At 58.9% G+C, this 57,671-nt stretch carries 38 protein-coding genes and 1 other RNA gene (1 of these 39 running past the window's edge); 21 read left to right on the top strand and 18 right to left on the bottom strand.

Annotated elements, in window-relative coordinates:
* The 4 genes in view from HMPREF2999_RS02320 to HMPREF2999_RS02305 are tightly spaced (at most 5 nt apart) and all read left to right on the top strand, a layout consistent with a single transcriptional unit that may run on beyond the window.
* Window positions 1-581 carry the 3' portion of an ABC transporter ATP-binding protein gene (locus HMPREF2999_RS02320; protein ID WP_070675415.1) on the top strand. It extends 367 nt beyond the left edge of the window, so only the last 581 of its 948 coding nucleotides appear in the window; its start codon lies off the left edge, out of view; its stop codon occupies window positions 579-581.
* The gene (locus HMPREF2999_RS02315; RefSeq protein ID WP_070675417.1) at window positions 578-1,357 is read left to right on the top strand and encodes an ABC transporter permease; all 780 of its coding nucleotides are present in this window, start codon (window positions 578-580) and stop codon (window positions 1,355-1,357) included. Before HMPREF2999_RS02320 ends, HMPREF2999_RS02315 begins: the two co-directional genes overlap by 4 nt.
* Window positions 1,358-1,360: 3 nt before the next feature.
* Window positions 1,361-2,059, top strand: coding sequence for an ABC transporter permease (locus tag HMPREF2999_RS02310; RefSeq protein ID WP_070675419.1), 699 nt, complete (start codon window positions 1,361-1,363; stop codon window positions 2,057-2,059).
* A 5-nt stretch (window positions 2,060-2,064) separates the two neighbouring features.
* Window positions 2,065-3,030 (top strand): ABC transporter substrate-binding protein, encoded by a 966-nt coding sequence (locus HMPREF2999_RS02305; RefSeq protein ID WP_070675490.1) that lies wholly within the window; start codon window positions 2,065-2,067, stop codon window positions 3,028-3,030.
* Window positions 3,031-3,175: 145 nt separating this feature from the next.
* On the opposite strand, the gene HMPREF2999_RS02300 is transcribed toward HMPREF2999_RS02305, so the two are convergent.
* A complete protein-coding gene (locus tag HMPREF2999_RS02300; protein ID WP_070675422.1) occupies window positions 3,176-5,020 on the bottom strand; it encodes an alpha,alpha-phosphotrehalase in 1,845 nt (614 codons plus the stop codon).
* A gap of 415 nt (window positions 5,021-5,435) precedes the next feature.
* On the opposite strand from HMPREF2999_RS02300, the gene ilvD reads away from it, so the two are divergent.
* Complete coding sequence (ilvD, locus tag HMPREF2999_RS02295; protein WP_070675425.1) at window positions 5,436-7,280, top strand: dihydroxy-acid dehydratase; 1,845 nt, start codon at window positions 5,436-5,438, stop codon at window positions 7,278-7,280.
* 253 nt (window positions 7,281-7,533) lie between these two features.
* The gene (locus HMPREF2999_RS02290; RefSeq protein ID WP_070675431.1) at window positions 7,534-8,568 is read left to right on the top strand and encodes a 2-oxoglutarate dehydrogenase; all 1,035 of its coding nucleotides are present in this window, start codon (window positions 7,534-7,536) and stop codon (window positions 8,566-8,568) included.
* 114 nt (window positions 8,569-8,682) lie between these two features.
* Here the strand turns inward: HMPREF2999_RS02290 and HMPREF2999_RS02285 are convergent, their stop codons facing one another.
* A complete protein-coding gene (locus tag HMPREF2999_RS02285; protein ID WP_049338252.1) occupies window positions 8,683-8,961 on the bottom strand; it encodes a putative quinol monooxygenase in 279 nt (92 codons plus the stop codon).
* Between the two features lie 270 nt (window positions 8,962-9,231).
* Between HMPREF2999_RS02285 and HMPREF2999_RS02280 the strand changes: the two genes are divergently transcribed.
* Together HMPREF2999_RS02280 and HMPREF2999_RS02275 are read left to right on the top strand one after the other, a co-directional pair.
* Entirely contained in the window at window positions 9,232-10,428 is a 1,197-nt protein-coding gene (locus HMPREF2999_RS02280; protein ID WP_070675434.1) for an RNase H family protein, read from the top strand.
* Window positions 10,429-10,663: 235 nt separating this feature from the next.
* Window positions 10,664-11,764 (top strand): YdcF family protein, encoded by a 1,101-nt coding sequence (locus HMPREF2999_RS02275; RefSeq protein WP_246823059.1) that lies wholly within the window; start codon window positions 10,664-10,666, stop codon window positions 11,762-11,764.
* A gap of 115 nt (window positions 11,765-11,879) precedes the next feature.
* On the opposite strand, the gene cls is transcribed toward HMPREF2999_RS02275, so the two are convergent.
* On the bottom strand, window positions 11,880-13,358 hold the full coding sequence (cls, locus tag HMPREF2999_RS02270) for a cardiolipin synthase (protein WP_070675437.1): 1,479 nt from the start codon (window positions 13,356-13,358) through the stop codon (window positions 11,880-11,882).
* Window positions 13,359-13,536: 178 nt separating this feature from the next.
* On the opposite strand from cls, the gene HMPREF2999_RS02265 reads away from it, so the two are divergent.
* The 11 genes from HMPREF2999_RS02265 to HMPREF2999_RS02215 all read left to right on the top strand — a co-directional run bounded on the left by HMPREF2999_RS02265 (window position 13,537) and on the right by HMPREF2999_RS02215 (window position 33,140).
* Window positions 13,537-14,208 carry a TetR/AcrR family transcriptional regulator gene (locus HMPREF2999_RS02265; protein ID WP_005509236.1) on the top strand — a complete coding sequence of 224 codons (672 nt, stop codon included), beginning with the start codon at window positions 13,537-13,539 and terminating at the stop codon, window positions 14,206-14,208.
* A 104-nt stretch (window positions 14,209-14,312) separates the two neighbouring features.
* A complete protein-coding gene (locus tag HMPREF2999_RS02260) occupies window positions 14,313-16,049 on the top strand; it encodes an MDR family MFS transporter (RefSeq protein ID WP_070675440.1) in 1,737 nt (578 codons plus the stop codon).
* Between the two features lie 516 nt (window positions 16,050-16,565).
* A complete protein-coding gene (locus HMPREF2999_RS02255) occupies window positions 16,566-17,561 on the top strand; it encodes an ABC transporter permease (protein ID WP_070675446.1) in 996 nt (331 codons plus the stop codon).
* Window positions 17,558-18,559 (top strand): ABC transporter permease, encoded by a 1,002-nt coding sequence (locus HMPREF2999_RS02250; protein WP_005509239.1) that lies wholly within the window; start codon window positions 17,558-17,560, stop codon window positions 18,557-18,559. Before HMPREF2999_RS02255 ends, HMPREF2999_RS02250 begins: the two co-directional genes overlap by 4 nt.
* The gene (locus HMPREF2999_RS02245; protein WP_070629229.1) at window positions 18,559-20,652 is read left to right on the top strand and encodes an ABC transporter ATP-binding protein; all 2,094 of its coding nucleotides are present in this window, start codon (window positions 18,559-18,561) and stop codon (window positions 20,650-20,652) included. The genes HMPREF2999_RS02250 and HMPREF2999_RS02245 overlap by 1 nt, the downstream gene beginning before the upstream one ends.
* A gap of 429 nt (window positions 20,653-21,081) precedes the next feature.
* Window positions 21,082-22,782 (top strand): ABC transporter family substrate-binding protein, encoded by a 1,701-nt coding sequence (locus tag HMPREF2999_RS02240; RefSeq protein WP_070675447.1) that lies wholly within the window; start codon window positions 21,082-21,084, stop codon window positions 22,780-22,782.
* 367 nt (window positions 22,783-23,149) lie between these two features.
* Complete coding sequence (locus HMPREF2999_RS02235; protein ID WP_070675449.1) at window positions 23,150-24,880, top strand: ABC transporter family substrate-binding protein; 1,731 nt, start codon at window positions 23,150-23,152, stop codon at window positions 24,878-24,880.
* A 411-nt stretch (window positions 24,881-25,291) separates the two neighbouring features.
* Window positions 25,292-26,992: an ABC transporter family substrate-binding protein gene (locus HMPREF2999_RS02230; RefSeq protein WP_070675452.1), complete on the top strand. Its 1,701-nt coding sequence runs from the start codon at window positions 25,292-25,294 to the stop codon at window positions 26,990-26,992.
* A gap of 442 nt (window positions 26,993-27,434) precedes the next feature.
* Window positions 27,435-29,144 (top strand): ABC transporter family substrate-binding protein, encoded by a 1,710-nt coding sequence (locus HMPREF2999_RS02225; RefSeq protein ID WP_070675455.1) that lies wholly within the window; start codon window positions 27,435-27,437, stop codon window positions 29,142-29,144.
* 331 nt (window positions 29,145-29,475) lie between these two features.
* On the top strand, window positions 29,476-31,176 hold the full coding sequence (locus tag HMPREF2999_RS02220) for an ABC transporter family substrate-binding protein (RefSeq protein ID WP_070675458.1): 1,701 nt from the start codon (window positions 29,476-29,478) through the stop codon (window positions 31,174-31,176).
* A gap of 257 nt (window positions 31,177-31,433) precedes the next feature.
* Window positions 31,434-33,140, top strand: a complete 1,707-nt coding sequence (locus HMPREF2999_RS02215; protein WP_070675461.1) for an ABC transporter family substrate-binding protein — start codon at window positions 31,434-31,436, stop codon at window positions 33,138-33,140.
* A 141-nt stretch (window positions 33,141-33,281) separates the two neighbouring features.
* Here the strand turns inward: HMPREF2999_RS02215 and HMPREF2999_RS02210 are convergent, their stop codons facing one another.
* The 7 genes from HMPREF2999_RS02210 to HMPREF2999_RS02180 form a co-directional block, all read right to left on the bottom strand.
* Complete coding sequence (locus HMPREF2999_RS02210; RefSeq protein ID WP_070675496.1) at window positions 33,282-34,307, bottom strand: dihydrodipicolinate synthase; 1,026 nt, start codon at window positions 34,305-34,307, stop codon at window positions 33,282-33,284.
* 184 nt (window positions 34,308-34,491) lie between these two features.
* On the bottom strand, window positions 34,492-36,531 hold the full coding sequence (locus HMPREF2999_RS02205; RefSeq protein WP_070675464.1) for a glucose PTS transporter subunit IIA: 2,040 nt from the start codon (window positions 36,529-36,531) through the stop codon (window positions 34,492-34,494).
* A gap of 527 nt (window positions 36,532-37,058) precedes the next feature.
* The gene (locus HMPREF2999_RS02200) at window positions 37,059-39,617 is read right to left on the bottom strand and encodes an HAD-IC family P-type ATPase (RefSeq protein ID WP_070675465.1); all 2,559 of its coding nucleotides are present in this window, start codon (window positions 39,615-39,617) and stop codon (window positions 37,059-37,061) included.
* Window positions 39,618-39,875: 258 nt separating this feature from the next.
* On the bottom strand, window positions 39,876-40,646 hold the full coding sequence (locus HMPREF2999_RS02195) for a heme ABC transporter ATP-binding protein (protein ID WP_005509249.1): 771 nt from the start codon (window positions 40,644-40,646) through the stop codon (window positions 39,876-39,878).
* Window positions 40,643-41,722 (bottom strand): FecCD family ABC transporter permease, encoded by a 1,080-nt coding sequence (locus HMPREF2999_RS02190; protein WP_070675468.1) that lies wholly within the window; start codon window positions 41,720-41,722, stop codon window positions 40,643-40,645. The genes HMPREF2999_RS02195 and HMPREF2999_RS02190 overlap by 4 nt, the downstream gene beginning before the upstream one ends.
* Window positions 41,722-42,885: a heme/hemin ABC transporter substrate-binding protein gene (locus HMPREF2999_RS02185; RefSeq protein WP_070675470.1), complete on the bottom strand. Its 1,164-nt coding sequence runs from the start codon at window positions 42,883-42,885 to the stop codon at window positions 41,722-41,724. Before HMPREF2999_RS02185 ends, HMPREF2999_RS02190 begins: the two co-directional genes overlap by 1 nt.
* Before the next feature lie 181 nt (window positions 42,886-43,066).
* Window positions 43,067-45,427 carry an HtaA domain-containing protein gene (locus tag HMPREF2999_RS02180; RefSeq protein ID WP_070675472.1) on the bottom strand — a complete coding sequence of 787 codons (2,361 nt, stop codon included), beginning with the start codon at window positions 45,425-45,427 and terminating at the stop codon, window positions 43,067-43,069.
* 235 nt (window positions 45,428-45,662) lie between these two features.
* Here HMPREF2999_RS02180 and HMPREF2999_RS02175 point away from each other — a divergent pair, with 235 nt between their 5' ends.
* Window positions 45,663-46,325, top strand: a complete 663-nt coding sequence (locus tag HMPREF2999_RS02175) for a biliverdin-producing heme oxygenase (RefSeq protein WP_070675474.1) — start codon at window positions 45,663-45,665, stop codon at window positions 46,323-46,325.
* A gap of 124 nt (window positions 46,326-46,449) precedes the next feature.
* Here the strand turns inward: HMPREF2999_RS02175 and purL are convergent, their stop codons facing one another.
* From purL to HMPREF2999_RS02135, 8 genes are all read right to left on the bottom strand, one after another.
* On the bottom strand, window positions 46,450-48,768 hold the full coding sequence (gene purL, locus HMPREF2999_RS02170) for a phosphoribosylformylglycinamidine synthase subunit PurL (RefSeq protein ID WP_049338232.1): 2,319 nt from the start codon (window positions 48,766-48,768) through the stop codon (window positions 46,450-46,452).
* 25 nt (window positions 48,769-48,793) lie between these two features.
* On the bottom strand, window positions 48,794-49,606 hold the full coding sequence (gene purQ / locus HMPREF2999_RS02165) for a phosphoribosylformylglycinamidine synthase subunit PurQ (protein WP_005507195.1): 813 nt from the start codon (window positions 49,604-49,606) through the stop codon (window positions 48,794-48,796).
* Window positions 49,607-49,611: 5 nt separating this feature from the next.
* A complete protein-coding gene (gene purS, locus HMPREF2999_RS02160) occupies window positions 49,612-49,863 on the bottom strand; it encodes a phosphoribosylformylglycinamidine synthase subunit PurS (RefSeq protein WP_005507194.1) in 252 nt (83 codons plus the stop codon).
* Between the two features lie 207 nt (window positions 49,864-50,070).
* Window positions 50,071-51,024 carry a 3-methyladenine DNA glycosylase gene (locus tag HMPREF2999_RS02155; RefSeq protein ID WP_070675477.1) on the bottom strand — a complete coding sequence of 318 codons (954 nt, stop codon included), beginning with the start codon at window positions 51,022-51,024 and terminating at the stop codon, window positions 50,071-50,073.
* A gap of 52 nt (window positions 51,025-51,076) precedes the next feature.
* On the bottom strand, window positions 51,077-51,538 hold the full coding sequence (locus HMPREF2999_RS02150) for an excisionase family DNA-binding protein (protein ID WP_070675479.1): 462 nt from the start codon (window positions 51,536-51,538) through the stop codon (window positions 51,077-51,079).
* A gap of 227 nt (window positions 51,539-51,765) precedes the next feature.
* Entirely contained in the window at window positions 51,766-53,061 is a 1,296-nt protein-coding gene (locus HMPREF2999_RS02145) for an aspartate kinase (RefSeq protein WP_070675482.1), read from the bottom strand.
* Between the two features lie 187 nt (window positions 53,062-53,248).
* Complete coding sequence (gene recR / locus HMPREF2999_RS02140) at window positions 53,249-54,433, bottom strand: recombination mediator RecR (protein ID WP_070675485.1); 1,185 nt, start codon at window positions 54,431-54,433, stop codon at window positions 53,249-53,251.
* A 223-nt stretch (window positions 54,434-54,656) separates the two neighbouring features.
* Window positions 54,657-57,326 (bottom strand): DNA polymerase III subunit gamma and tau, encoded by a 2,670-nt coding sequence (locus tag HMPREF2999_RS02135; protein ID WP_070675487.1) that lies wholly within the window; start codon window positions 57,324-57,326, stop codon window positions 54,657-54,659.
* 237 nt (window positions 57,327-57,563) lie between these two features.
* Here HMPREF2999_RS02135 and ffs point away from each other — a divergent pair.
* An RNA gene (ffs, locus tag HMPREF2999_RS02130) (signal recognition particle sRNA small type) lies at window positions 57,564-57,660 on the top strand.
* Window positions 57,661-57,671: the final 11 nt, after the last annotated feature.

Here is a 57,671-nt window from a genome sequence, read left to right as displayed (position 1 = left end):
AGCAGGGCGGGCTCATGCCGCACCGTACCGTCGCGCAGAATATTGCCACCGTGCCGCGTCTGCTCGGTGCCTCCCGCAAGGAGGCGCAAGCTCGCGCCCTCGAACTGCTCGACGTGGTCGGTCTGGATTCTTCGTACGCCAAGCGCTACCCCTCCCAGCTTTCGGGCGGTCAGGTGCAGCGCGTTGGTGTGGCACGTGCTCTCGCCGCCGATGCGCCCGTCCTGCTGATGGACGAGCCGTTCTCCGCAGTGGATCCGGTAGTGCGCACCGACCTGCAGAAAGAGCTGCTGCGCCTACAGGGGGAACTCGCCAAGACGATTGTGTTCGTCACCCACGACATTGATGAGGCGCTTCTGCTCGGCGATACAATCGCCGTCTTCGCGGAGGGCGGCCGCCTCGCACAGTTCGGTACTCCAGAAGAGATTCTCTACAGCCCCGCCGATGATTTTGTGCGCTCCTTCGTGAGCCGCTCCGTTGCCGGTCTGCTGGATGAGCAGACGGTGCGCCAGGCGCGCGCACGCCGACTTGCCGCCTCCCGAAAAGCGCAGAACGGTGCGGTAGAAGGCGAGAAAAGCGAATGAGTCTTCTAGAAAATATTGTGCTCGCGGCACCACCTCTCGCCGCGCAGCCCCTAGTGGTATCACCCCTCGCCGCAAGCGACATGCACTGGGAATGGGTAGCCACCAATAGTCAGCGCATCCTAGAGCTGACCCTCAGCCACCTCTACCAGGGCGTCGTACCCGTCGCGATTGGCGCTCTCGTCGCGCTGCCGGTCGCCTACTACGCGAGCCGTCGCCGTGACCGCGGTTCCGAACGCCGCATCGGTGCACGAACCCTCATGCAGCTCTCCTCGCTGCTCTACACCATCCCCTCCATCGCACTGTTCGTGCTGATGCCGCTCATTCTGGGAACCTCCATTATTTCCCCGCTGAACGTGCTCGTCGCCCTGAGCGTCTACTCCTTCTCGCTCATGGTGCGCTCCGGTGTGGATGCCTTCGACTCCGTACCCGATAGCGTGCACGAATCTGCACGCGCCCTCGGATACACGCCCCGACAGGCGCTGATGGAGCTCTACCTGCCCCTTGCTACACCCGTCATTATGTCGGGAATCCGTGTGGCAACCGTGGCAAATATTGCGATGGTGTCCGTGGGTGCCCTCATCGGTGTGCCCTCGCTCGGTACGCTTTTCACCGATGGACTCGCGCGCAATATCCCTTCGGAGATCCTGGCTGGCGTAATCCTTAGCCTGCTGCTGGCACTGGTCCTCGACCTGCTCCTTATCCTTCTGACGAGGGCACTTACGCCCTGGCAGGCGGCTACGGTTACGAACCGCCACAGCCCCGAAAGGAAGGCATAACCCGTGAACGTCATAGAACGAACCTTCGCCTACCTCATGGACGGCTCCAATTGGCAGGGAAGCGGCGGAATCCTCGTGCGTCTGCTCGAACACCTGAGCGTCACCGCCCTCGCCACCGCCTGCGCGGCACTCATCGTCGTGCCCCTCGGCCTCTGGGCTGGGCACCACCGCCCGGGTTACGGCACCAACCGCGGCCGTAGCAACCTGCTCATGAGCGCCGTAGCCGCCACCCGCGCGCTACCCGCGCTCGGTCTGCTCACCATCCTGGCGCTCTGGCTGGGCGTCTCAACCCTGCCCGCCCTCATCGTGCTCATTATTATTGCGGCGGCACCCCTGCTCGCCGGAGTTCTTGAAGGCCTCGCCGCTGTACCCGAAGACCTCGTGGACGCAGCCCGCGCCCAAGGCCTCACCGAATGGCAGATTCTGACCCGCCTCGAAATCCCGCTCGCCGCCAACATGATGCTCGGCGGGCTCCGCTCCGCACTCGTGCAGGTCATCGCAACCGCGACCATCGTCGCCTACCTGAGCGGCGGAACCCTCGGCAGGTACCTCTTCGACGGGCTCGCCGTGCGCGACTACCCGCGCATGCTCGTCGCAACCCTGCTCGTGGCGCTTCTCGCCTTCGCCGTGGATGCGCTCATGGGCCTTGTGCAGCGTGCGCTCACCCCCGCGGGGCTCACCATCAACCGGAAGAAGGCATGAACCCGATGAATCAGACGCATCAAACCTTCACGCGCCGTACCGTATCTCGTCGCACTGCCCTAGCCGCCGCCGGAGCGCTCGGCATGGCGGGTATTCTTAGCGCCTGCGGGCTTAGCGGCGACAAAGTCTTCAGTGGTGAACACGAAGGAATCATCGTCGGCTCAGCGGCCTTCGCCGAATCCCAAATCCTTGCCGAAATCTACGCCGGAGCCCTCTCCCGGGCGGGATTCAACGCCCGCACCCAGCTGAGCATCGGCGCCCGCGAGGCGTACCTGGGGGCACTCGCCTCCGGTGCGGTGGACGTTATCCCGGACTACTCCGGCAACCTGCTGCTCTACCTGGACCCGAAGGCTACAGCTAACACTGCGCAGGAGATTCTGCGGGCGCTACCCGCCGCCCTCGGCACCCTCACCACGGGTGGCTCAGGAGCGGAAATTCGCGCCCTGAACACCTCCGAGGCGGAGGATAAGGACTCGCTCGTCGTCACCGCGCAGACCGCCCAGAAGTACGGCCTGCGAAGCCTTGAGGACCTCGCCTCCCGCTGCACGAATCTGAAGCTCGGCGCCGCCCCGGAGTTTGCCGAGCGCGCCTACGGTATCCCGGGTCTGAAAGAGAAGTACGGATGCGTCCCCGCCGAGTTTGTGCCCCTCTCGGACGGTGGTGGCGCTCTGACCGTCAAGGCCCTGCTGGATGACACCGTGCAGGTGGTTGACCTCTACTCGACCACCCCCGCAATTGAGCAGAATCAGCTGGTGGTGCTGGAGGATCCGAAGAACATGATTCTGGCTCAGCAGGTGCTGCCCATTATCAATACGTCGCGAGTTCCCGACTCCGCGGCGGAGGTTCTGAATCGTGTCTCGGCGAAGCTCACTACCGCTGATTTGCGCACTTTGAATGACCGTGTTTCGGGCACCTCTAAGCAGGAGCCCGCGCAGGCGGCGGCTACCTGGCTGAACGAGCACGGCTTCTAAGATTCTTCCTGATATTCCATATTAATTCCTCTATAGGAATGTCTATAAACAAAACCGACCTGGGAATATTCTAGAAATAGAATATTGCCAGGTCGGTTTATATTGCCCTTATCCCACACATCAGGGGAGGGGCATGCAGTAGCTTTTAGCCCTCAATCAGCAGCGCCAGAACCTCGTAGGGGCGCAGGCTCAGCGTCACCGTCTCAGCCGAATCAGATACAGCAGAATCCGCCACAGCGGAATCGACAGCAGAATTCTTGTAATTACATACCAGCACGCGACCGGAACGAACAAACTCAGCCGGAACCTCAACCTCGGTCGGCTCACCGTAGAAGTTCGTCAGCACCAGCAGGCGCTGCGCCGGGCTACCGTTCTCAGCACTAGCCTCAGCGGGCAGCTCACGCAGGTACGCAAACACCCGCTCGTGATCCAGCGCGTAGGGCGCGTACGAACCCACAGAGATGACCGGGTACTGCTTACGCAGGGCAATCAGGTTGCGGTAGTAGGGCAGAATCACGCCGTCGCGTTCCTCGTCCTCCACCGAAATACCGGCACCGGTCGCCGCATCACGCACCGGGGCAGGAGCCAGCCACGGCGACGTGGAACCAAAACCGGCAGTCGCCGGATCCGCGGTCCACTGCATCGGCACACGCGAATTATCGCGAGCCTTCGACGCCACAATCTCCAGGGCCTGCTGCTCGCTCAGGCTGCGCTCACGCAGCATCGCGTAGGCGTTGTGCGCCTCCACATCCACGTACTGCTCGATCGAGGAGTAGACCGGGTCAATCATGCCGATTTCCTCGCCCTGGTACACGTACGGGGTGCCGCGCAGCAGGTGAATCACGGTCGCCAGCATGGTTGCTGACTCGGCGCGGTAACGCTCAACGTCACCAAAACGGTTCAGTGCGCGCGGCTGATCGTGGTTATTCCAGAACAGTGCGTTCCAGCCGCCGCCGGCCTGCATACCCAGCGCCCAATCGTTCAGGATCTGCTTCAACTCGGCAAAACGGAACGGCACCTTCGACCACTTCTCGCCGTTCTCGTAGTCCACCTTCAGGTGGTGGAAGCTGAACACCATGTCCAGCTCGTGGTGTGCCGGGTTGGAGTAGCCCACGCAGTTTTCGATGCTGGTCGAGGACATTTCGCCCACGGTCACGGTGTCATCATGCTGACCGAAGGAGGCGCGGTTCAGCTGCTGAATGCGGGTGTGCACAATCGGGGTGTCGGTGTATTGTGCCTTGTCCACGGTGCCTTCGGGGGCGTCGAGTAGCTCTTCACCCTTGCCGATGACGTTAATAACGTCGAAACGGAAGCCGCGCACGCCCTTCTCGTACCAGAAGTTCACGACCTTAAACAGCTCGTCGCGCACAGTCGGGTTGTACCAGTTCACGTCTGCCTGGGTGCGGTCGTACAGGTGCATGTAGAACAGGGGAGTGCCGTGCTCATCCGTGTACTCGCCAAAGCGGGACCAGCAGGAGCCGCCGAACTTCGACTCCCAGTTGGTCGGTTCGCGCAGCTGACCGTCCTCGGTGTATTTGCCGGGGCGAATGTAGAAGTAATCCCAGTACTCGCGCTCACCGGCGAACGCACGCTGGAACCACTCGTGCTCGGTCGAAACATGGTTGAGCACCATGTCAAACATAACGCCCACACCGTGCTTGGTGAGGGCAGCAATCATCTCTTCGACGTCCTCCATGGTGCCCAGGTCGGGGTTAATGGCGTAGTAGTCGGAGATGTCGTAGCCGTTGTCGTTCTGCGGGGAGGCGAAGAACGGGTTGAACCACACCATGTCCACGCCCAGGGAGGCAATGTAGGGCACCTTCTCGATGACGCCGCGCAGGTCGCCGTAGGCGCCACCCGCCGAGGAGTAGAAGGACTTGGGGTACACCTGGTAGATGACGGAGGACGCGAAATCCTTGCCGCCTGCCGGGGTGGTTGCCGGGCTGATTGCCGGCGTGAGGGTGAGCGATGCGGTGGGTGCCTGTGTCATGGAAACCTTCTGAAACGTATGCAGGGTTCAGTGTGTATAAAAGCGTGTATAAATCAGTGCGTTGGAAACGAACCGCGCCGGTGCTACGTGTGCTGCTACGTATGCACAGCGAGGCCCGTACGCGGCAGGCACGGCAGCCCGCCGCCTCCCGGTGCGTTCGCCGACTGAATATCGCCGCCCGCAACCTGGGCTCATTCCAGATTAGGGGGCATAATGGGGTGATGTCCCCCATCTACCCCAAAGGGGGCAATTCTGCCGCAGATCCGGCACAACCCCCGTGGCCTCAACCCTCCCACCGATAGGCGGTTGCAGGCTCGTGCGCGTTTCGATGCATGAAACCAAAGTGACCCTGAGCTGAAGAGCGTTGGACGCCGCGCGTAAAATCAGTACTTGCATCACTACGGAAGGTAAAACAATGCCAGAACTGCGTTCACGTACTTCAACTCACGGCCGTAACATGGCTGGTGCCCGCGCCCTGTGGCGTGCCACAGGCATGGGCGATGACGACTTCGGCAAGCCCATTATTGCTATCGCGAACTCCTTCACCCAGTTCGTGCCCGGCCACGTGCACCTGAAGGACATGGGTGAGCTGGTCGCCGGCGCGATTCGTGAGGCTGGCGGCGTCGCCAAGGAATTTAACACCATCGCTGTTGATGACGGTATCGCGATGGGTCACGACGGTATGCTCTACTCGCTGCCTTCCCGCGATCTGATTGCTGACTCGGTCGAGTACATGGTCAACGCGCACCGTGCCGACGCGCTGGTCTGCATCTCTAACTGTGACAAGATCACCCCCGGTATGCTTCTGGCGGCTATGCGCCTGAACATCCCCACCATCTTTGTCTCTGGCGGCCCCATGGAGTCCGGCGAGGGTATTGAGGGTATTGTTGAGCACCGCCTCGACCTCATTGATGCCATGGTGATGGCTGTTGACGATAGCGTCAGTGACGCTGCGCTCGCTCAGGTTGAGAAGAATGCCTGCCCGACCTGCGGTTCGTGCGCGGGTATGTTCACCGCGAACTCCATGAACTGCCTGAACGAGGCGATTGGTCTGGCGCTGCCCGGTAACGGCACCACCCTGGCTACCCAGGTGGCTCGTAAGGAGCTGTTCCTGGATGCCGGCCGCCGCATCGTTGAGCTGGCTAAGCGCTACTACGAGCAGGATGATGAGTCGGTTCTGCCCCGCTCCATTGCGACCAAGGAGGCGTTCGAGAACGCTATGGCGCTGGATGTGGCAATGGGTGGTTCGACCAACACTGTGCTGCACACCCTGGCGATTGCTCACGAGGCGGGCGCTGACTTCACCCTGAAGGATATTGACCGTATTTCGCGTCAGGTTCCCTGCCTGGCGAAGGTTGCCCCGAACTCCACTAAGTACCACATTGAGCACGTGCACCGTGCCGGCGGTATTCCCGCCCTGCTGGGTGAGCTGAACCGTGCCGGCTTGCTGCACAAGAACGTTCATTCTGTTCACGCTGATTCGTTGGACGAGTGGCTGGACGAGTGGGATATCCGCAGCGGCAAGGCGAGCGAGAAGGCGAAGGAACTGTTCCTCGCGGCTCCCGGCGGCGTGCGCACCACTCAGGCGTTCTCCACCGCGAACAAGTACGAGTCCCACGAGACTGACGCTGAGAACGGCTGCATCCGCGCCGTGGAGCACGCGTACACCAAGGACGGCGGCCTGGCGGTCCTGTACGGCAACATTGCCCAGAATGGCGCGATCATCAAGTCTGCTGGTATTGATGAGGAGCTGTTCCACTTCAAGGGTCGCGCCTTCGTGGTTGAGTCGCAGGACGAGGCTGTGTACGAGATCCTGTCGAAGAACGTGAAGGAAGGCGACGTTGTCGTCATCCAGTACGAGGGTCCGAAGGGTGGCCCCGGCATGCAGGAGATGCTGTACCCGACCTCCTACCTGAAGGGTCTGGGCCTCGGCAAGAAGTGCGCGCTGATCACTGACGGTCGTTTCTCCGGTGGTACCTCCGGTATTTCTATCGGTCACGTCTCCCCGGAGGCGGCTGCTGGCGGCGCAATCGGCCTGGTGCAGACCGGCGACGAGATTGAGATTGACGTGAACAACCGCATCCTGCGTGTAAACGTTTCGGATGAGGAGCTGGCTGCTCGCCGCGAGGCGAAGGGTGCCGCACCGTGGCGTCCGACCAAGCCGCGTGAGCGTCAGGTATCGAACGCCCTGAAGGTGTACGGTATGTTGGCTGCTTCGGCTGATAAGGGCGGCGTACGCATCCTGCCCGAGGACGCATAAGCCCCTCACGTATCCTGTGAGAATTTAATATCTTGCCCTGATGGGCTGGCGCCCCGTTCCGCGGTTTTTCTGCGGGCGGGGCGCTGCTCTTTGTTCGCGTCTTTGTCTACCGTCGTGGGATACCCGGTGCGGCGTATTGCCTTGTCAGTGGTGTTGCAGTAGGGTGTAAGAAGGTATTTTAGGTACCCGATTCACCGACTCAGCACAACCACTCAAACACAACGCAATTCGCAACCCTCACGAGGACGTATTCATGATTACCCTGCCCGCACGCGCACAGCGTGCCTTTACTTGCCGTGCCCTGGCGGCTCTTGCCTGCATCGGTGCGCTCGCTTTGAGTTCTTGCTCTGCCCAGCCGCAGGCTAATGATTCTGAAACCGCCCCGATGAAGGTGGCGACTTCTTCCGCGCCCGTTAACGCAAAAACCCTGTTCACCGCGGCGGATGGCTCCTGGAAGCCGAATACTGTGCAGATCTCTGCCGGCCTGGACGCGCCGGCAATTTTTGATGCTGTAGCAACCCCGACCGATGAGCCGAGCACCGACGCCGAGTATGAGGCGGCATACGCCTCCTCGAGTGGTTCCGCGAACACTATCGATCCTGGTACTCGCTGTGGCGTGACGAGCCTGCTGGGTGGTTCCGCCGGTATTTACGTGTATGACGGTTCGGATTGTGCGAAGGCTCAGGAGGCGGTGCGTCTGTTCAACAGCCGCAAGAACCAGGACGGTTCGGCGAGTGTTGAGTGGTATCAGTGCGCCACGAAGGTGCAGGGCCGCGACTACATTACGGGTGCCTGCTTCACGCAGGGCGGTAGCGTTGAGAAGCCTCGCCTGGCGTTGATTCCGGCGCAGACCCGCATGCTCTCGGGTACGCTGACTTTCGCTGAAGCCTATGGTGGCGGCACTTTCGGTCAGGGCGATTCGGTGAAGACTGTTGAGGCGCTGCGTTTCACCAGCCCGGACTCTAAGGTTGCGTGCTCGGTGACCCCGTCGGGCGTGGATTGCCAGGCGCTGGTGGGCGTGACCCTGGAGGGGTGGGATGCCGCCTCCGGTAAGGCGCAGCAGCGCGTGCACATGGGGCAGGGCCAGGCTCCTGCGGTGAGCCTGGTCGGTCAGACCGCCACCCCGGAGCCGGTGAATACCGAGGGTATTACTGCACTGCCGACCGGTCAGGTGGTGACCGCGTATGGTTACACCTGCAAGTCGGTGAATACCGGTAAGGTGCATTGCGTGAGCGCGACGAACGGTTTCACGCTTGATTCGGTGGAGGTCGGTTTGGAACGCCGCTAGACCGAGCATAAAGGCGCGCCGCGAGTAGCTGCGCTCGTCTCCAAGGGTGATATACGAAGGTGCCCGGCGCCCCTCACAGAGGGGGTGCCGGGCACCTTCGGTATTTAACGTCGCTTAGCGGAAGTTGACGATGCGAACGTCCAGCTCGGAGGAGAGCAGCGGCTCCCATGCGGCAACAGCCTTCTGGAAGTGCTCGGCGCCCATGTGCTTTTCGAGTAGTTCCTGGGATTCCCATCGCTCGATGAATGCGAAGTCGGTGTCGGAGACGGCACCGAAGTCGTAGCTGACGTTGCCTTCGTCCTGGCGGCTTGCGGTCACGAGCGGTTCGATGGTCTTGAGGAATTCTTCGACGTGCTCGGGCTTGACGGATACTCCGGCGTAAACACCAATCATGGGGCTCTCCTTATGGGGTGGGCGGCGTGAGGCCGCGTTGTATATGACTCTTTTACCGTACACCTTCACCCCCGGTTCGGGGAGGCAATGGTCGTGGTTTTCTTGCGCTGTGGCGGCGGGTGAGAGGATTTTCGGCTGGCCCATTCGCTAACTGTAAAAAAGGTGTTTTATATTTGCGTGCCCCTTTCTTTTCGACCTATAAAAGAATGAGGACGATACACCGCATGAATGGAAGGAGAAGCGGTATGGCACGCATGGGGGGTGACACTCATGGGATTTTCACCGGCGCACATCAAACGATGCACCCTGACCTGGGAGGCGCCCGACTATAGCGCCTCGTACCCTGCCGGGTACACGGATCAGGGCGTTGCTGTGATTGCGGTGGCTCAGGAGCATCGTAAGGCGCAGGGTTTTTGTTATTCGGCGTTGTCGACGGTGGTTTTTATTTCTAAGCAGGACGGCACCCGCACCGTGGTGAATGAGGAGCCGATGCTTTTCACTCACGTTCATTCCCTCATGGAATGCTGTGATGAGGTGCATCCGCGTCTGCTGGGTCGTGCCGTGCTTTCTGCGTGGGATGTGGTTCCTGAGCAGTACCGTCAGAACCTGGTGACGATTGCTGCGGACCGTAAGAATCTGAAGCAGCTTTTCCGTGATTGCGACCAGTTGAAGGGGATTATGGAGTACCGCGCCTTTGAGAAGGTGCTGGACCCGTACGATAACCATTCTTTGGGGGAAGTGCATGTGAAGCTTGCTGGCACGCCCGCGTATGAGCGGATGCAGGCTGAGGTGTGTGCGGCGCGTACCGCCGTGGATGAGATGGTGGAGGAGGCACTGACTCCTCGTCCGCTGGATCAGCTGCAGGACTATAGCGTTTTCACGGATTGTTCGTTCCGTTCGACTCACAATAAGAAGTATCAGCGTGGCGGCCGTATGGGCATCGCCGGCGTGAGTGAGGACGGCTTCTATTTTCATGCCCACTATGATGGCGTGAACATTATGACCGGTGAGCTGTCTGCGATGTTGGCGGCTTATACAGTGTTCCATAGCGGTTCGCGCCGCCTGATTATTCATACGGATTCTTTGGGTGCGTTGACGTTTGTGTTGCGTTTGGCGCATAGCCGTTGGGCTTTTGAGGCGTGGGTTTCTGAGGGTATTCAGGATGAGCGCGTGGTGGCTCAGATGCGTGCTTTGACGGAGGCTATCCGCGAGAAGCGTGTGCTGGTGAAGCATGTTCCGGGCCATACGGGCCACGGTTTGCAGGAGAGTAGCGACTCTGTGTCGAAGATGCATCGCCATTTTCCGGGGCAGATTGTGGATAAGCGTCATCAGAGCGAGTTTAATCAGCGTTGCGAGTCGATTATTACTGCTTTGTCGGGTTGTGCGAAGGCTGTTCGCCTGCTTGCGCCGGAGTGGTTGCAGATTAAACCTTCTTCAATCCACACGGGAAACCGTTTATGGCGCTAAACTAGTCCAGGGTAGAAATGAACGCGCGATACATTCGCCGCATACGAAGGTATGCGATGTCGGAGGTGTCGCGTGTTTCTTTTTGCCCTTTTCTGTGTGTGTGCTTGTTCTGTGTGTGCTTGTGTGCGGTGGGTCTGCAGCGATAGATGCACAGTGGCGGGGATAGAATTGTGTGAAGAATTTTTCGATTCTCCCGATTTTTAGCGGGTGCAAACTATTTTTGAGGACCCAATTTATGCAGTTTCTCCCTCCTCCTGATTCTCCTCTATATATTCCGCTGGTGGTGCTGTATGCGCTGACGGCGCTTTCGCTGGTGCTCTTTATCTGCCTCTACCTGTGGGAACGCCGTAGCGTGTTTGTCGGCTGGCTTCTGATTGCGACCGTGGGGTTGCTGGGTACGAGCCTGGGTGTAACGGCGATTGTGGCAGAGAACCAGATTTTGCTGGTGTTGGCGTTCTTCATTGTTATCGTTCCGGCGATCCTTTCGATTTTTACGCCTTTGGGTTTGACCGGTCTTTTCCTTTATAGCGGTGTGCGTCTTATTGTTCGTGAGGGTTTTTCGCTCACTAATTCTTTGGCATTAGCTGCCGGTATTGCCCTTATTGTGGGTCCGTTCTTTGTTCCCGGTCCGGCGGAGAACACTCCGTTGGGCGGCGTGTGGGGCACTATTTATTTCTATTTTTCGCTGGTGCTGACCTATTTCACCATCTACGCGGTGGGCTTTACTGTGTCGGCAGTGTTGAACCTGGTGAATTTCCGTCAGCAGGCTGACTATGTGGTGGTGCTCGGTTCGGGTCTCATTGGTGACCAGGTGACTCCGCTGCTGGCGGGTCGTATCGATCGAGGCATTGAAATTTACCGTAAGAACCCCGGCTCGAAGCTGATTATGTCTGGCGGTCAGGGCGCGGATGAAGAGGTTCCTGAGGGTGTGGCGATGACTCGCTACGCTGTATCCCGTGGTATTCCCGAGGCGGACATTATTGTGGAGGACCGCGCGGTGAACACCCGCGAGAATCTGCTCTTCTCTTACGCCCTGATGCCGGAGGTTGCCGAGGGCAAAACCCCGAAAGTTACTGTGGCAACAACCAGCTACCACCTGTTCCGTGCGTTGCTGCTGGCGCGTTCACTGGGCCTGAAATGCTGGGGCGCGGGGGCTCGTACGAAGGTGTATTTTGCGGTGAATGCTTTTATCCGTGAGTTTATTGGGTATTTGAGCATGACGCGCCGCCGCCACATCATCACCTTGAGCCTGTGCACGGTCCTCTACATTGCGGTGGCGCTCTTCGTGTGGTGGATGCATTCTGCCAGTTTGGTGGGCCCGGGCGAACCGATGTAGCCCCTGGTCTGCTCTAATACGTATCCGTGCTCTAGCTTGTGGCCTGGCGCATCCTGCGATAGCGCCTCATACAATAAAACTGCCCACCCGGGGTTATCCGGGTGGGCAGTTTTATTTAGAGGAGCGATGACCACAGACGGCAGAGGTTCTCCGCCATCTTGATGCGGCGCGGGCGCTCCGCCCACTGGGTGTACAGCAGCTCGGTGCAGACCTGCTCGTATTCGGCGCATACTTCATCCAGCATCGCCACCATTTTGCGGTCAATGACGAACGTTGACACTTCCATGTTCAGCGAGAAGGAACGCGGGTCCATATTGGACGAGCCAATGAACGCGATTTCGTCGTCGACCATCATGAACTTGGAGTGCAGCACGGTCGGGCTGGGGTACTGCAGAATACGCACACCCGCCTGCAACAGCTGCTCGTAGTAGGAGCGCTGCGCCATGTTCGGCAGGAACTGGTCGCCCTTCTCGCACACAATCACGGTGGTTTCAATACCGGAGTATGCGGCGTTCGTGAGTGCCTGCAGTAGGGTCTCTTCGGGTACGAAGTAGGGCGAGCAGATGGTGATACGCCGCTCGGCATTGTAGATCAAGTAGTTAATGAGGCGCAGGTTATTTTCGGTTTCAAAACCGGGCCCGGAGGGAACAACCTGGGCGCGCATCCCATCCTCGTAGTAGGGGATGTTGGTGTTAATTTCTGCCAGGATCAGCTGGTTCGTCTCGGAGTACCAGTCGGAGACGAAAACGGCGTTGAGCTCTTCAACGATGGGGCCGGTGCAGGAGAAAGTCAGGTCCTTCCATTCCAGACCCTTCTTAATGTTTTCGGGTAGATCGTAGGAGCGGTGAATAGCGTTCTGCGAACCGGAGAACGCGACGCGGCCGTCCACGACGAGGACCTTGCGGTGGTTACGCAGGTCGGGGCGCTGCCACTTGAGCTTCCACGGTTTGAGCGGTAGCATGAGGCGCCACTGCATACCCGAGTCGTTGAGCATTTTCACGAGCTTCTTATAGGACGGGTATTTGCGGGAGCCGATGTGGTCGATGAGTACGCGCACCTGTACACCGCGTTTGTGGGCGGCGAAGAGGGCGTCCCAGAGGACTGCGCTCGCCTCGTCGTAGGCGGTGATGTAGAACTCGAAGTGCACGTATTTGGTGGCGCGGTCGACTTCTTCCGCCATGGCGACCATCGCGTCGTGGTTGTCGGTGTGGAGGGTGAATTGGTTGCCGCCGACCAGGGGGAGCGAGCCGAGGGTGTAGTTGAGTTGGCTGGCTACCTTTGCCGGGTCGGAGAGGTCATCGGTGCGGGTGAGGAAGGGTTTGTTTTCGCTGACATCGCGGATCATGTCGTTCATGGCGTGTTGACGTGCGCGACGGTAGGCGGGCAGGCGCGAGGAGCCGAAGACGAGGAATGCGATGAACCCTACGAAGGGGATGAAGAAGATTGCCATGAGCCAGCCCAGTGCAACCACGGGTTTGCGGTTGTAGGGGAGCCAAAAGAGGGCTGCGAGTCGGATGAGGATATCGGCGATGCCGAGCGCGAGGCGCAGCCAGTCGGGCAGGAAGTCGAGGTAGGTGGGGGCAAACAAGTTCACCTGTCTATTATGCCGGTATTTCGTGTGGGACTGGGGGGGGGAGTGTGTTTGCTGCTTCGTATGTGATGTGTCGGTATTGTGTGCTGGCGGTGGGGGTGGAGCTTAGCCGGCTATGCTGTGAGCCTTAACGCTAAAAATGCACTTGAGCATTGTGTGCAGTGGTGAAATAATTGCAGTTATGCAGAAAAAGGAACAGAGCCTTCGCGAACGCCGCCGCGAACAAACCTGGACGGCAATCCACGAAGCAGCCCTCAAACGCGTCCGCGACCACGGGATGCGCGGAACCACCGTTGAAGAAATCGCCCAGGAGGCGGGCGTCTCCCCGCGTACCTTCTTCAACTACTTCCCCTCCAAAGAGGACGCCGTCCTGGGTCTGCGTGAACCGGTGGTCAGCGAGGAAATCCTCGAAACAGACCGCGCCCACGAGGACGACAACACAATCATTCGTGTGACCCACCTTCTCTGGGAGGTCATTTTCCAGAGCTTCCACTACGCCAATGGCAAGGACCCCCGAGCTCCCTTTCAGGAGTTCCCCGAGTCCGCGAAACGAATGAAAATGCACTACATGAAGTGCGAACAGGTGCTCACCGAGTACCTGAACACTATTGACTGGGTGGCTTTTGATGCTGCCGGTCGCCGCGGCCCTTTCCCGCGCCGGACCCCCGCTGATCCGCTGACCGATCACTTCCGGGAGCGATCACGCGCAAAGGTCCAGCTTGCCTCCGCGGTGCTTCGTCAGCTGGAGTTCGCCCGCGACCTGGAAGATAAAGAGGATATTGCCCGCCATATCCGCCAGACGGTGAAGACCTTCCAGTTCCTGCTTTTTGAGCAGAACCGACCGGCAATCTAGCGGCGGTTCACTGCTACAAACTACAAAAGCCCGCCGGAAACCGAATCCAGAGCCCGGCGGACACTCACAACAGACATATATAGAACGTAACTAAGGATTAAACGATGAGTACAGAGGAAAAGAATCTACCTCAGCCGCCAGCCGGTGAGGCTAAGCAGGAAAGTAAAAACCGCATCCGCGCCATGTTCCTGGGCCTGGTCATTGTGATGCTCATGTCCTCGCTGAACCAGACGATTCTGGCGCCGTCGCTGCCCACGATCGTTGGTGAGCTTCATGGCGTGGAGCACATGAGCTGGGTGATTACCATTTTCATCCTGCTTTCGACGATTACGATGCCGGTCTACGGCAAGCTTTCTGACCAGTTCGGACGCAAGCCCTTCCTGATTTTTGCGATTGTTGCTTTCATGGCGGGTTCGATTGTTGGCGCGCTCGCTCAGGACATGAATTGGCTGATTTTTGCTCGTGCCCTGCAGGGTCTGGGCGGCGGCGGTCTGATGATTCTGTCTCAGGCGGTGATTGCTGACGTGATCCCTCCCCGCGACCGCGGCCGCTACATGGGTATTATCGGTGGCGTTTTTGCTTTCTCGTCGGTGGCTGGTCCGCTGATTGGCGGCTGGATTACTGAGGGTCCGGGTTGGCGTTGGGCGTTCTGGCTGAATCTGCCGTTGGCTATTCTGTCGATTCTTGCGGTAATTTTCTTGCTGCCGCACCGCCCGTTCCGTGACCGTGAGAAGCACAGCATCGACTACCTTGGCTCGCTGATTCTGATGGCGGGTACGAGTGCGCTGGTGCTTGCTACGATTTGGGGTGGCAACCAGTACGAGTGGACCTCGCCCGAGATTATTGGTCTGCTGGTCTTCTCTGTGGTTGCTGCGCTGGTGTTTATCCCGGTGGAGAACCGTGCGGCTGAGCCGGTTATGCCCATGTACCTGTTCAAGAACCGTAACTTCCTGCTGACTCTGGGCGCTTCGCTGGCGCTGGGTGTGGCAATGTTCGGTGCAGTGGAGTACATCCCGACTTATCTGCAGATGGCGCTGGGTGTGAGCGCTACGGTGGCTGGTCTGCTGATGATCCCGATGATGGGTGTCATGCTGGTGGTGTCCATTGTGACGGGCCGCGTGGTATCGAAGAGCGGTCGCTACAAGCGTTACGTGACGAGCGGTACCGCGATTGTGGCGCTGGGCCTGTTCCTGCTGTCGACCGTGACTATTGAGACTCCGACCTGGCTGTTCTGTGTGTACCTTGCGGTGATGGGTGCCGGTCTGGGTATGTCGATGCAGTTCTTGACTCTGATTGTTCAGAATGCGTTCCCGGTGAGCGTGGTTGGTACCGCGACGGCGTCGAATAACTTCTTCCGTCAGGTGGGTGCTACTGTGGGTGCCTCGCTGGTGGGTGGTCTGTTTACCTCGCGTCTGACCTCGCTGATTTCTGAGCGTATGCCGCAGCAGGCGCTGCAGTCTTCGGGTAGCCATGCGTCTTCGTCTCTGACTCCTGAGCTTGTGGCGTCTTTGCCGGAGCCGGTGCACGGCATCATTGTGAATGCGTATAACGATGCGCTGATTCCGCTGTTCCTGTACCTGGTGCCGTTGGGTCTGGTGTCTACGCTGCTTCTGCTCTTCATTCGTGAGGACGCGCTGGCGACGACCCTGGAGACTGAGCCTGCTGTTGATATTGCTCGTGCGGCGACCGGTGCAATTCCGGTGATTACTCCGGAGATGGCTGCTAAGGACGCGCAGGCTTTGAAGAGCATGCACGGCTCTGCTCGTGCTCGTATTGCCGAGTCGTTGAGCTCGGAGGCTTCGCCGGATTCGCCGGATTCGGAGCCTAACGCTAAGAGCTAGGGTCTTAGCACTAGATGCGGAGGCGTTGCCTTCCTATATAAGTGGCGCCCCGGTGCGAGTCGTGTGCTCGTGCCGGGGCGCTGTTTTTGGCTGAGTTGCCTTAAATAGCGCGCTTAAGAGGTGTGCCTTAGTGCTTGGTTTAGGGGTTTGAAGTGTTGGTTTAGTTCCTTAAATAGTGGGTTTACGTGGTGTTTTGCCCCGTTAAAACGCTTATCGAAAAGGTTATTACGTCCCTATGTCGAGAGAATTGTTTCCGATGTAAAATTTTCGTAAAAATTGTTAATCCGCCCCTTTTCCCCGGTATTCCGGGGCATTTTTTTACCCAGCTCCCTTTTAGCTTGCATACAGGCTGTTCTAAGGGGTGAAAGTGCCCAATGTGGGTTTGGTGGAAGTGTTACAGGCTATATAAGATAAAGTACATATGCTCCTAGTGACAGTCATCACGAAGCAGTGCGCTAGGACAGCATGACACACATGCCTTAATACCGACATCTACACAAGGAGGGGAACCGTCCCATGTTTAGGTACATCCTCCAGCGATCGCTGACGTACCTCGTCATGGTCTTTATTACGACCACGATGGGTTACTTTGCTGCGGTTACTGCCCTGAAGCCTGCCCTCTTGGAGCAGGAAAAGGTTCCGAAGCCTAGCCCCGAGCAGGTGAACCGTAACTTCGCGTCCCTGGGTCTCGATCCCGAAATGAACCCCTGGGACCGCTACGTTCAGTGGCTGACCAATGTGGTCACCAAGTTCGATTGGGGCCGTAGCCCCAACGGCGCGTACATTAACCAGGAATTTGGCCAGCGCGTGTGGGTTTCTACCCGCCTGCTGCTGGTGGCTACCATTCTCTCGATTGTGATTGGTATTGCCCTGGGTGTGTACTCGGCAGCTCGCCAGTACAAGTTCTCTGACCGTGTTATCACCGGTTACTCCTACCTGGTCTACATCATCCCCGCTCCCGTTGCTTACTTCGTGGTGCAGCAGGGCGCGACCACTATCAACAACATCGCCGTTGCTAATGGTGGAGAGAAGATTTTCTTCGTGACCGGTATTTCGACTCCGGGTCTGACCGGATTCTGGGAAATCACCATCGATATGGCGGCGCACTACATCGTGCCGACTTTCTGTATGACCATCTTCGGTTGGGCTGGTTACCAGATTGCACAGCGTCAGTACCTGCTCGATAACGTGAACGCTGACTTCGTGCGTACCGCTCGTGCTAAGGGTCTGACCCGCAACCAGGCGATTACTCGCCACGCACTGCGCGTCTCCTTCATCCCCGTGGCACAGTCCATCGCGTACCAGATTCCGATGATTTTTGCGGGTGCATTCTTCGCCGAGACCGTCTTTGCATGGCCCGGTATCGGTAAGTGGTCGATTGACTCCATTTCCTCGCAGGACGTGAACGCTGCGACCGTGACCCTCGCGTACGGTTCTGCACTGTTCGCTGTCGGTGCGATCATCGCTGATATCGCTACCACCATCGTCGACCCCCGAGTGAGGATCTCATGAGCCAGGTAACTGCAACTTCCTCCGTACCGGTGGTACAGGAGAACGGTGACTTCAAGGTCATCAACAAGAGCGTTATTATTCTGCGCCGCTTCCTGCGTAACAAGGCTGCAGTCTTCGGCCTGTCCGTGTTCATCGGCATGGGTCTGTTCGGCCTGTTCGGTAAGTACCTGACCAAGTACAAGCCCAACGACATTGACTACATGGCGCTGGGTGAAGGTCCCTCGGCTGACCACTGGTTCGGTACCACCATCGCGGGTAACGACGTGTTCGCCATGATGGTCGAGGCCGTCTGGACCTCTCTCGAAATTGGTGTGATCGTTGGTTTCGTCACCGTGTTCATCTCCGCAGTCTACGGCTGTGTGATGGCGTACTTCGGTGGCTGGATTGACAAGATCATGCTGTTCATCCTCGAGACTCTGATTATGGTGCCCTCGCTGCTGATTCTGGCTATTCTGATCAACGGTCAGGTTGGTAAGCAGATTCAGAAGAGCGTCCCCACCTGGATTCTGCTCTCTGCAGTGCTGATTACCTTCGGCTGGATGGGTAGCGCCCGTGTTATTCGTGCAATGGCACAGTCCCTCATCAACCGCGACTTCGTGAAGGCTGCACGCTACATGGGTGTGCACCCCTTCAAGATTGTGATGCGCCACCTGGTTCCGAACATCGGCTCCCTGCTGGTTCTGAACTTCACCAGCGGCATCATGAGCGCTGTGCTCTCTGAGGTTGCCTACTCCTTCATCGGCATCGGTATTAAGTACCCCAACTACTCGCTGGGTTCGCTGATTTCGGATGCTTCGCAGCAGATTAACACCCTGCCCCACATGTTCTGGTTCCCGGTTCTGTTCTTCTTCCTGCTGGTTGGTCCGCTGGCCCTCATGAACGACGGTCTGCGTGACGCATTCGACCCGACCTCCATGTCTGTCGGTAAGATCAAGAAGTCCAAGAAGAACGAGAAGGCAGAGGCACCTGCTGCCGCTGCAAAGGAGGCGAAGAACTAATGAGTACCTCTCCCGTTCTGAGCGTTAAGGACCTCAACGTCCGCTTCAACACTGAGAATGGCATCGTGCATGCTGTTCGCGGTGTGAACTTTGACCTGTACCCCGGTAAGACCCTGGGTATCGTGGGTGAATCCGGTTCCGGTAAGTCCGTTGCCTCCATGGCGATTATGGGCCTGCACCCGACTACCGCTGACATCACCGGCTCGGTCAAGTACAACGGCACCGAGCTGCTGGGCTTGAGCGATAAGGAAATGTGCGCATACCGCGGCAAGGAGATCTCTATGATCTTCCAGGATCCGCTGTCCTCCCTGACCCCCGTGTACACCATTGGTGATCAGATTGCTGAGGTGCTCAAGGTCCACAACAAGGGCATGAGCAAGCAGGCTATCAAGGACCGTTCCATCGAACTGATGCGTATGGTGGGTATTCCCTCGCCGGCTGACCGCCTGCGTTCCTTCCCGCACGAGTTCTCCGGTGGTATGCGTCAGCGCATCATGATCGCTATGGCGATTGCGAACGACCCCCGCGTGCTCATCGCCGATGAGCCCACCACCGCACTGGATGTGACCATTCAGGCGCAGGTGCTGGAGGTTATGCAGAAGGCTCAGGATGAGACCGGCGCAGCGACCATCATGATTACCCACGACCTGGGTGTTGTGGCTGGTATGGCTGACGACATTCTGGTGATGTACGCCGGTAAGCCGGTGGAGATTGCGAAGGCAGAAGACCTGTACAAGCATCCCTCCCACCCGTACACCATCGGTCTGCTGGGTGCGGTCCCGCGTGTGGACCGTTCCGAGAAGGTCTCCCTGGTTCCGATTGAGGGTACCCCTCCGAACCTGATTAACCCGGTGACCGCGTGCTCCTTCCGCCCGCGTTGCCCCATCGCTAAGAGCGGTGGCCAGTGCTGCCAGGACTCCAACGGCGAGCCCGATCTGCAGCTGCTGGAAGGCGTTGGCGAGGGCCACTACTCCTCCTGCACCATCTCTCAGGAGCTGGTCGGTAAGACCGCTGACGAGCTGTACCCGGTTCCGGAGCCCCCGGTATCGAAGTACGACGGTATTCCGCGTGAGGAGCGTGCCCCCGTCCTGGAGGTCCGCAACGTCAAGAAGCACTTCCCGCTCATGAAGGGTGCGCTGATTAAGCGCCGCGTGGGCACTGTGAAGGCTGTGAACGGCCTGTCCTTCGATATTCGTGAGGGCGAGTGCTTCTCCATCGTGGGTGAGTCCGGTTGTGGTAAGACCACCACCCTGCTGGAAATCATGGAGTTCAACAAGAACACCGACGGTGAGATTCTGATCAACGGAACCTCCACCAAGGACGGCAAGTCCGCGGGTGAGATTCTTGAGCTGCGTAAGAACCAGCAGATGGTGTTCCAGGACCCCACCGGTGCTTTGGATCCGCGCTTCACCGTTTACGAGGTGCTTGCTGAGCCGCTGGAAAACCAGGGCATGAACAAGGCAGACATCAAGAAGCGTGTTATCGAGCTGATGCACATTGTGGGTCTGCAGCCTGACCACGTGAACCGCTTCCCGAACCAGTTCTCTGGTGGTCAGCGTCAGCGTATCGGTATTGCTCGTGCGCTTGCCGTGAACCCCAAGCTCGTGGTTCTGGATGAGCCGGTGTCCGCACTGGACGTGTCCGTCCAGGCTGGCGTGATCAACCTGCTGGAGGAGCTGCGTGCAAACCTGGGCCTGAGCTACCTGATGGTTGCTCACGACCTCGCGGTGATTCGCCACGCATCCGACCGCGTTGCAGTGATGTACCTGGGTCGTATTGTTGAGATTGGTGACGTCGACCAGGTGTTCGACAACCCGATCCACCCGTACACCCGTGCACTGCTCTCGGCGATTCCGGTTCCGGATCCCGAGGTTGAGGCAAAGCGTCACCGCATTATGCTTGAGGGCGACCTGCCCACTCCGGTGAACGCGCCTAAGGGCTGTGGCTTCTCGAGCCGTTGCCCGGTCTTCAAGCTGCTGCCTGAGGACAAGAAGCGTCGTTGCCTGGAGGAGATGCCGGAACTGACCCACGTTGAGGGTGAGGATCACGGTTATGCTTGCTACTACCCTGAGGCTGAGGCCGCTACGGTGTAGCTCTAGAGTCGGCTGAATAAGTCGCATGTGTGCCGAGGGGCGAATATTCGTTGAATATTCGCCCCTCGGGTTTTTAATGCCCGGTACTGGTGAGGCGCGTGCAGCTTGAGATTGTCACCTGGTGAGACGGCGGGAACCTCAGAATGTGGCGCTTGGCACTGAAACCAGCAAGAAAACAGGAAAAACTGCACTGACTAGGCGTAACCTTTCTCACCATTCAAGATATGAATATTTATAGGCGAGCTTCTATACCGCAGGTAAGCCATAATTAAGCCTGTGGGTGCGCCGCTAGGGGCGTACCTCAAGGAACACATTCATAGACCGGCACTAATTCACCGCTCACCGCAGCCTATTGCGGCGCATGAGCAGGGAACCCTTGACGCTTTCCTGCAGGATTATTGAGGGTCAAACGTATAAGAGGACACTCTCATGGAGAAGAATTTCATCCTGAACCGTCGTACCGTTCTCGGTGGCGCTGCAGCACTGGGTACCGTGGGCGTACTGGCTGCGTGCGGCTCGTCCAAGGACTCCAAGGCAACCACCAAGGGTGCAACCGTGGGCACCGATGCCAAGGAGCTTTATGACCTTGGTGAGGCTGCTGTATCTGAGCTGAAGGATGGCGGCACTCTGCGCCTGGCTGTTCCGGGTATTGGTCCGGACTTCAACCTTTTCAGCGCGGACGGCAACTCCCTGTACACCCAGACCGCTATGAGCCCCGTGGCTTACGCAGGCCTGTGGCAGGGTGACCCCCTGGGTAAGCGCACTCTGGCTCCCGAGTTTGCGAAGAGCTTCGATGTCGCCGAAGAAAACGGTCTGCCCGTCGTCTCCATTGAGCTGAACCCCCAGGCTAAGTTCAACGATGGTACCCCCATCGACTACAAGGCTCTGCAGGCTACCTGGAACATCCTCAAGAGCACCGATGGTGACTACAAGGTCGGAAGCAGCGGCATCTACAGCAGCATTGCTTCCGTGGAGCGCGACGGTGATGACTTCAAGGTGAAGGTAACTTTCTCCGCACCTTACTACCCGCTGAATACCCTCTTTGCTGGCATTGTGCACCCGGCTCTGCTGGACAAGGAACTCTTCAACACTGGTTTCGTTGACAAGCCGCACCCCGAGTACTGGGTTGGCCCCTTCACCATTGCTGAAGGTGGTTGGAACTCGACCGAGAAGACCCTGACCCTGACCCGCAACGACAAGTGGTGGGGCGAGAAGCCCGTTCTGGAGCGCATTGTCTTCCGTCAGATGGATCCCGCTGCTGAGCGCGCGGCATTCAAGAACGATGAGCTTGATGCGATTGGTGCTACCACCGCTTCCGCATACAAGGAGCTCAAGGACGTTGCTAACATCGAGATCCGCCGAGGCTCTCGCCTGTTCTCCGGTGGCGTGACCATGAACCCCGCCCGCATGCAGGATGTTGCTCTGCGCCGCGCTGTGGTTACTGGTCTGAACCGTGAGGCTCTCGCCAAGGTTCGTTTCCAGGGCCTGGATTACGAAGAGAAGCTTCCCAACTCGATGATTCACATGCCCTTCAACGAGTACTACCAGGACACCTACCCGACCCCGAACAACGATGCTGCTGCTGCATCCAAGATTCTGGAAGATGCAGGCTACACCAAGAACGGTGAGTTCTACGAGAAGGACGGCAAGCAGGCTGCCTTCAAGTTCTCCATCTTCGGTGAGGATCCCACCTCCAAGGCTGTCGGTCAGACCCTGGTTCAGCAGCTGAAGTCCGTAGGTATTAATGCTGAGCTTGACTCCCGTGCTGTTAGCGAGTTCAACAAGACCATGGCCTCCAAGGACTACGACGCAACCTCCTCCGGTTTCGCTCCGAGCTCCCCGGATGCTACCGAGGCTACCGAGCAGTTCTACATGCGCCGTAAGCCTGAGGAAGCTGGTTCCGACGAGATCAATGAGATGATCGCAAAGATGAAGCTCATTGCTGACGACAAGGAACGCAACCAGGCTTGCAACGAGATCGAGAAGAAGCACCTGGCTGAGTTCGCAGTGCTGATTCCGCTCATCAACGGCCCCGAGTACAAGTTCGTGAAGAAGGGTCTGCGCAACTACGGCGTGTCCCTCTTCCAGGGCACCGGCATTCACTGGGAGAAGGTTGGTTGGGCTAAGTAAGTCCTCAACTCTTCACTTACTAGGTGAATAGCCTAGAGCTATTGAAAGTGTCCACCCGGATTATCCGGGTGGACACTTTTTGCATATCTGGAGGAAGCGCTTTGGGTGTTTTTGTGTACCGATGCGGGGGAGTGGTGGTATAGCTATCCGATAAAATCCGAAAAATTCGCGCAAAAACAGCGTATGCATAGTATGAATATTCAAAAAGCACGATAAATATTAAGAAATATTGTGAAAATGCTTGGTTTTTGTCTCGGGTAGGCGTTACAGTGGAGTTATACAAAGTTATGCAGTGTCATGCATAAATAATCATCACTTCGGAATACGGGATATACCCGCCCGCACAAGACAGAAGGAAACCACTCCCATGACCGCCAACACCGCATACACCGCGAGTAGCTACGAAGCGACCAAGAACAGCTTCAGCCGCCGCGCCCTTATTGGCGGCACCGCGGCTCTGGGAGCTGTCGGTCTGCTTAGCGCCTGCGGCAACGGCAGTGCAAGCTCCGAAAAGACCAAGGCAGCCGGCGCCGGTGCCAACATTGAAGACCTCTACAACATCAACGCTCAGGATGTGAACAGCCTGAAGAAGGGCGGCACCCTGCGCCTGCCCGCCGGATCCATCGGTCCGAACTTCAACTTCTATACCCAGAGCGGTAACACCAGCGATAACGTTAACGTTATGAGTACCATCAGCCAGGCTGGTCTGTGGAACCTTGACTTTGACGGCACCTACAAGCTGAACACCGACTTCGCTGTCTCCTTCGAGCACAGCAAGAAGGACGACAAGATTCAGGTTGCCGTCAAGCTCAACCCCAAGGCTGTCTTCAACGATGGCACCCCCATCACCTACAAGGCGCTTCAGTCCACCTGGAACATCTTCAAGAGCCTGGATAACGGCTACAACATCGTCACCAGTGGCATCTACGAATTCGTCGAATCCGTAGAAAAGGGCGAAGACGACTACAGCGCAACCGTCACCTTCTCCAAGCCCTTCTACCCGCTACAGAGCCTCTTCTCTGAGATTCTGCACCCCGCACTGGAAGACGTCGAGCTCTTCAACAACGGCTTCGTGGATGCGCCCCACCCCGAGTACTGGGCTGGCCCCTTCACCCTGGCGGATAAGGGCTGGGACTCCACCGCGAAGACCTTCAGTGTTGCACCCAACGACAAGTGGTGGGGCACCAAGCCCCTGCTGGACAAGATTGTCTTTACCCAGATGGAATCCAGCGCTGCGCGTGCCGCGTTCAAGAATGACGAAATTGACGCTATCGGTGCAAGCACCTCCTCCACCTATGCCGAGGTGAAGAATATTGCGGGTACCGAACTTCGTAAGGGCACCCGCCTCTACGCCGGCGGCCTGGATATCAATCCCCGCCGCGTCAAGGACGCTGCCCTGCGTAAGGCAATCTTCGTCGGCACCAACCGTGAAGCACTCGCAAAGATTCAGTTCCAGGGTCTGCCCTATGAGGAGACTATTCCCGGTTCGATGATTCACATGCCCTTCTCACCCTACTACCAGGATTCCTACCCGACCCCGAATAACAGTGTTTCGGAGGCGCAGAAGATTCTGGAGGCTGCCGGCTACACCAAGAACGGCGACTACTACGAGAAGGACGGTACGAAGGCTGGCTGCGCAGTGGTGGTCTTCGGTGATGACCCGACCAACAAGGGTAAGGCTCAGACCTTCACTCAGCAGATGAAGGATGTTGGTATCGAGATCCGGATCGATCAACACGCCGATAGTGAGTTCGCCACCATCCTGGGTAACTGGGACTACGATATTTCCTTCAGTGGCTACTCGGTCTCTGCTGACGCGACCGAGAGTACCAAGCAGTTCTACTACTCCGAGAACAACGAAGGTATCGGTAGCAAGGAAATCGACGCCCTCATTGATGCCATGACCCTCATTGAGGATGACAAGGAACGTAACCTTGCCTGTAACGAGATTGAGAAGAAGCACATGGCTGAGTTCGCCTTCCTGGGTACCATCACGAACGGTCCTGACTTTGTGATGGTCAAGAAGAATCTGGCTAACTACGGTCCGCACCTGTACAAGTCGATGGACTGGACCGCTGTGGGCTGGATGAACTCCTAAGGGTTCCTGCCCTATGAGCGGGTCGAATGCGTATATGCGCGCATTTGGCCCGCTTTGCTGTGCCTGCTGACCATTTCTGGAGGTGGGGGAGGGGGCACTGCGTGAAGGGTGGTGGGGTTGTGCTGACATGGATTTAGGTTCGGTGTCTTAAGGCCGGGCGTAATAATTTAGAAATATTTATCGTGTTGCGCACTTGTGGTGACGTGTGTGGTGTACACTACTAAAAATATTAAATGTGGCTTAGAACATAGCTTTAGGTCACATTATTTTACATGGCTTCACCTGCCCGCCCCATCACCGCAGATAGCAGGCGCTCCTACAGGCGGAAACCCCGCCTCCAGAGTACGCGAGCCACCCACTTTACACTGCAAACACTGCATCAGCGCAGTCCACACCCACAAGGAGCCCATCATGAGCCCCCACCCCATCCCCTCCCTCTCCGGATTCAACCCGATCATGAGCCGCCGCGTACTGTTCGGCGGCGCAACCGCCGTCGCTGCTGCCGGCGTACTGAGCGCTTGTGGCTCCTCATCCTCCAAGACCGAGCACAAGGCAAGCGAAACCCCACTCTACGAAATCAACGAGCAGGACCCCTCGAAGCTCAAGCAGGGCGGTACCCTGAACCTGAGCACCTACTCCCTGGGCCCGGACTTCAACCGCTTCTCCCAGAACGGCTCCAGCACCTCCGTCTCCGAAACTATGGGCATTATCGCCGGTGCCGGCATCTGGCGTAGCACCTACAAGGGCGAAGACGAGCTCGACCCCAACTACTGCCTCGGCTTCGAAGCTAAGGAAGTAGACGGCAAGATTACCGCCGAAGTACGTCTGAACCCCAAGGGAGTCTTCAACGATGGCACCCCCATTGATATCGACGCCCTCAAGGCAACCTGGCAGATTCAGCGTGACCCCGATGGCGAATACAAGATTGGTGCAGCGGGTATCTACGAGTTCATCGAAAGCGTCGAAGCTATCGACGGCGACCGCTACCACGCACGCGTTGTCTTCAAGACTGCACACAACCCCGTCAAGGGTCTGCTCTTCGGCGGAATCCTGCACCCGGCAATGCTCGACGTAAACCTCTTCAACGAAGGCTTCGTGGACAACCCCCACCCCGAGCTCGGTTGCGGCCCCTTCACCCTGGCACCCAACGGCTGGAACTCCTCCGAGAAGACCTTCACCGCGGTCCCCAACGACAAGTGGTGGGGTGACAAGCCCAAGCTGGACCGCATCGTCGTACGTGAAATGGCAGACCCCGCAGCTCGTGCCGCATACAAGAACGGCGAACTGGACGCGGTGGAAGCACGTACCCTCAGCGCCTACAACGAGATGAAGGACGTTGCAAACTCTGAAATCCGCCGCGGTCACCGCCTCTTCGCTGGTGGCATGAACCTGAACGCACAGCACATCACCGATACTGCTGTGCGTAAGGCAATCTTCCTGGGTATCGACCGTGGTGCTCTGGCAAAGATTCGCTTCCAGGGGCTGCCCTACGAAGAAGAAGTTCCCGGCTCGATGATGCTGATGGGTTCCTCCCAGTACTACCGTGACAACTACCCGGCACGTAACCCGGAGGAAGCACGCAAGGTCCTGGAGAAGGCAGGCTACACCAAGTCTGGCGACTTCTACGCGAAGGATGGCAAGACCATCACCCTGAAGCTGACCACCTTCGGTGATGACGCCACCACCAAGGGCCAGGCACAGACCTTCATTCAGAGCATGAAGGAAATCGGTATTAACTTCGAGCTCGATTCGCGTGCACAGTCTGAATTCTCGAAGGTTGTCGGTAACCGCGAGTACGACGTGAGCATTTCGGGCTTCGGCCTGAGCTCCGAGCCGACCAGTGCTGCCGAGTACTTCTACCACTCCAAGAACTGGAACGGCGTCGGCACCCCCGAAATTGACGCTATGGTCGACGAGATGGTCACCATCCTCGACGACGCTAAGCGCGCCGAGAAGTGCAACGAGATTGAGAAGAAGCACATGAGCGAGGTTTGCCTCTTCATTCCCTTCCTCAATGGCCCGGACTTCAAGGCATGCCGCCCGAAGCTCGCTAACTACGGTGCGTTCCTCTTTAGGAGCCCCGACTGGTCTTCGGTTGGCTGGATGGCATAAGCCGCAGTTTTAAGCTCCCCGCCCCTATACGTTTTCGCAGTGTCGTATAGGGGTGGGGAGCTTTTTCTTGTGGAGGGTTCAGCGCGCTTTAGCTGCCCCGACGCTGTGCTTGTAACTTGTAACGACTCTCAAAGAACCGGATGTGACGCGCTTGCGCGCCAATGCGACATAATATTTCATCTTTTAGTTTTCGCACGCGGCTTCCGCGTGATGATGCGGGTTTAGGCGCTGAACCCGTGATTTTTAGACGGTGTATAGTTCTTCCACGGATTGGACTGTGGTCTGCGTCGCTTCTTTTGGGGGTATACTGTGTTTCAACCACAAACAATGTGGGGGCTCTCACAAAGGTGATGGGCGGGAGCTTCGGCGCTCCCGCAAAATCGGCGCACAACACGGTGCGCTTATCAAATAGCACCTGAGCCCTCCGGCATGAGGAGAATACATGACTCATCTACGTATTAATCGCCGTACCCTGCTGACCGGCACCGTTGCCCTGGGTACCGTCGGCCTGCTCGCTGCATGCGGCGGCGGCTCTGACAAGAAGATCAGCGGTAAGGCTGCATCAAGCACCGAGGAAATCGTCAAGAACCTCGAAATCAACAAGCAGGACCGCTCCTCCCTCAAGCAGGGTGGCGAGTTCCGCGGTAGCGTCTCTGCAGTCGGCCCGAACTTCAACATTCTGACTCAGAGCGGCTACACCACCGAGAACCTCACCGCATTCGGTGGCGCCTGCAACATCCCCTCCGCTATCGGCTTCACCTCCCTGAGCCCTGCTGGCGAATACAGCCTCAACGACGACTATGTCAGCGACTACAAGGCAGAGACCGTTGGCGGCGTGCAGACCATCACCTTCAAGCTCAACTCTAAGGCTGTCTTCAATGACGGCACCCCCGTTGACATTGAGGCAATCCGCGCCGCGTGGACCGTCTATCGCAACCCCGATGACGGCTACAACGTCATCGCCGCTCCCTTCTGGCAGCAGGTAGCGTCCATCGACCCCGTGGATGGCGACAAGACCCGCGTCAAGATCGTTATGTCCAAGCCCCTGTACCCTGCCGAGACCCTCGGCCTGCTCGGTCTGCACCCCGCACTGACCGACAAGGAGCTCTTCAACAACGGCTTCGTGAACAAGCCCATGGATCAGTACTGGTCCGGCCCCTTCAAGATTGGCGAGTGGAACTCTTCGGCTAAGACCCTCACCCTCGTGCCCAACGACAAGTGGTGGGGCGAGAAGCCTCTGCTGGACCGCATTATCTGGCGTGAAATGGGCGACGAAGCAGAGCGCGCAGCGTTCAAGAATGGCGAGCTGGACAGCATTGGCTTCGCTGGCCTGGCAACCTACAATGCTGTCAAGGGTCAGCCCGGTGTCCAGATTCGCTCCGGCCAGAGCGTCGGCGTGATCAACCTGCAGTTTAACCCGACCCGCGTGACCGACACCGCCCTGCGCCGTGCAGTCTTCGCCGCGGTTGACCGCTCCCAGCTGGCTAAGGTCAAGTTTGGCCAGATCAACTGGGAAGAGCCTCTGACCGGCTCCATGATTGCTATGCCCTTCCAGAAGGGCTACCAGGACGCTATGCCCACCAACCCCGGCGCCGAGGCTGCGGCAAAGATCCTGGAAGCAGCAGGCTACTCCAAGAATGGCGACTACTACGCCAAGGACGGTAAGACTGCAGGCTTCTCCATCACCTACTTCGGTTCGGATGCAACCTCCCTGGCTCAGTTCCAGAACCTTGAGCAGCAGCTCAAAGCGGCAGGTATTAAGCTCGAGCAGGACAACCAGCCGCAGTCCCAGTTCAACTCCGTGATGGGCTCTAAGCAGTACGACTGCGCCTTCTCCGGTTGGGGTATTGGTGCTGACCCCGCAGATAGCGTTCAGTACTTCTATACCAGCGAAATCAACGAGGGTGTGGGCGATCCTGAACTGGATAAGTTCATCGCGTCCATTTACGAGAAGGAATCCCACGAGGAGCAGCTGAAGATGGCTGCTGAGGCTGAGAAGCAGCACATGGAGAAGGTTGCTATTTACTTCCCCTACGCTAACGGCCCCAGCTACGCAGCTGTGAAGGAGAAGCTGGCTAACTACGGTCCTTCCCTCTTCGCAACCAGCTACACCGACCCCAAGCGCTGGGTCAATGTGGGTTGGCAGAACTAAAGCCACAGGTTAATTTTCTGGATTCCTATTCGGTAGTTTCTGAATTTTTGGAGGCGCCGGTATAAGGCTCCGGAGGGTAAAGTCCCGCGGTATTCCGCCTCAGAGGCGGGGTGCTGCGGGACTTTTCTGCGTTTTTGATGGGTGGTTTTGTGGTGGGGTGGTTTCGGGAATTGACTGAAATATTTTCCCTGGAATGGTGAACTGGGTCATATTGCATGGGAAATGTGTGTATACTATTGCCAATGCAAAATGTGCGTGCTGTCACAAAGGTGTGCGGGTTGTGTTCCCCCGCGTACAGCAAAGCAGCATCCCACCTAACTGAGGAAAACTAATGACCACTTTCACCCTCAACCGTCGTACCCTGCTCACCGGCACCGTTGCCCTGGGTACCGTCGGCCTGCTCGCAGCCTGCGGCGGCAACTCCTCCAAGAACGAAACCAGCGCTCTCTCCGCCGGCGACGACCTGTCCAAGGCAGTCTCATACAACGAGAAGGACCGCTCCGCCCTCAAGGACGGCGGCGAACTGCGCCTGAGCGCTGACGGCATTGGCCCCAACTTCAACATCCTCAACACCAACGGCTACACCGCCGGTAACCTGAACATTCAGGCGGCAATCAACTCCGCCTTCACCGGCGGCTTCTACGCTGACTTCCGCGGCGAGTCGCACATGAACGAGGACTACGTCACCGAGTACAAGGCGCAGACCGTTGACGGCGTGCAGACCGTGACCTTCAAGATCAACCCCAAGGCAGCCTTCAATGACGGTACCCCCATCGACGTGAACGCCGTCAAGAGCTACCAGACCATCTACACCGCCGCGGCATCCGGTTCGGATTACCAGATCACCCCCTCGCCCATCTGGGAGCAGGTCGCAAGCGTCGAGGCAGTGGACGGCGATACCCGCCACGTGAAGGTCACCATGTCCAAGCCCTGGTACCCCATCGAAGGCAGCTTCACCTCGTTCCTGCACCCGGCATTCGCCGACCCCAAATTCTTCAACGACGGTCTGAACGACAAGCCCCTCGACCAGTACTGGGCAGGCCCCTTCAAGGTCGGCGAGTGGAACTCCTCCTCCAAGGTGCTCACCGTCGTCCGCAACGACAAGTGGTGGGGCCAGAAGCCCGCTCTTGAGCGCATCACCTGGCGTGAAATGAGCTCCCAGGCAGAGCAGGCAGCTTACAAGAACGGCGAAATCGACTACGTGGACGCCAGTACCCTCAGCTCCTACAACGAGCTCTCCGGCGTGGCAAACACCGACATTCGCAAGGGTAGCGCTCTCAGCGTGGGTAACTACGAAATCAACCCCGAAAAGGTGCCCCTGCCCGTCCGCCGCGCATTCGTTGCAGCCCTCAACCGTGAGCAGCTGCAGAAGCTGCGCTACGAGAAGCTCGGCTGGAAGGAAACCCTGCCCGGCTCCATGTGCATGCTACCCATGCAGGAAGGCTACCAGGATAACTACCCGACCAAGCTCGGCAAGGACGTCGCCACCAAGATCCTGGAGGACGCAGGCTACACCAAGAACGGCGACTACTACGCTAAGGACGGCGCTAAGGTCTCCTACCCGGTCATCACCTTCGGTAGCGACCCGGTCGTCAGCTCCACCGCGCAGTTCCTTGTCCAGCAGATGAAGGAAATCGGCGTTGAACTGACCATCGAGAACCACGGTGCCTCTGAAATGTCGAGCATCATCTCCTCGAAGAACTTCGCGATTAAGACCGGTGGCTACGGCATCACTACCTCCCCGGTGGATGCAGCGAACTACTTCTACATCTCCGAGACCAACAACGGTCACGGTAAGGATCTGGACTCGCTGGCAGCAACCATGATGTCCACCGAGGACCCGAAGGAACAGCTCAAGATCATGAACGAGCTGGAGAAGCGCCACCTGGAAGAGGTTGCCATCTACGTGCCCACCCACAACGGCCCGAACTTCAAGGCGTGCCGTAAGGGTCTGGCGAACTACGGCCCCATGCTCTTCGGTCTGCCCTACTACAACCCGAACGTATGGATCAACGTCGGTTGGGAGAAGTAAAAATCTAAGCGTTGAGCACCGCTCACACACTCCATAAGGGGTAAAAGCGCTGAAGCGGCGTGTTACAAAAGGATTAAAACCTTCTGTAGCACGCCGCTTTCCCGTTCCTAAGAGAGTCACACGGATATACTTAAAACAAATGTGGGCATTCTGCCCGCAACCCCGGCAGAGACTGTCCTCCCGCCGGGTTGGAGTGTTAGTTGCGCACCGTTCGCACGCCGCCTCCACAACACTGCGAATACTCTAGGAGAAATTCCATGAAGAGCATGTCTGTCTCTCGCCGTACCCTCCTGACCGGCACCGTTGCCCTCGGCACCGTTGGTCTACTGGCTGCCTGCGGCAGCTCATCGAAGGAAAAGGTTGGCGGTAGCGCCGCTAACAACGCTGAAGATATTCTGAAGAACCTTCAGGTCAACAAGCAGGACCGTTCCTCCCTCAAGCAGGGCGGCACCCTGACCCTCGCGGCTACCGCCCTGGGCCCGAACTTCAACCTGCAGACCCAGAGCGGCTACACCTCCAGCAACCTGGACGCACTGGCACCCTGCAACATTCCCGCCGTGATGGGCTTCTACACCATGAGCCCCGACGGTGAAGGCACCCTCAACCCCGAGTTCTGCACCGAGCACAAGACCGAGACCGTCGATGGCGTGCAGACCGCGACCTTCAAGATCAACCCCAAGGCTGCCTTCAACGACGGCACCCCCATGGACGTGAACGCTGTTCGCGCCGTGTGGAAGGTCTACCGCGCAACCACCGACAACCCCTACCACATCACCGACAACACCATGTGGCAGCAGGTTGAGAGCATCGAGGCTGTGGACGGCGACAACTTCCACGTCAAGGTCACCATGAAGGCTCCGTACTACCCCTCCGAGGGTCTGTGCGCCTTCGCAATCCACCCCGCCCTGGAAGACGTCAACCTCTTCAACGAAGGCTTCGTTGACAAGCCCCTCGACCAGTACTGGGCTGGCCCCTTCAAGGTTGGCGAGTGGAACTCCTCCCAGAAGGTGCTCACCCTGGTCAAGAACGACAAGTGGTGGGGCGAGAAGCCGGTGCTGGACCGCATCATCTGGCGTCAGATGGACTCCGAAGCAATCCGTGCAAGCTTCAAGAACGGCGAACTGGACGCCTTCACCTTCGTTGGCGCAACCAGCTACAACGCTGTGAAGGGCCAGGCAGGCACCGAGATTCGCCAGAGCCAGAACACCAACGTCAACATCATTCAGCTGAACCCCAAGCGCATCGAGGACCTGGCACTGCGCCGCGCAATCCTCGCTTCTGTGGACCGCGAGCAGATCGCTAAGGCATACTTCTCGCAGCTCGGCTGGACCGAGCCGCTGCCCGGCTCCATCATCGCAATGCCGTTCCAGAAGGGTTACCAGAACAACTACGCTGGTGACACCGGTGCACAGGCAGCTGGCAAGATTCTGGAGGCCGCAGGCTACTCCAAGTCCGGCGACTACTACGCTAAGAACGGCAAGGTTGCTGGCTTCGCCCTGACCTCCTTCGGTTCCGAGGCTGTCTACCAGGCGGTCTACCAGATTCTGGAGCAGCAGCTGAAGTCCGCAGGTATCCGCCTGAGCGCTGACAACCAGCCGCAGTCGAACTCCAACTCCGTGCTCGGCCAGAAGAGCTACGAAGCAATCTTCACCGGTTGGGGCGTTCTGCCCGACCTGGCTTCCTCGGCACCCTACTTCTTCACCACCGAGGTGTTCGGAGTCGGTGACCCCGAGGTTGATAAGCTCATCGAGAAGCTGCAGAACACCGAGAACGCAGACGAGCGCATCAAGATCGCTAACGAGGCGGAGAAGCTCTACTACGAGAAGGTCGCAGTGTACCTGCCCTACGCAAACGGCCCGATGTACGCCGCTGTCAAGGCTAAGGTCGCGAACTACGGTCCGTCCCTGTTCAAGCAGAGCTACACCAGCGCTGACTACTGGGTCAACGTTGGCTGGCAGGAGTAGTACCGCTTACGGTAACGCTCTAGCCGTCCTGTAGGACAACAGAATCCCGGGTACTCTCAAACGAGAGTGCCCGGGATTTTTTGTGCCCTTTAGCCGGATATGTAATTACAAAAACGAGAGGAGTGCCGCCCTAACCGGTTGCTACCACTCGCCCAGGTACAGGGCGCGCTCCTGCAGGTACCTCAACATCTTCGGGTTCTGCCGCAGATAGAAGATGCGGTAAATGCCGCCTCCAGCAACGATGAAAGCCAGCGGGAAACCCAAAATCACGAGCACACGGCTCATATTGGCGGACAGGTCAAAAGGATCACCGCTGGTTGCCACCAGCACGATCCAGAGAGAATAGCCCACGCAGGCGAGCAGAGTGCCCCACATGCCGCGCACGAGCCAACTCACCAGCGTCACCGCAATGACCCACGCCAGCGCCAACGTGAACTGGTGCCGCTCCGCCTGAGCCCAAGGAAGCGCCCCCACGTAAATAATTGCGGGGATACCCAGGTACCCGGGGATATTCAGCGAGGCAAGAATGTTCACACAAAAATAGCCCAAGAAAATAGCGCTCAACGATGAGGACAGGAACAGGTGCAGGGGAATCATGCCGTCGCTGCTATAGACGGCGGTCGGGCCCGCGTACACGGTTTCAAACATGAGGGTCAGTGGAGTCATCATGTACTCAATCCAGACGACCAGCGCAAAAGCACCGAAAATGCCCAGAGCCTGCATCAGCGCAATCAACCGTGAACGCGCATCGTGAGGAATGGTGAAGCTCTGACCTTTCGCCTTGACGCCGCAGACATGAACGACAGCCACCATCGCCGCGATGCACAGCACCCAGCGCACGAGGACCCCCGGCAACTCAGGAAGACCTCCATAAGCCCCCGTAGCGGGGTCACCCCAGGCTCCGGGGAGCAGCGTAATAGCGTGAGTACCCTCGGGGAGACTGGTGGAGGAAGCAAGCCGGTGCGGCTCGTAGATAACCCACCACAGAAGGCACGCTGGAATCAGCGCGGAGAGCTTACGCAACAGAACCGGAAACGGCGCGGACTCGTAGACGAGCGCCTCAAGATTGAGCCGGCGCATCAGCCGCCGAACAGGAGAAAGAGCGCGTAGCTCTTTTTGCTGCTCTTCCCACACTCCGGTATCCCATGTCCTAGTATCAGAAGACATCATCGTACTCCCTATCACGTGAGAACTTCCTTGTTGAGCTTATTCTTACATTAGCAGAAATACCCCCCCCGGCTAGTGCATACGCCCAAGCAAAACCTGCCTAAAGAATCAGTACATAAGAGAACAGGCATAAGGAAAGGGGCCCCACCGTAACGGTGGGGCCCCTTAGAGCCTAGAAAGCAAACTACTTGGTGGTCACCTTCAGGACAGTGCTCAGGTTCTGGTGAGCAACGCCCGGCAGACCCTTTACCTCAGCAAACTTGCGGGTGTTGGTTACGATAACCGGGGTAATCAGCGGGTAACCCGCCTCCTTGATAACCTCAGGATCGAACTCAATCAGAGCGTCGCCAGCAGCAACAACATCGCCCTTAGCAACCTTCACGCTGAAGCCCTTACCGTCCAGGTTCACAGTATCCAGACCAACGTGAATCAGCAGCTCAATGCCGTTCTCCAGCTTCAGACCCACAGCGTGGCCCGAGGGGTAGGTTGCAGCAACCTTACCGGCAGCGGGAGCAACAACAGTGGTACCGGTCGGCTCAATAGCCACACCCTCGCCCAGCTTGCCTGCAGCGAAAATCGGGTCCGGAACATCAGACAGAGCAACAGCAGTACCCTCAATGGGAGCGTGCAGCTCGATGACCTCACCAGCGGAAGCAGCGGGTGCAGCAGCAACAGCAGCGGCAGCAGCCGGAGCAGCCTTAGCGGCAACAGCCTCAGCCTTACGCTCCGCAGCGTGCCTTACAGCGTCAGCCTTCGACTCGTAACCGAACAGCAGAACACCGGTCATAGCGCCGAAGAACGCAATAGCCAGACCAATCACGTACAGGTAGGAAGGCTGCATAGCCGGAATCGACAGCAGCGAAGTGAACGCGAACGCGTAGGACTTAACGCCCAGGAAGGAAATGGTAGCGCCACCAATAACAGCGGGAACCAGAATAATCGGAATCACGCGCTTGTAACGGAGCACAACACCGTACAGGGACGGCTCAGAAATACCACCGAGCAGACCGGACATCGACGCACCAACAGCGGTCTGGCGCAGCTCGCGGTCGTGCTTAGCCTTAATAGCCACACCTGTCACAACACCGAACACAGCGAAGTTGTATGCACCCATCGGGGACTGAATGAAGTCAGTACCCATGGTCTGCAGGTTGTTAATCATGACAGCGTTCAGCGGCCAGTGCAGACCCAGCGGAACCATGAACAGGTACAGGCCAGCAATCAGAGCACCAACCAGAGCCGGAGCCTGGTCGTTAACCATCTTCAGGAAGTCAGAGATACCCATAGCAACACCGATACCGATGGGGCCAACCAGGAACGCGGTCACCGGAACCAGAACGATGACCGAAATCATCGGTACAAACACCATCTGCAGCATCGAAGGAATAACCTTCTTCAGGAAGCGCTCAAACGGAGCCAGCAGAGCAACAGCCAGCAGCGGGGGGAAGACCTGACCGGTGTAGCTGAATGCGTACAGCGGCAGATCCAGACCAAAGAACGGAACGTTCAGAATCTTAGTGGTCTTGTCAGCCAGAGCAGTCAGATCGGTGAAGGTACCGGTCATCAGTGCAGCGGGGATAGCCGCACCAACCCACATGTTCGCGCCCAGACGCTTAGCAGCGGTAGCACCCAGCATGATGGGCATGAAGTTCAGAACCGACAGCGAAGCAGCCTTCAGGATGTACCAGAAAGCGAACTGCTGCATCCACTGGGTGTTCAGAGCCTTAGCAGCCTCCGGGTCAGCCACACGAGCACCGTTAATGATGTCGATGTTCACGCTTTGACCGGTCAAGTCAGTGTACTGGCCGAAGAAGCCCAGCTGCTGCAGGAACACAATCAGGGTCAGAATCATCGAGGTACCCAGAAGTGCCCACAGCAGAGGACGGAAGGAGTCAGACAGAACGTCGAAGACGTTGGTAAGCCAGCCGGACTTCTTGCCCTCAGCCTCAACCTTGGTGTCACCCTCAGCGTGGCCGGACATAGAAGGCAGAGCGTTGATTTCGTTGTACACAGCCTCAACGCGCTCGCCCAGAACAACCTGAGTCTGGCCGGACTGCTCAATCACAGAGAGAACGCCGGGCAGGCTCTCAATCTTCTTGTTCTGCACTGCATCGTTAGACACAGGAGTGACACGAAGGCGGGTTGCACAGTGAGTAATGTGCGCGATGTTCTCGGGGCCACCCAGGCCGTCAAGAATCTTCTCGCCAAGTTCGCGGTTATTCACGATACTTCCTTAGATATGCGGTCAATGTCTATGCGGTTGTTGCCGGAGGCTGTGCCTATCTGACGTTGCGGTGGCCGAAAAAGCCCCGGAAAACACGTCCAGAAAACACAAAAGACCCGAGTCTCTCGACCACCGGAAGCACTACACTCGTGCCCACTATGGAGCTTCGGTACAGCAAATAGAGGGGATTCTCGGCAGATATATGCTGCCGTCCCATACGGTGTTGAGTAACTCAGGTCTTGCCTGCCAAACCAGTAACAACCCTGAAGAAGGTTTCCCTTCTCAAATAGTTCCCTGTAACTCTAAGGGTTTTCCCAGGTTAAGAGCAAGGTGAGAGGCAAAAGCTATCAGAAGCTGTTAAATGTTTCACCCAAGTGATAGCTGAGACACACCCTCGGTGCTGCTAGTAGGAGTACTCCGGCTGATTCCGGAACACTACGGAGGGGATGCTTGCGAAGACACGAAAGGGCCCCGCATCCACAGGATACGGGGCCCACACGCTACCGAAGCAGCTACCTTCCGACTAACTACTTAGCCGGGAAGAAATTCAGCGGAGCAACCTCCAGCTCAGGGTAATTACGCTTCTGCCAACGGCGATTACGATGCGCATTCACCTCAATCAGCGCGGCACCCAGAGCACCGGCACCCAGAGCCGTCCACAGCAGATGCGGAAGCACAGTAACGAACTGGTGGTACTCCACCAGAATCGGCACGAACAACGCCGCGAAGAACACCGCCAGCAACGCACCAAACAGCAGAACACGAGCACGGTTGAACGGACGAGCCACCGCAGCCAAGTTCCACAGACCCATCATCACCAGGGTGATGAACGAAGCCGTCTGAACCTGACGGATATCCTCAACACCCATGCCGCGAGCCGTGAACGTCACCGCCAACAGCATCGCAACCACAATAATCGAGTTCGGAACCGTGTAATTCAGCACGCGACGCAAGAAGCCCGGCACATAACGGCGCGAATTCGGCAACAGAGTCAACGCGAAGGACGACGCACCCACAATCAAGAAGTCCGCAGTCGAGTACTGACGCGGCAAGAACGGGAAAGTCAAACCGAAAATACTGAACAGAACACCCAGAAGAATCGCGAAACCAGTCTTCGTCAAGAACAGGTTCGCCACCATCTCAATGTTCGTAATGACCTGACGGCCCTGCTCCAGCGCAGCCGGCAGAGACGAGAACTTACCGTCCAGAAGAACCAGACGAGAAACAGCCTTCGTCGCAGGAGCCGCGTTACCCATCGCAATACCCAAGCTTGCATGCTTAAGTGCCAGAGCGTCGTTAATGCCGTCACCGGTCATCGCCACCACATGGCCGCGCTCCTTCAGAGCAATCACCATGTTCTTCTTCTGCTCGGGCGACACACGACCGAAAATATTGTGAGTAGCCGCAGCCTCAGCAAGCTCCGGACCGTCCTCAGGCAGAGTCGACGCATCAACCGCGCCCGCAGAAGTATCCATGCCCGCAGTCTTCGCAGCTGCAGCCACAGTGAACGGGTTATCACCCGAGAAGACCTTCAGAGTCACACCCTGACGGTGGAAATACTCCACAATCTCAGGCGCATCCGCACGCACATTCTCACGGAAAATTACGAATAGAACCGGGGCAGCATCCGACGGGATCTTCTGGATCGGCTCATCCTTCTCATTGCGAACCACCGCAGAAGCATGCGCCAAAACCATCGTGCGCAGACCCAGCGCCGCCAGCTCAGCGGCACGCTCACGCTCAGCGCTACCCTTGGCGAGAAGCGCCTCCGGAGCACCCAGAAGCCACGCACCCGAATCCTTAAACTCAATCGCGCTAAAACGCAGAGCCGAGGAGAACGGCACAATACCGCTCACCGACGCCGAGGAACCATCCGGGAAGCCACCGGTCAGAGCCGCAGCGGTCGGGTTCGCGTTCTCATCGTGACCAAACCACGCCAGCGCCTCATTCCAGCCGGCAGGCAGAGAAGCACGCCAAGAAGTGTGCTCGGCAGAGTCAGCATCCGGGCCCTCAGCCTCAGCAACGGTGTCCAGCGGGCGCACCGAATCAAAAATCACACCACCCTCAGTCAGGGTGCCGGTCTTATCGAAGCAGACCACATCCACACGAGCCAGAACCTCAACCGCAGGCTGCTCCTGCACCAGGATGTTGTGCTTACGACCCAGCGCCACAGCCGCCGCCGCAAACGCCAGAGTAGTCATCAGCGCCAGACCCTGCGGAATCATCGAAGCAACCGAGGACACCACAGCAATAGAAACCTGCTCCCACAGGTGGTTCTGCTGCACGGTCTCCAGGCCACCAGCCGCCTGAATCTGACCCCACGACACCACAGGAATAATGACCGCAAGACCCACCGTAATCCAGCGGACCACACGGTTCAGCGCATCACGCAGCTCGGACTGAATACGCGAGAACTGGCGCGCCTCATCAGAAATCTTGCTTGCACGAGAATTCGCACCCACGTGAGAGAGCAGGACGCGGCCGGTACCACCCAGCACACTTGACGCCGACAGCACCATATCGCCGGGGCGCTTAGCAATCGGGTCGTTCTCACCGGTCAGCAGGGACTCGTCCAGCTCCAAAGAATCGGAGGTGAGCACAACAGCATCCGCCGGAACCTGATCGCCGCGCTTGAGGATGACAACGTCACCCTCAACCAGCTGCTCCATCGGAACCTCAACGCTCTTACCGTCACGCACGGCAGTAGCGGGGGAGCGGTCCAGCAGGGAGATGCGGTCCAGCTCAAGCTTCGCCTTGTACTCCTGCACAAAACCAATCACCACGTTAGCAATCACGGCTCCCAGGAATAGCAGATCAGCCCAACGCTGGTACATGATCACCACGGCACCACAGGCACCCAACACAAAGTTGAAGACCGTGAACAGGTGCGCACGCATAATGCTCCACAGCGTGCGAGAAGACTTATTGTTCTGGGTATTGACCCTACCTTCAGCAGTCAGGCGGGCAACATCATCGCTGCTCAAACCGTGCTGGGCAATATCGAAAGATCCGCTATGCGGTGTTTCAGAATATTCGGGAATGTAGCCGGCAACGGCAGGCGTTGCCGTTTTCTGCTGAGGATCCATGCGGGGGTCTCTTTCTCGAATGGATGGAATGCTGAACTGAATAGAGTTCAGTATTGCGGACATTACCTTTCAGTGTATCCGTGCAGAAGGGGATAAAGATAATCTCCGCCCTGTAATGAACTGATATTTACAGCCATTCCAGAACGGAGATTTAATATATGCGAATACTGGCATATTTTGAGGTGGAAAGTGTTTGCGGGATGGTTCGCTAACGCCCCGCAAAATCAGCGTGCTAGCAAACTCAATGCTTAGGCAGCCTCAGCGCTCCGGCAGAATCAACAAACGATTCGTCACCGGATGCCTCAACACCTCAATCGGATGCTGATACACCTCAGACAACAACTCTGCCGAACACACCTGCTCAGGGGCGCCCGAAGCAACCACCTCACCACCACGCAACAACACCATACGGTCAGAATACGCAGCCGCTACATCCAAGTCATGAAGCACCGTCAACACCGCAGCACCCTCAGCAGCCAACTCGCGGCTCACCCGCAACGTCTGCTCCTGGTGCGTAATATCCAACGCCGCAGTCGGCTCATCCAAAAGAATCAGCGGAGTCTGCTGAGCAAACACGCGCGCCAAATGCGCACGGCCACTCTCACCACCGGACAGAGTCGTAATATCGCGATCCGACAAATGAGTCACCGACGTACGCTCCATCATCGAAGCAACCACGGCGTCATCCTCTTCAGCGCGCTCCGTGCCCTTCCACGGGGTACGGCCCATCTGAACCACCTCATGCACCGTGTACGAAAACGCCACATTCAACTTCTGCAACAGCATTGCACGCTGACGCGCCATCTGACGGGCAGGAATCGAACCCAGCGGGGTGCCATCCAACAGAATCTCACCGCTACTGGGCGCAATATCACCAGCAATCACACCCAACAGAGTCGACTTACCGGCACCATTAGGACCAATCAGCGACACAACCTCGCCCGCAGCAACCGACAGAGACACATCATTCAAAATCTGACGCCCACCAGCGTTAAAACACACACCGGACAGGCTCAACAACTCACTCACGAAGCACCTCCGCCCTGACCCAGGGAACGACGCAACAACACGAAGAACGTCGGGCCGCCCACCAAAGCCGTAAAAATACCAATCGGCAAATCAGCAAAAGGCACCAGCGTACGCGCGCCCAAATCAGACAGCGCAATCAACAGCGCGCCACCCAACGCCGAAGCCGGCAACAGCACACGATTCGACGGACCCAAAATCATGCGCAACAGGTGAGGAATAATCAGACCAATAAACGCAATAATGCCCGCATACGCCACCGCAGCACCCGTCAACAAAGCCGTCGCCGCAATAGACACCGCACGCAGACGCTCCACGTTCACACCCGAATGCTGCGCCGCACGCTCACCCAACGCCAGAACATCCAGCGAAGAAGCCATCACGAAACACGCCACCAAGCCAATCAGAATGACCGGCCACACGCTCGCAACAGCCTTCCACGTGGCGCCGTTCAGCGAACCCATCTGCCAGAACACAATCTGATCGCGGCTCGTCGTATCAGCAATAAACATGAGGAACGCAATAATCGCATTCGCCACCGCAGTGACCGCAATACCCGTCAAAATCATCGACAGGACCTTCGCACGGCCCGAAGAACGCGATAGGAAATACACCAGCGCAGTAGCCGCCAGCGCACCCACAAACGCAAACGCAGGAGTCGTGAAAATGCCGAAGAACTGCAGGTTCAACACAATCGACAAACACGCGCCAACCGCCGCGCCAGACGAAACACCAATCACGCCCGGCTCAGCCAGCGGGTTACCAAACACCGACTGCATGACCGCGCCGGAAGTACCCAAAGCGGCACCCACCAGCACCCCCAACAGCACACGCGGGAAACGGATATTCCACAGAGTGCTATCCGCCAGCTGCATCGCCGGGTTCTCCGGCGCAAGACCCAGATGGCGGCTCACAGAAGCAACCACCTGATCAATCGGGATGTTGTACTGACCCAAACCCGCAGACAGCACCATCACAGCGCACAGCGCTACCGCCAAAAACGTAAACGTCAGACCGGCACGACGCCGACGCGACGCGCGATAATCCCTCGCGCCCGCCGCACTCTTCACGGCAGCCACTACTGGGCTCCCGTAGGAGTCGAGTACGTAGCCTTAGCCAGCGACAAAAGCACCGCCGGAGTATTCGGACCGTAGGACAGAATCTGGCCGTCACCCATATCGATAATGCGCTTATTCTTACCGGCAGTCGTCTCACCCACACCCGGGCGAGCCAAGAAACCATCCAAACCACCGGTGGACTTAATGCCGCCGCTCATGGTCAGAATGACGTCCGGGTTCAGCTTCACCAGCGCCTCGCTGGTCGCCGGAATAATATTCGTCGCGTTCTGCTCAGAGGCCACATCCTTGCCGCCAATAGCCTGAATCAAATCGTCAGCGCCCGAACCCTTACCGAGCACAAAGAACACGCCAGCGGTACCGCGCACGTACAGGAACGCGAACGACACCTGCTGCTCACCCTTCGGGGCGACGTCCTTGAGCACCTGCAGAGCGTAATCCAGGTCCTTCTGCACGCGGGCAGCAACCTGCTCGCCCGCCTCCGGAACACCCAGCGCCTGCGCCACAGCCTTAAGCTGCGGAATGATCTTATCCATGCGACGCTCATGATCGAAGACCACAACGGTCACACCCGCAGCGCGCAGCTGATCCACAATCTCAATCGGGCCGTTGCTCTTATCCCACAGCACCAGGTCCGGGGAGGTCGCCAGAATCGCCTCAGCGTTCAGGTCGTGACCGTTCTGGGTCACCAGCGGCAGATGAGCCAGCGACTGCTCAGTCGAGGAGGTGACACGACCGACCAGACGACCACCCAGACCCAGCGCAATCATCTGCTGAGCCAGAGTGCCGTACAGGTCCAGCGCCAGCACACGGTCAGCGGACTTAACGGTCACCTCGGTACCGTTGAAATCCTTGAACGTCACGGGGAAAGCCGGAGTGGGGGTATCGACCATCGGCTGAATTTCGGGGGTATCCGCGGCGCTATTGGGGCCGCGCAGAGCCTTCTGATCAGGGGCAATAGAAGAACGCAGCTGATCGGCAAGGTTCTCCAAAACGGTGCGGGTGCTCTGCTCATCCACCACAGCCTGCGAAGTACTTGAAGAAGTAGCCGGGTTCTGAGTACCCACACCGCAAGAGCTCAGCAGAAAAGCGGAAGTGATGGAGAACGCCGCATACTTCATTGCATCGCGGCGGTTCAGGGCAGAAGAAGAAAGGGAAGAAAACATCGTCGTCTCGCAGAAAAAGGGAGTTAGAAAAACTGGGTTGGCGCCGGTGTAAAACCTGGCACCTGAAGCGGGGGTGCAGTGAAAATCTGCACCCCCGCACGGGCCGTGTCGGCTCACCGGTGAACCTTATGGTTGAGTCTCACGGGCGAGCCGGCAGCGTGAGCATCCTCGTGAGGTGCCGTTATGCCTTCTTGCGGCGGCGAGTGTACACGACGGTACCCGCGCCGGCTGCAACAGCGATGAAGCCTGCAACCAGGGTGCCCTCAACACCGGAGGCACCGGTGGAAGCCAGAGGCTTGCCGGTGACCGGGTCGCAACCCTCACCCTCGTAGACGGTCTCGGACACGGTCTTGGTGGTGGTCTTCGCGCCGTTAATCGCCGCGGAGAAGCTCAGCGGAGCCATGTCCTTACCGGCCTCGTAGAAGCCAGCGAACGCCTTCGCGCCCTCAGCGGTCAGGGTGGTTGCCGCACCGTTGACGCTCACAGCGTCAGCGGAGCTCTGCAGACCCGAAAGATCCACCTTCAGCAGTGCCACCTCGCCGTAGTTAGTTGCCTTGCCGGAGGGGTCATTGCTGTTCATGGTTGCGTAGAGAGTGCCGGAATTGCCGTTAATCTCAAGGCGCGGGTTCGCAATGGTGGTGTCCAGAATGCCGTGGTGACCGGTGAAACGAACCGAACCGCTGAAGGAGATGGAACCCTTACCGCCCTTGAAGGTGCCGGTGCCGTTAGACCAGTTGAACGCATCCGAAGAGTAGGAGGTGCCGTTCAGCTCCCAGCTACCGTTCGCGATGCCGCCGCGCACGTAGTTGCGGAAGGAATCACGCACGCCCCAGCCAAGGTTTGCGCTCTTAATGGTGCCGTCGGATGCGCCCTGCTCCTGCACCTCGCGGGTGCGGGTGACGGGTACGCAGACCGGCTGTGCCGGGTTGTTGCTGACAGAACCGTTCGAGGAGGAACCGCCGTTAGAGACGCTGCCGGAGGTGCCTGCCGAACCGTTAGAACCGGAGCCGTTAGCGCCGGAGTTATCGGAGGAGTTCGAGGAGCTGTTATCGGAGGTGTTCGAGGAGCTGTTATCGGAGGAGCCGTTCTCAGAACCCTTGTTATCGGAGCCCTTGTTCTCAGAGATGCGGGGAACCTCAACGGTGTTCTCCGCGGTCTGCTCGCTGAGCTTTACAGAGAAGCTCAGCGGTGCCATGGCGTTGTCAGCACCGCGGTACTGGCCCGCGAAGAGCACGTCGGAGCCTTCATCGGTGAGGGAGACTGCCGCGTTCTGCGCCGAGAAGACGCTGTCCTTCACGCTCGCGCCGGAGAGGTCCACCTCGGCGATAGCCAGGCCGGTCTTAGAAACGGACTTGCCGTCGCGGGTCAGCGCGTCAACATCAGCGACCAGGGTGCCCTTGCCGTTGACGACGACCAGGCGCATGTTCTTGATGGTGCTCTTGAGCTGACCGTTGTGGCCGGTGAACTCTGCGGTGCCCGCGAAGTTGATCTGACCGGTCTTGGTCTCGGGGTTGTACACGCCGGATGCCTGAGTGTACTTGAAGCCGCCAGCTGCGGTCTTCTCCATGCCCTCAACGTTCACGGAGCCGTGCGCGAAGCCGGTCAGGTACTTCAGGAAGGACTCGCGGATATCCCAGCTGAGAGTGCCGGACTCAACGACGTTGCCGGTGACCTTTTCTTCACGCTTGGGCTCGGTGGTTGCGGCGGGGGAGGAGGGGGCCGCGGAGGTGGGAGCTGCGCTCGGTGCTGCAGAAGTGGGCTCTGCAGGCTTGGGTGCCTCGCTGCTGGGCTCTGCGGTCGGCGCAGCAGTCGGCTCGGCGCTGGGTTCAGTGCTGGGCTCAGGGCTCGGCGCGGGTGCTTCCTTGGTCACGATGGTTGCGGAGAAGCCGAGTGCATCCAGCTCCTGACCTGCCTTGTAGAAGCCCGCGAAGGCGCCGGTTGCCTCTTCGGAAAGCTTGACGCGGGTGCCGTTTTCCTCGTCAACGCTGGGCAGGGTGATGGTGTTACCCTCAACCTTCAGACCGGAGGCGTTGAAAGTACCGATGGTCATGTTCTTGGTTTCGACCAGGTCGTTCGGGGTGGTGTTGCCGTTGTAGGGGCGCGACTGAACGTTGGCGCGCACGGTGCCCACGCCGTCCTTAATGGTGACGGAGAGGTCGGAGATGATGACTTCCAGCAGACCGTGGTGAGCGGTGTAGTGAATCGAGGAGCCGGTGAAGGTGACCGAGTATTCGCCGTTGGCTACGGTGCCTTCGGCAGAGGTGAAGTGGTAGGAGCCGTCTTCGTTGGTGGTGACGCCGGTCAGTTCCTGGGAGCCCTGGGAGAAGGCGCCGTTGATGTAGGAGCGGAAGGACTTCTTCAGGCCCCAGTTGACGGTGACGTCCTGCAGGCTCTGCTCTGAGGCTGCGGCTACCTCACCGGCGCTGATGTGGGAGTTGGTTTCAGCTGCGAAGGCTGCGGGTACGCCGGCGACGCCGCTGAGGCCGATGGTTGCTGAAGCCAAGAACGCCCAAGTGCGCTTGGTGAGAGAGGGGGTAGACATTCGGTGTCTCCTTGGATTTTGTGATTGTGGTGTTCGTATCAAGTCTAGACCTATTAGCCTATGTTTGTGTAGGTTAATGGTTGTGGTGACTTGTTCATAAGGTTTACCTTAGCAAATTTTTTATGAGAACTATTGCCAAAACCGGTTTTTGGTGACAATATGTCATTAACAGTTTGGTGACACAGTGTCATCAAAACCTTTATTGTCCACCCACAAGCCACTTTAGGAACTCACCATGACTATTACCACCCCCGAAACCACCCAGGAACGCTTCTCCGCACGCCTGAAGGAAAGCACCAAGCACGTCCACGACAACGCCGAACACTCCACCTTCATGGAAGACCTCATGGGCGGCACCCTCAATACCGAGGCATACCTGCGCCTCATCAACCAGTACGTGCACATCTACGAAGCACTCGAAGCAGTCTCCGAACACTACCGCGCAGAATCCAACCCCATCACCGAACCCTTCACCCACCCCGGCCTCGACCGCGCAGAATACATCCGCGCAGACATCCGCGCCCTCGGCCAGGACGGCGACATCGACGCGCCCCTGCCCGCAACCGCAGAGTACGTAGAGCGCATCCGCGCCACCGTCAACTCCCCCGAACGCTACCTCGCACACCACTACCTGCGCTACCTCGGCGACCTCTCCGGCGGCCAGGCAGTCGCAGCGCTCGTTACCCGCCACTACGGCATCCCCGCCGAAGCGCTGAGCATGTACCGCTTCACCGAACTGCCCAAGCCCAAGGTCTTCAAGGACGGCTACCGCGAACTGCTCGACAACGCACCCCTGACCGACGAACAGCGCGAAGCCCTCATCGAAGAATGCATCGAAGGCTTCCGCATCAACGCCTCCCTGTTCGCGCAGCTGGGCCGCAAGGTCGCCGAGGCATAAACCCAGAACGCCTCAACGCACAACCTCTCACCGCTCAATGCACAAGCCCGCAGGCATAACAAAAGGGGCGGATGCTTTCACAAGCATCCGCCCCTTTCGGCGTTAGTCTCAAACTAGTCGAAAACTAGCCCTTCGCAACCTCACCGAAGTAAGAAGCGAGAGTACCCTCGTGAGCTGCACGCAACTCATCCAGGTCAATGGAAACCTCATCCTGGAAGTCCAGAGCGTTCGACGCAGCATCCACCACACCAATACGTGCGAAGGGGAACTGGCGAGCGGTGCACATATCCTTGAAGCGCACCTCCTCAGAACGCGGAACCGAAACCACAACGCGGCCCAGGGACTCCGAGAACAGCAGAGTGAACAGGTCCACGCCGTCACGCTCAGCAACCTCACCCAGACCAATGCGGGCACCGGTGTTGAAACGCAGGCAAGCCTCCGACAGAGCCGCAGCCAGACCACCAGCAGACACGTCGTGTGCGGCATCAATCATGCCGTCACGAGACATGTTCACCAGCATGTCACCCAGCTGACGCTCCAGAGCCAGATCAACCTTCGGCGGCTGACCGCCCAGGTGGCCCTTGAAACGAGCCCACTCGGAGCCGTCCAGCTCATCGCGAGTGGTACCCAGCAGGTAGATAGCCTGACCGTCATGCTCAGGAGCCCAACCCGAAGGGGTGCGGCGGGTGACGTCATCCATCACGCCCATCATCGCTACCACGGGGGTCGGGTTAATAGCCTTACCACCGGTCTGGTTGTACAGGGACACGTTACCGCCGGTCACCGGAACACCCAGCTCCATGCAGCCATCAGCCAGGCCGCGAACAGCCTCAGCGAACTGCCACATGACGTCCGGATCCTCGGGAGAACCGAAGTTCAGGCAGTCAGACACAGCCACGGGGCGTGCACCAACGGTCGCAACGTTACGGTACGCCTCAGCCAAGGACGCGCGAGCACCCTCGTACGGATCCAAGTAGGTGAAACGCGGGGAGGCGTCGGTCGCCAGAGCAACACCGAGGTTGGTGTTCTCGTCCACGCGCACCACGCCGCCGTCGTCCGGCATGGACAGGGCGGTGTTGCCCTGAACGTAGCGGTCGTACTGGTTGGTGATCCAGGACTTGGAGCACATGTTCGGGGACGCCATGAACGCCTTGATTGCCTCGCCCAGCTCCTTACCGCGCGGGCGGGAATCGTCGGCAGCCGAACCGGTGAAGTGGTTAGCCTGGACGTCATCCTGCCACTCGGGGCGTGCGTAAGGACGCTCGTAGGTCGGGCCGTCGTGCGCGACGGTGCGGGGGTCAACATCCACGATGACCTCGCCGTCCCACTCGATGACCAGGCGGCCAGAGTTGGTGACCTCACCGAGGAAGGAGTACTCCACGCCCCACTTGTTCATGATCGCTTCGAAGCGCTCCACGTTCTCGGGGGAGACAACAGCCATCATGCGTTCCTGAGACTCAGACATCAGAATCTCGCCCGGGGTCAGGGTGGGGTCACGCAGCAGAACCTTGGTCAGGTCAACGTGCATGCCGCCCTCACCGTTAGAAGCCAGCTCGCTGGTTGCACAGGAAATACCCGCAGCACCCAGGTCCTGAATACCCTCAACCACGGAGCCCTTGAACAGCTCCAGGCAGCACTCAATCAGAACCTTCTCAGCGAAGGGGTCGCCCACCTGAACGGCAGGACGCTTCGAGGGCTTGGTGTCATCGAAAGACTCGGACGCCAGCACCGACGCACCGCCGATGCCGTCGCCACCGGTGCGTGCACCGAAGAGGACAACCTTGTTGCCCACGCCCGATGCGTTCGCCAGGCGGATGTCCTCGTGACGCATAATACCCACAGCCAGTGCGTTGACCAGCGGGTTTGCCTGGTAGCAGGAATCGAACTCAACCTCGCCGCCGATGTTCGGCAGACCCAGGGAGTTACCGTAACCACCAATACCGGCAACCACGCCACCAATAACGCGGGCGGTGTCCGGGTGATCAATCGCACCGAAACGCAGCGGATCCATCACAGCAATCGGGCGTGCACCCATCGAAATAATGTCACGCACAATACCGCCCACACCGGTCGCAGCACCCTGGTAGGGCTCCACGTACGAGGGGTGGTTGTGGGACTCAATCTTGAAGGTAACAGCCCAGCCGTCACCAATATCGGTCACACCGGCGTTCTCACCGATACCGACCATCAGGTCCTTCTTCATCTCATCGGTGACCTTCGCACCGAACTGCTTCAGATGAACCTTAGAAGACTTGTAGGAGCAGTGCTCGGACCACATGACCGAGTACATTGCCAGCTCAGCCGCGGTAGGACGGCGACCAAGAATCTCCTTAATATCCTCGAACTCGTTCTCCTTCAGACCCAGTTCAGCCCAGGGGAGTTCGGTGTCCGGGGTTGCCGCCGCGTGCTCGACGGTGTCGAGGTTAAACTGCTTTTCGCTCATAACTTCTTAGAATCCTTGTCGTGCGTTAGCGGGCGTTAATCAGGTTGGCAAGAACGGAGGTGAACACGCCGAGACCATCGGCGCCACCGCGCAGAGAAACTTCACCAAAACCGGAAGAGGAAGGACCGAAGCCAGGCTCCACAGCGTGCTCCGGGTGCGGCATCAGACCGACCACGTTACCGCGCTCATTGCTGATACCAGCAATGTCATTACGGGAACCATTCGGGTTGAAACCAACGTAGCGGAACACCACGCGACCCTCAGCCTCCAGCGCCTCCAGAGTCTTCGGGTCAGCAACATACTGACCGTCCTGGTTCTTCAGAGGGACAACAATCTCCTGGCCAGCAGCGTAATCGCTCGTCCAGGAGGTGGAGTTATTCTCAATGCGCAGAACCTGGTCACGGCAAATGAACTTGCGGTGATCGTTCTTAATCATCGAACCGGGCAGCAGGTGAGACTCAGTCAGAATCTGGAAACCATTGCAAATACCCAGAACAGGCAGGGGAGCGGAACCGGAGGTACCAGCAGCGTTAGCGGCATCAATCACCGAACGCATCACGGGAGCCTTCGCAGCAATAGCGCCAGCACGCAGGTAGTCACCGTAGGAGAAACCGCCAGGAATAATGACGGCATCAACGTTCTTCAAATCAGCGTCGTCGTGCCACAGCTCAACGACGGTACCGCCAGCCAGACGGACAGCACGCGCAGCGTCACGGTCATCCAGGGTGCCGGGGAAAGTCACCACGCCAACGCGTGCATCAGCGAAAGCGGGGTTCGGGGAGTAGCTAGAGAAGTCGCCAACCAGGGGGACTTCAGTGGGTGCGAGGGACTCTGCCATAGGTATTAGTCCTCCAGAACCGAAACGTTCACAACGTCTTCGATGACGGGGTTCGAGAGCAACTCTTCAGCAGCCTTGCGGGCAGCCGCGAGGTGCTCCTCGGTTGCCTCACCCTCGACGGTCAGCTCGAAGCGCTTACCCTGGCGAACATCAACGAAAGAATCAACGCCGATACGGGGCAGCTCGTGAGAAATAGCCTTACCCTGCGGGTCAAGAATTTCGGGCTTGAGCATAACATCAACAACAATACGGGCCATGTGTGGGCACTCCTTGGGTGCGTGGGTTCTGTATGAGCCGTATCTCATTCTACCCCAGTACAGCGGAAAGTGAGATGACGAGACCACCAATTACCAAATAGAGAGCCCCAAGTCACCCTTTTCTCACGCGCTGGGCACCAAACCCACACGCCACAGCGCCAAAAACACAACTGGCCCGCGCCGCCAGCCAGCTATTCACCGCCCAGCCTACTCACTACTTAGCGGCGGCAGGTAGCGCTCGCACACCTGCAGCAGGCGCTCACGCAGCTCAATCGAACGCTCCGACAGCTCACGCTGAATCCGCACGTACTCGGCCTTACCCTCGGTCGTCTCCACCGGAATCGGCTCGTACCCCCAGCTGCGAATATCGTAGGGGGCCGCGCGCATATCCAGTTCGCGCGCATCCCACGCCAGGTCAAAACAATCCATGACTAGAGTCGAATCAACCAGCGGCAGCAACTTATACGCCCACTTGTACACGTCCATATTCGCGTGCAGGCACGCGGGCTGCTCCAGAAAACGCTGGGATTCGCGGGTCGGCTGCAGTTCGTTCATCGGTGCCGCCTGCGGCATGAAGAAACGGAACGCATCAAAGTGCGAGCAGCGGATGCGGTGCTCCTCCACCACGCGGTCCGTACCCTCCGCGCCCAGGCGCAGTTCCAGGTAGTCGTGGCGGATGTTGTTCTCCACTGACTTGTACGCCATCGCCCACTCATGCATGCCGAAGCAACCGAACTGCCCCTTCTTCGCGGCGGTGTTGCGCAGGATCTCGTGGGTGAAGGCGAGGGCGGTAGCGCGGCGCTCCACAAAATCGGTGACGTCCACCGTGACGGCGGAGGCGGCATCCGCCTGGGCGCGCGCCACCTGCGGGGTGCAGCCAGCGTCAAGGAGCTCCTGCTCGGTTGCGGGTCGGTAGAAACGCCAGGAGGTGCGCTCGGGTGCATCCAGCAGAATGACGCCGGCGCCGGGATGCCAGCGCTTGAACTGGCCGGGCTTGAGAGTGTAGTAGGTGAAGAGGAAGTCTTCCACGGGGTGCACTTCGTGGCGGGCGCGACGCTGCGCAAACGGGTCAGCGTAGCGGCCGGCACGCGCCTCATGCGCCGCCTCTGCGGCACGCCATTCGCGGGCATCCATCACCTGGGAAAAAACAACACTACTCATGCTTCTAGCCTAAACGATGCCGCGACAAGGTGTGGCAGGAAGTAAAACTACTTTATTTAGTGAAGACATCAACAAGACCGTGTTCATCCTCGAGTTCCCAGAGCTCTTTGAGAGCTTGCTCCTTCTGAGCAACGGTCTTCTCGAGAAGTCCCTTACGGAAAGCGTCAGCATCCTCGGTGCGGATACGGAAGTGGCTACCCACCTTATGCGCCGGGAGGTCACCAGAGCGAATAGCCTTCATGAGTGTCGGGCGTGAAATACCGATACGCTGCGCCGCAACCGTCGTCGTCAAATCGTGAGGGACAACCTGAACATCGATACTTCGCCCGTTAGCCAGGGCATGCAGGACGTGCTGAATGACCTGGTTGAGGGCATCGCCAAACTGCTGGCTTTCTCGGCCCGAAACGGTCAGCTCAATGGTGGTTTCTTCAGAGTTCTTAAGGATTTCCCGTGCCTCTGCGCGAGCCTGATTGAGGGTATCTTCCTCCAGGGGGTTGGTTAGGGTGGTGGTCATTATCTTCTCCTCGGGGTTGGGCGAATAAGCGTCCGAAGGCACCGCGCCGGTGGAGTGCATATCATTCGGTGAGAGGCTCATCCACAGTTGATACAACCTTACCCCTATCTGAAATAACTGTAAAGCGTTTCAGTTATTTCACCTATACACAGCAAAAGGGAGGGGCGGCGCCGGATCAAACCAGCACCGCCCCTCCCGAAGCGTACAGCTCACAAACGAGCTAAACCCTAGCGGCCAGTACCACCGTAAACAGTAGCCTCACCCTCAGCATCCAGACCGAACGCAGTGTGCACCGCGCGAACAGCCTCATCCAGCTTGCTCAGCTCAGTAATCACCGAAATACGAATCTCAGACGTCGAAATCATGTCAATGTTCACGCCAGCAGCAGACAGAGCCTCAAAGAAAGTGAACGAAACACCCGTGTTAGTCTTCATGCCCGCGCCAACCAGCGACAGCTTACCAACCGACTCGTTGTAAATAACCTCCTGGAAACCCAACTCAGCCTGCGCAGCCTTCAGCGCCTTCAGCGCAGCGTCGCCCTGAGCCTGATCCAGAGTGAAGGAAATATCGGTCACGTTCGGGCGGTCGGTGGGAACGTTCTGAACAATCATGTCCAGGTTTACCTTCGCCTCGTTAATCAGGCCGAACACCTTAGCTGCCGAACCGGGAACATCCGGAACACCAACAACAGTAATCTTTGCGCGGGTGCGATCGTGCGCGACACCAGAAATCAGGGGCTGCTCCAAGGGAATCTCCTTCAGATGGGTGGGGGTCAGTTCCGCGGACTCCTCCGGAACCACAATAGTGCCTTCAAGGTTAGAGAACGAAGAACGCACGTGAAGCTTCAAATTAAAACGACGAGCATACTCAACACTGCGCAGGTGCAGAATCTTCGCACCGTTAGCCGCCATCTCCAGCATTTCCTCGCTGGTGATGGTATCCAGCTTGTGCGCGGTCGGCACGATGCGCGGGTCGGCAGTGAACACGCCGTCCACGTCCGAGTAAATCTCGCACACATCGGCGTTCAGCGCGGCGGCCAGAGCAACGGCGGTCGTATCAGAACCGCCGCGGCCCAGAGTCGTAATATCGCCACTCTGACGGTTCATACCCTGGAAACCAGCAACAATCGCGATATTTCCGGCCTCGACGGACTCACGGATACGCTCCGGGTTGACCTCCACCAGACGCGCAGAACCGTGCACACCGTCAGTAATCATGCCAGCCTGAGAACCAGTGAAAGACTGGGCCTTAGCACCCAGGTCGTTAATAGCCATCGACAGGATGGCAGTCGAAATGCGTTCACCGGCAGTCAGCAGCATGTCCAGCTCACGGGAAGGAGTGACATTGCTGGTGACCTCTGCGGCAAGGTCGAGCAGCTCATCGGTGGTGTCACCCATAGCGGACACCACGACGACCACATCGTTACCTGCCTTCTGAGTGTCCACGACGCGGCGGGCAACGCGCTTTACACCCTCCGCATCCGCTACGGAGGAACCGCCGAACTTTTGGACGATCAGGCTCATAGAATTCTCCAGGTCAGTTACTTGTGTGCTGCCGGCAGACGCCGGCTCCTCATTTATAGTAGACGGCGTTCAGCGCAAGCGGCGAACTGTGCACCCGTATGTATTGCCCCGTGAAATATTACGTAGTATTACACGGTGGTGACGCGGGGTGCGGAGGCGGGCACAGCAAACCTGAGAGGGCTAGTTTTTAGGTCCACGGGTTCACGTACGTGACACCCGGCAGCGGCGGAACGTCCGGCTTCGGGGTGCGCAACGGGGCGTTCTGAATAGTGCGAATCTTCTCCTCATAGTCCGGGGCGCGGAACACCTCCGGCGCATCTTCCGCCTGCTCGGTTGCGGGTGCCTCAGTGGGCTCGGAAGCGGGTTCGGAGGCGGCGCTCGCCGGAGTACCCTCAACGGAGTCTTCGCCCAAGTCAGGGGTTGCTTCTGCCAATTCAGGGGCAGAGCCCGCACCAGAATTGGCAGGGGATCCCTCACGGTGGGATTCCTCGTCACCGGATTCTTCCTCGCCGGATTTCTTGTCGCCTGATTCCTCAGCCTCCTGCAGAACCCGCTCGATCAGCTGCTCATCCACCGTGCCCTGCACACCCTCAGTGGCGGGCGCCTGCGGGGCAGAAACGGCAGAATCCAGGTCATCAAACATGCTCGAATTCCAGCGGCGACGACTCTGCTTCGCCTCCTGAGCCTGAACCTGAGCCGCCTGCTCACGCTCCTGCTCCTCCTCGCGGTTCACGCGCTCAAAATCCTCGGCGGCAGTATGAGCCACCGCTGTGCCCTCGCTAATGACGCGGCGGCCCTCCAGCGCGCGGCCCAGGGTAATCTCGTCCGCGTACTCCAGGTCGCCACCGACCGGAAGACCCGATGCCAGGCGCGACAGACGCACACCCAGCGGCACGAGCATGCGCGAGAGGTAGGTTGCGGTTGCCTCGCCCTCAAGGTTCGGGTCCATCGCCAGAATAATCTCCTGGATACGCTCATCCGCCAGGCGGGACACCAGCTCACGAATACGCAGCTGCTCCGGGCCCACACCCGCCAGCGGGTTAATAGCGCCACCGAGCACATGGTAGCGGCCGGTAAAGGAACGGGTACGCTCAATCGCCACCACATCCTTCGACTCCTCGACCACACACAGCACGGACGGGTCGCGGCGCTCATCACGACAGATGGTGCATAGCTTCGTCTCGGAGACGTTACCGCATTCCTCGCAGAAGCTCACGCTGGTCTTCACCGTGGAAATGGCGTTGGCTAGGCGCGCCATATCGGCAGCATCCGCATTCAGAATGTGAAAAGCGATGCGCTGAGCCGACTTGGGGCCCACGCCCGGCAGGCGGCCGAGCTCGTCAATGAGGTTTTGAACTGCTCCCTCGTACATGGCTTCTCCAATCTGCCGTGGTCCGCGGTGAGTGTCTAGGATACTCCGCGTGGGGGCCGCTTCGGTACCAGTGTGGCCCAACCCCCTGACAGCTTAACGGGGATTCGGGCAGAAAAATGCCCGCCGGCGCCGAAAATTCCTGTCATTTTCGGCGCCGGCGGGTGCGTTGGACGCGTTGGGCGGCTCATCGGAACGACCGGCCAAAACGCGTGCCCTTGGCGGTCTAGCCCTGGTGCAGGGGGCGCTCGTCGATGACGGTGCCGCCGATGATCTTCTCGATGGCCCGCAGGCCGATGAAGGTGCTGTTTTCGACCTTCTCGTCGTCCTCCGAGATGTAGTCCTCCTCGGTCACGACGTGCACGGGCTTCGTGGGCACCACCTCGGATGAGGCGGGCTCGGCGGAAGGCTCAGGCTCGGTAACCGGTTCAGAAGCCGACTCATTGGCCGGCGCCGGGGCCAGAGGACCCGCCGCCAGAGGACCGGCGGCCAGGGGTCCTGCCGCTAGGGGGCCTGCCGCCAGAGGGCCTGCGGGCGCAATCGGCTCAGCCGCGGGAGCCGCCGCCTCGGGGGCCTCGGGCATTGCTTCGGCCGGTTCGTTGTAAGAGGGCTCCGCATCATAGGGCGGCTCGTCCTCGAACGGAGGCTCCTGCGCATCGCTACGACCGGGGGCCTCCTGCGGAACCCCGCTGCCGGAGGCCGCGAAGGAATCGCGCTCGCCAAAGCCGCCGGCCGGAGCATCCGTGCCGGGCTGAGAGAGCGGTCCTGCGTGGGGGCTCGGCTCAGGCTGGGTCGGGGGCACCTGCGCGGGGAAAGGCTCTGCGGGGGAGGGTTCCACGGCGGCCGCGGGCGCAGCCTCCTCGCTCTGCGGGATGGGTGCCACGTCCCAGGCGCCCAGGGGCGCATCCACGCTGGTGGCTGCCGGAGCCGCGGCGTCGTTCACCGGCTGACCGTGGCGACGCCACGCATCCTCACCGCCGCGGGGGCCCTCCGCCAGGGGTGCGGTGGGCTGCTGAGGAGTCGGCGCGGCGGGCTGAGCCTCCCGCTGGGGTACAGGGGCGCCCGGCTTGAGGGGCTCGCCGGGCTTGACGACCTCGGCGTGAATCGTCACGGGGCCGCGCAGGAACTCGCTCACGCGGGCGGTTAGCTCGGGGACGTAGCCCTTGACCGCGCGCAGGGTTGCGATGTCGGCGCGCACGTAGAGCACGGTGCCCTCCATGCGGGCGGGGTAAACCTTCGCCAGCTGCTCCGCGGAACCCGGAACGCTCATTCGGTTAAGGATGGCACGCCAATTGCCCTGGACCGCCGCCAGCGGGTCATTCGGATTAAGCTTCAAAGGCGCTGAGGGCGTACCCTCCGGAGCGGCATCAGCTGCAGGGGAAGCCGGAGCATTAGGTGCCGTCGGGGTGGTACCCGCCAGGGGCGCACCGACCGGAGCGGCAGGAGTCCGAGTCGAAGGTGCCTGCGCTGCCGGGGCCAGGGGCGCAGAGCTAAGCGGACCGCCGGCCAGTGGGGGAGCACTCGCCCCAGCCTGCTGAGAGCCGCCCTGCTGAGCCGCCTCCTGAACCGGGGCGCTAGGAGCCTGCGCGTTAGGCGCCTGAGTCTTAGGGGTCAGGCCTGCCGCAGCCATGCCCGCCGCACGCGCGGCCGACATACCTGCCGGGGCCTGAGAACCAGCCTGAGAACCGGTCTGCACGCTTGCCGGGGCGGAACCACCGGCGGCCACGCGGCGCTCCAACACCTGCAGGCGCGAGGCCAGCGCCGCAACCTCCGCGCCGTTCGCCGAGCCCTCCTCCACCGGCAGAAGCAGGCGGGCGCACAGCAACTCCAGCTGAAGCTGCGGGTTAGCGGTGCCCGTCATACCGTTCAGTGCATCGTTGACGGTTCCCGCCGCCAGGGTCAGTTCGCGCTCGGTCAGCGCCTGAGCCTGAGCGGCCAGGCGCTCCAGCTGATCCTGCGGAACGCCCTGCAGAATCTGCGCGGCCGATTGCGGAACAGCCTTCACCACAATCAAATCGCGCAGACGCTCCAGCAAATCCTCCACAAAACGGCGAGGATCCTGACCGGTTGCCACCACGCGAGACACCGCGCCAAACAGCGTTGACGCCTCCCTGGCGCCCAGCGCCTCTACGACCTCATCCAGCAACTGGGCGTGCGTGTAGCCCAGCAGGGCCACCGCAAGGTCGTACTCAATACCCTTCTCGGAGGACGCACCAGCCATCAGCTGATCAAGAATCGACAGCGAATCACGCACAGAGCCACCACCGGCACGAATCACCAGCTGCAGCACGCCCGGCTCCACCGCCACCTGCTCCTGGTCGCACAGGGACTGCAGATACGGCAAAAGAACCTCCGGCGGCACCAGGCGGAACGGGTAGTGGTGGGTACGCGAACGAATCGTGCCCAGCACCTTATTCGGCTCGGTCGTCGCGAAGATGAACTTCACGTGCTCCGGCGGCTCCTCCACAATCTTCAGCAGGGCGTTAAAGCCCTCGCGGGTGACCATGTGGGCCTCGTCAATAATGAAAATCTTGTAGCGGTCACGCACCGGCGCCAGGGTCGCGCGCTCGCGCAGGTCACGGGCGTGGTCCACACCGCCGTGGCTCGCCGCGTCCATCTCAATCACGTCGAGGGAACCGCCGCCGTCACGCGAAAGCTCACGGCACGAATCGCATACGCCGCACGGGGTGGGGGTCGGGCCCTGCGCGCAGTTCAGGCAGCGCGCCAGAATACGGGCCGAGGTGGTCTTACCGCAGCCGCGCGGTCCGGAGAAAAGGTAGGCGTGGTTGACGCGGTTCTTCTCCAGGGCCGTCATGAGGGGCACGGTAACCTGTTCCTGCCCGATGACCTCGGCGAAGGTCTCGGGGCGGTAACGACGATAAAGGGCAGTGCTCACGGCAACCTCTTAAGCTCGGGGATGCGGATAGGACAGTCCCTACCATTTTAGACGCTTTACCCCGCGCCCGAGCGGCCCGCCGTCACCGCCCGGCGAACCCCCGCCGGAGGTTCGGGTGCGGTGTTTGCACGGGCTCTGTTCAAGGGTGCGCGACCGAGTGCCGCGAGGATGCGCCGGCCCGCAACCACCGCGCGTTCGCCCCGAGTTCCCAACGCGCCAAAAATCCGGTACACTGGTTCTTGCCTCTTACGTGGCGTTATCTTGGAAAACTCCCCCAGGACCGGAAGGTAGCAAGGGTATTCGAGCTATGACGGGTGCGTAAGAGGTTTTTTCATGCCCAAAAAC

Source organism: Rothia sp. HMSC066H02 (assembly GCF_001814995.1).
Lineage (GTDB): Bacteria > Actinomycetota > Actinomycetes > Actinomycetales > Micrococcaceae > Rothia > Rothia mucilaginosa.
This window is presented reverse-complemented; position numbering and strand designations above follow the sequence as displayed.

Bases quoted from the DNA above. Each gene is read 5' to 3' on its own strand.
- HMPREF2999_RS02315 (WP_070675417.1), top strand. From the start codon at position 578: ATGAGTCTTCTAGAAAATATTGTGCTCGCGGCACCACCTCTCGCCGCG.
- HMPREF2999_RS02305 (WP_070675490.1), top strand. From the start codon at position 2,065: ATGAATCAGACGCATCAAACCTTCACGCGCCGTACCGTATCTCGTCGC.
- HMPREF2999_RS02300 (WP_070675422.1), bottom strand. From the start codon at position 5,020: ATGACACAGGCACCCACCGCATCGCTCACCCTCACGCCGGCAATCAGC.
- ilvD (WP_070675425.1), top strand. From the start codon at position 5,436: ATGCCAGAACTGCGTTCACGTACTTCAACTCACGGCCGTAACATGGCT.
- HMPREF2999_RS02290 (WP_070675431.1), top strand. From the start codon at position 7,534: ATGATTACCCTGCCCGCACGCGCACAGCGTGCCTTTACTTGCCGTGCC.
- HMPREF2999_RS02285 (WP_049338252.1), bottom strand. From the start codon at position 8,961: ATGATTGGTGTTTACGCCGGAGTATCCGTCAAGCCCGAGCACGTCGAA.
- HMPREF2999_RS02280 (WP_070675434.1), top strand. From the start codon at position 9,232: ATGGGATTTTCACCGGCGCACATCAAACGATGCACCCTGACCTGGGAG.
- HMPREF2999_RS02275 (WP_246823059.1), top strand. From the start codon at position 10,664: ATGCAGTTTCTCCCTCCTCCTGATTCTCCTCTATATATTCCGCTGGTG.
- HMPREF2999_RS02265 (WP_005509236.1), top strand. From the start codon at position 13,537: ATGCAGAAAAAGGAACAGAGCCTTCGCGAACGCCGCCGCGAACAAACC.
- HMPREF2999_RS02260 (WP_070675440.1), top strand. From the start codon at position 14,313: ATGAGTACAGAGGAAAAGAATCTACCTCAGCCGCCAGCCGGTGAGGCT.
- HMPREF2999_RS02255 (WP_070675446.1), top strand. From the start codon at position 16,566: ATGTTTAGGTACATCCTCCAGCGATCGCTGACGTACCTCGTCATGGTC.
- HMPREF2999_RS02250 (WP_005509239.1), top strand. From the start codon at position 17,558: ATGAGCCAGGTAACTGCAACTTCCTCCGTACCGGTGGTACAGGAGAAC.
- HMPREF2999_RS02245 (WP_070629229.1), top strand. From the start codon at position 18,559: ATGAGTACCTCTCCCGTTCTGAGCGTTAAGGACCTCAACGTCCGCTTC.
- HMPREF2999_RS02240 (WP_070675447.1), top strand. From the start codon at position 21,082: ATGGAGAAGAATTTCATCCTGAACCGTCGTACCGTTCTCGGTGGCGCT.
- HMPREF2999_RS02235 (WP_070675449.1), top strand. From the start codon at position 23,150: ATGACCGCCAACACCGCATACACCGCGAGTAGCTACGAAGCGACCAAG.
- HMPREF2999_RS02230 (WP_070675452.1), top strand. From the start codon at position 25,292: ATGAGCCCCCACCCCATCCCCTCCCTCTCCGGATTCAACCCGATCATG.
- HMPREF2999_RS02225 (WP_070675455.1), top strand. From the start codon at position 27,435: ATGACTCATCTACGTATTAATCGCCGTACCCTGCTGACCGGCACCGTT.
- HMPREF2999_RS02220 (WP_070675458.1), top strand. From the start codon at position 29,476: ATGACCACTTTCACCCTCAACCGTCGTACCCTGCTCACCGGCACCGTT.
- HMPREF2999_RS02215 (WP_070675461.1), top strand. From the start codon at position 31,434: ATGAAGAGCATGTCTGTCTCTCGCCGTACCCTCCTGACCGGCACCGTT.
- HMPREF2999_RS02210 (WP_070675496.1), bottom strand. From the start codon at position 34,307: ATGTCTTCTGATACTAGGACATGGGATACCGGAGTGTGGGAAGAGCAG.
- HMPREF2999_RS02200 (WP_070675465.1), bottom strand. From the start codon at position 39,617: ATGGATCCTCAGCAGAAAACGGCAACGCCTGCCGTTGCCGGCTACATT.
- HMPREF2999_RS02185 (WP_070675470.1), bottom strand. From the start codon at position 42,885: ATGTTTTCTTCCCTTTCTTCTTCTGCCCTGAACCGCCGCGATGCAATG.
- HMPREF2999_RS02180 (WP_070675472.1), bottom strand. From the start codon at position 45,427: ATGTCTACCCCCTCTCTCACCAAGCGCACTTGGGCGTTCTTGGCTTCA.
- HMPREF2999_RS02175 (WP_070675474.1), top strand. From the start codon at position 45,663: ATGACTATTACCACCCCCGAAACCACCCAGGAACGCTTCTCCGCACGC.
- purL (WP_049338232.1), bottom strand. From the start codon at position 48,768: ATGAGCGAAAAGCAGTTTAACCTCGACACCGTCGAGCACGCGGCGGCA.
- purQ (WP_005507195.1), bottom strand. From the start codon at position 49,606: ATGGCAGAGTCCCTCGCACCCACTGAAGTCCCCCTGGTTGGCGACTTC.
- purS (WP_005507194.1), bottom strand. From the start codon at position 49,863: ATGGCCCGTATTGTTGTTGATGTTATGCTCAAGCCCGAAATTCTTGAC.
- HMPREF2999_RS02155 (WP_070675477.1), bottom strand. From the start codon at position 51,024: ATGAGTAGTGTTGTTTTTTCCCAGGTGATGGATGCCCGCGAATGGCGT.
- HMPREF2999_RS02150 (WP_070675479.1), bottom strand. From the start codon at position 51,538: ATGACCACCACCCTAACCAACCCCCTGGAGGAAGATACCCTCAATCAG.
- HMPREF2999_RS02145 (WP_070675482.1), bottom strand. From the start codon at position 53,061: ATGAGCCTGATCGTCCAAAAGTTCGGCGGTTCCTCCGTAGCGGATGCG.
- recR (WP_070675485.1), bottom strand. From the start codon at position 54,433: ATGTACGAGGGAGCAGTTCAAAACCTCATTGACGAGCTCGGCCGCCTG.